The following is a 57,671-nucleotide window of genomic DNA, read 5'->3' as shown; positions in this document are numbered from 1 at the left end:
ATTCTGTCTGGCAGCCTCCACTGCTTCCTCTACGATCTCCACGCCGATCACTTCTTTTGCTACTGGCGCCAGAAGCTGGGCAATGGTTCCGGTTCCGCTGTAAAGATCAAAGACCTCCATGCCTCTTGCATCTTCAACATATGAGCGGACAATGGAATACAGAACCTCCGCCGCCAGAGAATTAGGCTGAAAAAAGGAAAATGTGCTAATCTTAAACCTCAGCCCCAGAAGTGTCTCATAAAACCAGTCCTGACCGTACAGAATTCTGGTCTCATCGCTTTTTACCACATCAGAAAGAGAATCATTGATGATATGCATGATTCCCACAATTTTCCCCTCCAGCGGCAGTTCGAGAAGAAGATTTTTTAAAGGTTCCAGATCATGTTCCTCCTGGCTTGTAGTTACCAGATGGATCAGAATCTCTCCTGTAGTCACACCTCTCCTCAGAAGAAGATGACGCAGATATCCTGTATGCTGCATTTTTTTATAATAGGATACCCCTTTTTCCAGAAAATAATCACGCACACAGGTAAGAATGTCTGTCATATCTTTATGGACCAGTTTACAGTCATCTGTATTCAGTACATCATAGGTACTTCCTTTTTTGTGAAGTCCCAGGGACAAAGGTCCGTCCTTATATTCATCTCCAAAAGAAAATTCCATTTTGTTTCTGTAACAGAACTCCTGCGGGCTTCCATGGATGCCTTCCCACACAAAGTCCGCTTTTCCATCCTGATCTGTCTGTCCTTCTCTTATGAGAACCTCCTCCAGAAGCTCTCGGATCTGCCTTTCTTTCATATGAAGCTGTTCTTCATATGGCATTGTCTGGTACATACAGCCTCCGCACTGAGGAAACGCAGAGCATACAGGCTCTCTTTTTTCCAGAGGTGATTTTTCCAGTACCTCCAGAATACGCCCCTGAGCTCTTCCTGAACGCTTCTTCTGAATAACAAAGCGGATCTTCTGACCAGGTATCCCGTTTTTTACAAGTACCTTCTGATCCTCCACCATCACATAGCCTTTATTTGGAAAATCTACTTTTTCTATGATTCCTTCGTATATCTCGCCTTTTTTCATATAATGTCTGTCCTTAATATCTCCTTTTCTGTGAATCTCAGGTATGGCATGTTTTTTGCACAAAGGGCCTGCAAGAAAACAGCCCCGGTATCAACCGGAGCTGTCGGTTTTTATTCTTCCTCGTCCTCAAAATAATCGTCAAAATCATCATCGAAGTCTTCTTCAAAATCTTCCAGATAATCCGGCGCAAAGAAGCGGTAAACAGCAAAAGCGATTCCTGCTACTGCTGCTACAGCACCAATGATCGCCAACACCCAGAGGACTGTATTTTTCTGTTTGTCGTCTTCCTTTTTCTTTAAAACTGCCAGTAATTCTTCGATTTTTGTATTCATATTCATATGCACACCATCCTCTCTTTTTTCATCGACATCTACTCTGCCGTTACACGGGTCATACAGAAGAACGCTCTGTCCGCACTGTTTTCCTGTAAGCTATAGTATATCACTATCCTGTGGATTTTACCATAAGATATGTAAAATTTTAGATTTTCTTAAGTTCTGCCTGATTGTTATGAATTTGAATAGTATTCCCCTCTATCCTATGCTATAATAATCCCGATTACATCGTGTATTCACGAGAAAGAGAGGAAAAGAGTGGAAAAACAAATTATCCAAGTAGAAGAAAAAGTACCTGTAAAACTGTTGATACCATTGAGTATCCAGCACATGTTTGCTATGTTCGGAGCCTCTGTGCTGGTTCCTTTTATGTTCGGGATCAATCCGGCTGTAGTGCTTCTAATGAATGGTGTGGGAACTCTGCTGTTCATTCTTATCACCAAGGGAAAAGCTCCCGCCTATCTGGGATCCAGTTTCGCATTTTTATCTCCGGGGCTTCTGGTTGCAGACAAATTCGGCTATGAATATGCTCTGGGCGGATTCGTGGTTCTGGGAATCGCCGGAATGATCCTTGCGCTGATCATCCGCCGCTGCGGAACTGACTGGATCAACGTCGTTCTGCCTACAGCGGCTATGGGGCCAGTTGTGGCTCTCATCGGACTGGAGCTTGCAGGAAGCGCTGCCAGCACAGCCGGACTTCTGGAGGACAAAATCGACTCCAGAAACGTGATCGTATTTCTGGTAACACTGGGTGTTGCCGTATTCGGCCAGATTCTTTTCCGCGGTTTTCTGTCTGTTATCCCGATTCTGATCGCAATCATTGCCGGATATGTGGCAGCAGGTTTCTGTGGCATCCTTGATTTCACAGCAGTAAAAGAAGCTTCTTTCTTTGCCCTGCCAAACTTCCAGGCGCCATCCTTTAATATCGAGGCGATCCTGACGATTCTGCCTGCGCTTCTTCTTGTTACCTCAGAGCATATCGGACATCAGATTGTTACCAGTAAAATTGTAGAAAAAGACCTCCTGAAGGATCCGGGACTTCACCGCTCTCTTTTTGCAGACTTTTTCTCATCTACCCTTTCCGGTCTGGTAGGTTCCGTTCCTACTACCACTTACGGAGAAAACATCGGCGTAATGGCAATGACCAGGGTTTACAGTGTTCAGGTAATCGGCGGAGCAGCTGTACTTTCTATCTGCTGTTCTTTCATGGGCAAGCTTGCCGCACTGATCAACACTATCCCGGGACCTGTTATTGGCGGAATCTCCTTCCTTCTGTACGGAATGATCGGAACATCAGGACTTCGTATGCTGGTTGATAATCAGGTAGATTACGGAAAATCCAGAAATCTTGCTCTGACTTCCGTAGTATTTATTGTAGGACTTTCCGGAATCGCTCTGAATCTGGGAAATGTAAAACTTACAGGAATGGTTCTTGCCTGTGTAGTTGCCATGGTACTGAGCCTTATATTCTATGTACTTGATAAACTGCATCTGACAAACGATTTATAAAATATTTTTAAGGCGGTGATTTTATGCCATCATTTATCTCCAAAGTTAAGAAAAAACTGAAAAGTGGAGCCTGGTATCCTTTTTATAATACTTTCTATGAAAAAGTTCCTGTTGACAAAAAAGAAATTCTTCTTGTTTCACGAAGCGGTCTTGCACTGGAAAGCAATATCCTTGCTATTTTAAAGGAGCTGAACCAGCCGGAATACAAAAACTTCCGTAAAGTCCTGGCTGTCCAGAAAAATAAAAAAGACCAGATACAAAAAAAGCTGGAACGATACGGTATTTCTGTAGACAAGTTTGTTTATACCAGTGAGCCTTCCTATTATTATCATCTTTCAAAGGCAGGATGGCTGATCAATGATGTCACATTTCCTGGACGCTGGATCAAAAAGGACGAGCAGACTTACCTGAATGTATGGCATGGAACACCGCTGAAGAGAATGGCACAGGATAATGAGGAAGAACGATACGATACAGGAAACGTAATGCGTAATCTGCTTCAATCGGATTATCTGGTTTTCCCCAATCTTTATATGGAAGAAAAAATGTCCGGAGCCTGTAATCTCCGAGAACTGTATCAGGGAACAATCCTTCATGAAGGCTACCCCCGAAACTGTATCTTTTTTCACCCTGAAAAAGGAGCTCAACTGAAAGAAGCTCTGGGATATTCAGGACTTCAGCTCAGCATTTATATGCCAACTTTTCGCGGAAAAACAGATTCTGTGGAAAAAGATTCCTATGTAACTCTTGTAAAGAACTACCTGGATCGTATTGACCAGCAGCTCACTGACCGCCAGATTATTCTGGTTAAGCTTCATCCTCTTGTACAGAAATGTCTGGACACAGACTCCTATCGCCATATACGTCCATTTCCTGACGGATATGATACTTATGAGGTTCTTAATGCCTGTGATGTACTGATCACTGATTATTCCAGTGTCATGTATGATTTTGCAGTTTCCGGACGTCGAATCCTTCTTTTTGCCTATGATCTTGAGGACTACCAGGGACATAGGGGAATGTATGAAGATGTCTCATCTTACCCGTTCCCACTGGTGCGGACACCTGAAGAACTGATAAAGGAACTGAATGCAGATTCCGGATATCCGGATGATGCTTTTCTCCAGAAATATTCCACATTTGAACAGGCAAATGCCACAAGGGATATCTGCCATCATATACTTTTAGGAGAAAAAATCTGTCAGGAAGTAACTATGCCCGGAACCCAAAAGAAAAAAGTCCTTCTGTATGCAGGAAGTCTTCAGCCTAATGGAATCACAACTGCTTTTTATAGTCTGGTACGTAATCTGGATCCTAAGAAATGTGACTACTATATTTCATACCGTTCTACTTCTCTCAAAGAGGATCCGAAACGGCTCCAGCGCGTCCCGGATGGCTATCATTTCTATCCTCTCGCAACAGAGATGAATCTTGATGTGATAACTGCCATCGCACAGCTTATTTACCTAAAATTCGGCATCACTGCCTTTGGCATCGGAAAACGTCTGGATAAAGCTTATCAGAAAGAATGGAAAAAACATTTCGGCTGTATTTCCTTTGACCACGTAGTACACTATGACGGCTATGAGAATTATGTGATCGCGCTTCTGGAAAAGGCTCCCTGTACACGCACGATCTGGGCTCACAATGATATGGAAATGGAAATAGAAAAAAAACATAATGTCAGCCGCCCTCTTCTCCAAAAGGCATACTCTATCTACGACCATGTAATACCTGTAGGAGAAGATATCCGCGGAGCCGCAGAACGAATTGGCGGACATCCAGAAAAAATACAGGTTATATCCAATTATATGGATGTTGATCTTATTCGCTCCAAATCACAAAAGCCGCTTGTTTTTGACGAAAATACCGAATCCACTGTTCCTGTTGAAAGACTCCAGGAAATCCTGGACAGCAGTGATCTTAAATTCATCAATGTAGGACGGTTTTCCCCGGAAAAAGGTCATGAGCGGCTGATCCGTGCATTTGACCGTTTCTGGACAACCCATCCTGATACCTGGCTGATCATCATTGGAGGTATGGGAAATTTATATACAGATACCTGCAAACTGGCGACATCTGTAAAATCCGGAGATCACATTATCCTACTGAAATCTATGAGCAATCCTATGCCTGTAGTCAAAGCCTGCGACTTTTTCCTGTTGTCTTCCTTCTATGAAGGACAGGTTCTGGTAGTTCCTGAGGCCGATATCCTCGGTGTTCCTACCGCTGCCTGTGATGTAAACGGCGCAAGGGCTTTTATCCAACAATACGGCGGAACTCTTCTCCCGAACAGCGAGGACGGACTTGTTCAGGGAATGGAAATGTTTATTGAAGGAAAGATACATACCATGAATGTGGATTATGAAAAGCGGAATCAGGACATACTTTCAAAATGTGAAAAGCTTTTTATGGAATAGTAAAAACAGGGGGACATATCTATTATGAAATCCTATCATCAGAAATTTGTGTCAGAAACACCTCTGGAAGTTTACCCAACCGGGGAAATTTCCGGATTCCCGGTCAGTCCCGGAATGTTTGATCTGAATGGGGCCACTCCTCTTCAAAACGGAGTGAATTTTACCATACACACCTGCGGCGGCACTGCCTGCGAACTTCTTCTCTTCCATCGTGAAGAGGAGGAGCCTTTCGCTGTACTCCCATTTCCGGAGGCTTATAAAATCGGCGATGTGTACTCCATGATTGTCTACGGTCTGGATATCCGTAACTTTGAATATGCCTACCGCGTAGACGGTCCCTGGGATCCCGAAAAAGGACTCCTCTTTGACAAAAACAATATTCTTCTGGATCCATATGCAAAAGCAGTTTCCGGACAGAGGACCTGGGGTACTCACTGGGATCCGACCTACCATGCCCGTGTTGTAAAAGATTCCTTTAACTGGGGCGATATGCCTCAGTCAAAAAAAGAACTCTGCGATCTTATTATCTACGAGCTTCATGTAAGAGGTTTTACAGTGCATGAATCATCCGGAGTTCAGAACAGAGGAACCTTTGCAGGACTTATGGAAAAAATCCCCTATCTGAGAGAGCTTGGAATCAACGCCGTGGAGCTGATGCCCATCTTTGAATTTGATGAAACCATGAATGCCAGGGAGATTAACGGCAAACGTCTTCTGGAATACTGGGGATATAATACAGTAAGTTTTTTTGCCCCCAATACAAGTTTCACCTCAGTCAATGAATACAACCGGGAAGGAACTGAGCTGAAAACCCTGATCAAAGCCCTTCACGATAACGGCATCGAAGTCATTCTGGACGTTGTGTTTAATCACACCGCAGAGGGAAATGAGCTTGGAAGAACCTTCTGCTTCAAAGGCTTTGACAATAATATTTATTACATGCTGACGCCGGACGGCAATTACTATAATTTCAGCGGCTGCGGAAATACTCTGAACTGCAATCATCCGGTGGTACAGCAGATGATCCTGGAATGTCTCCGGTACTGGACTGTCAACTACCGTGTAGACGGCTTCCGTTTCGATCTGGCAAGCATCCTTGGAAGAAATGAGGACGGTTCCCCTATGAACAACCCGCCGCTTCTCCGTATGCTTGCCTCAGACCCGCTTCTCCGCAATGTCAAACTGATCGCAGAAGCCTGGGATGCAGGCGGAATGTATCAGGTAGGAAGCTTTCCCGCCAGTGGGCGCTGGGCAGAGTGGAACGGAAGATACAGAGATTCTCTCAGAAGCTTTCTGAAAGGAGACTGCTGGAGTTCCTGGGATGCCGCCTGGAGCATTGCCGGTTCCGGCGATCTTTACGGTATGTACAAGGACTCACCGGGAGGCAACTACGCAGGATATAATTCCTGTGTCAATTTCCTGACCTGCCATGACGGCTTTACTCTGTACGATCTTTATTCTTATAATGAAAAACACAATGAAAACAATGGATGGGACAACACAGACGGAGCTAACGACAACCGAAGCTGGAACTGCGGCGCAGAAGGCGAAACAAACGATCCTGAAGTGCTGAAGCTCCGGTACCGTATGATCCGAAACGCCTGCGCAGTGCTTTTATGCAGCCGCGGAACCCCTATGTTTCTTGCAGGAGATGAATTCGGAAATACAAAATACGGCAACAACAACAGCTACTGTCAGGATAATGAAATCTCCTGGCTGGACTGGACTCTTCTGGAGAAAAACAAAGATCTGTTTGAATTTTTCAAATTTATGATCGCTTACAGAAAAGAACATCTCGTTATCCGAAAAAAACTTCCCGACGCTGTATGCGGCATGGATTCCATCCATACCCATAATATAAATGCTCAGGATATAGCCATGCCAAGAGATGCCTATACTTTTGCCGTAAGTTTTGCCGGATATGACCGGGAAAAAGGACGAGATGATCTTGTATATATTGCGGTTAATTCCTACTGGGAAGATGTTTCCATCACACTTCCTGATCTTCATAAACGTGGTTCCTGGTATCTGAGCGTCAATACCTACGGTGACGGCCAGGGAAGATATTTCTATCCTCAGGGACAGGAAATACGGATCACCGGAAATTTTGTTATGAGGCCAAGATCTGTGGCAATTTTTACCGGAAGGTCATATTAAAGCTGTTATTTATTACCAGAAATGTGAAAGAACCATCTGAGATTTTTCATATGATAAAAAGTTCCCGATTTTTGTATAAACGAAAATCGGGAACTTTTTATTTCTTTCATTTTACCAGATTTCAGACTCTACTGCTGCTTTTTCAATGTTCAGACCTTTCATATATCTTTCCATAAATATATTGAATCCATCCACACCTTTCGGATCCGGATTCAAAGTGCTGCCTTCGTTTCCTGCAAACACTTTATTGTCCAGGTAGTCCGCCAATTCTTCTCCCTCTCCTTTATTGATCAGATAAGAAGCCAGAAGCGCAATACCCCAGGCGCCGCCCTCTCCTGCTGTCTCCATAACAGAAACCGGAGCATTTACAGCATCTGCAAGAATCTGCTGTCCAACACCTTTTGTTTTAAACAGACCACCATGACCAAGAAGCCGGTCAATCTTTACCTGTTCCTTATCAAGAAGAATATTCAGCCCTACTCTCATAGCTCCAAGGCAGGTATACAGATTGTTTCTCATAAAGTTTGCCAGTGTAAAGCTGCTTTCAGGAGAACGAACAAACAAAGGACGACCTTCCTCGAAGCCGGTCATATGCTCGCCTGAGAAATAACAGTAGGACAGAAGGCCACCGCAGTCTGCATCCCCCTCCATAGCTTTGTTGTACAGAGTTCCAAACAGTCTGTTCATATCCACTTCCATTCCCATAGCCTCTGCAAATTCCTTAAATACATTGACCCAGGCATTCAGATCAGAGGTACAGTTGTTGGAATGTGCCATGGCAACCGGATCACCGGCGGGAGTCGTTACCATATCAATTTCTTTATAAGGTCTGGAAAGAGCTTTTTCCAGAACGATCATTGCAAAAACAGAAGTCCCTGCAGAAACATTTCCGGTTCTCTGTCTTACGCTGTTTGTGGCAACCATTCCGGTTCCTGCATCGCCTTCAGGCGGACACATTGGAATCCCTGCCTGAAGTTTTCCGGAAGGATCCAGAAGTCTTGCACCTTCTTCTGTCAGGCAGCCTGCATCCTGACCTGCCACCATAACCTGCGGCAAAATATCGCGGAGTTTCCACGGAAAACCATATGGCTCCACAAGTCTGTCAAACTTCTGTACCATTTCCTCATTGTAATCTTTTGTTTCAGAATCAACCGGGAACATTCCGGCAGCATCTCCGATTCCCTGGATTCTTTTTCCTGTAAGTTTCCAGTGGATATAGGCCTCTAGGGTTGTCATATAATCAATGTCTTTTACATGCTCTTCTTTATTCAGGATTGCCTGGTAAAGATGCGCAATACTCCATCTCTGGGGAACATTATACTGAAACAGCTCCATCAGCTCCTCTGAAGCCTGAGCGGTCATATTATTTCTCCAGGTACGGAAAGGAACCAGAAGTTCACCGTCTTTATCAAATGGCATATATCCGTGCATCATGGCGCTGATTCCAAGAGCCCCCACACTGGTAAGCTCTTCACCGTACCGGGATTTTACATCCTCGGCAAGGGCTTTGTAGCTTCCCTGAAGACCTGCATGGATATCTTCCAGATGATAGGTCCAGATTCCGTTTTCCAGACGATTCTCCCAGTCATAGCTTCCTGATGCAATGGGCATATTGTTTTCATCTACAAGAACTGCTTTGATCCTCGTAGATCCAAACTCAATACCCAACGCTGTTTTATGATTCTTTATTGAATTTTTTGTTTCGTTTACACCCATTGTAAATCCTCCCAAATTTTCCTTAGTCCTCCATCCGTAACCTTAAGAATGCAGCCTCGTTCCACCTCAGTTCATTTTTAAAATTACGGATGGCTGTATACATGACATGCGAATTCTTCCGAGTCCCTGACCTCAGAAAGAATACCATATTTATTATAATATTCTTCCGCGAAAACATCAATATCAGCTTTGCTTACATCTTTTCAATTACTGCATTACTGTTTATTTTTTCTTCTTTGCAGAAGCCAGTACAGACTGGATCACAATAAAGAAGCACAGAAGGGCGGAAAGCACGATTCTTACCCACCAGCTGGAAAGTGTTCCCTGGGCTGTAATAAGACTTGAAATCGTTCCCTTGATGAGAACACCAAACATGGTTCCGATTGGAGTTCCCACACCTCCGGAAAGAAGTGTTCCGCCGATAACTGCCGAGGAGATGGCATCCATTTCCAGTCCTTTTGCCTGCTCAACAAAACCTGCACAGCTGTTCAGGCAGAATAAGAAACCGCCCAGGCCTGCCAGAAATCCGTCAAGAACATAAGCCTTGAACATTGTTTTTTTCACATCAAGTCCCATCATCAGAGCACTCTGCTTATTTCCGCCGATAGCGTAAAGCTTACGTCCGAATTTACGGTATTTCAAAAGGATTGCACAGAGAACCACTACGATCAGCGCAATAATAACGGTAGGCGGTATGTATGCCGGAATAAATTTACCTTTTTTGTTGGTGGAACCAAAAGGCATATAAAAACGGTAGTTTGCCCAGCTGAGAAATACCTTGTTTTTAATAGCGATCATATCTGTGCTGATGATAGCAGTAAGGCCTCGTCCGAAGAACATTCCTGCCAGTGTTACGATAAAGGGCTGGATGCCCATATAGGTTACAAGAAAGCCCTGTACAATACCAAACAGAAGTCCGATGCCAAGAGCAACTGCAACTGCAACATAAGCGCTTGCACCTTTGTTTTCCATAAGGTCTGCCATTACCATGCACACAAGGGCCGTTACAGAGCCTACAGAAATATCAATTCCTCCTGTTATCATAACAATGGTAAGTCCGCAGGAAATAACAAGGAGTCCTGCATTGGATACAAACAGGTTCAAAAACATCTGAGGTTTCGCAAAACCTTTGTCTGCAAAAATCACCATGCCTGCAGCGTACATTACGAAGAACAGAACAATTGTGATCAGCAAAAGGAATCCTGAGCTTGTCATTTTCTTTTTCTGTTTCATTATTTCTGCCCTCCTTCTGCTACTGCACCGGATGCTTTTCTGCTTTTCAGTCCGGCGATGAATTTCTTAAATACCTCACTCTGAAGAGTTACGATGATAATAACTACAATAGCCTTGTATACCGGAAGCTGATCCGCCTTTACATTCATTGCGTAAAGAGTTGTTGTAAGAGCCTGAATGGTATAGGCGCCGATTACAGAACCTACCAGGCTGAATTTACCGCCGCCAAGGAAGTTTCCGCCAAGAGCAACTGCAAGGATCGCATCCATCTCAAGATTCAGACCGATATTGTTTGCATCTGCAGAATAGATACGGCTGGAGGCAACGATTCCGGCAATACCTGCAAGAACACCGCAGATCACATAGGTCAGAAACTTGATCATAGTAGAATTCAGGCCTACCAGACGGGCTGCTTTTCCGTTAATGCCAACACTTTCTATATAAAGACCAAGGGCTGTTTTTTTCAGGATCAGGGCAACGATCACAACTGTGATCACTGCAAAGAAAATCGGGGTTGGAATCGGACATTTTCCGATATATCCGCCTGCCATTTTAAAGGAATCCACACGGATGTAGGTAATCTGACCTGCTGTGATAAGCTGTGCAATACCACGTCCTGCAGTATACAGGATCAACGTTGCAACCATGGGCTGGATACGCAGCCTGGCTACCAGGAATCCATTGAACGCGCCGCAGAGAGCTGATGCCAGAAGAGCTGCCACAACTGCAAGGATAATGGAGTTCTGATACTCAGTAACTGAAACCTGTCCGCCGGAAAGTACCTGACAGCAAACCGCTGCCGCCACTGCCATTACCGCACCTACACTGATATCCTGTCCGCCGGAAGCAGCTGTTACGAGAGTCATGCCCACTGCCAGGATAACCAGCTCGGAAGCACGGTTGATAACATCAATAATGTATCCGTAAAGGACACCGTTCCTGATAGATACATTAAAAAAGTCCGGTGTTTTTATCACATTGAGCAGAAGCACGGCGATCAGGCATACGATCGGGAGAAAAAGCCTTGCGCCTGTGATCTGTTTTAATTTGCTTTTATTCATCTTTATCGTCACCTCCTGCAATGGCTTTCATAATACTGCTCTGAGAAAGTTCATGCTCTTCCAGCTCGCCCACCTTTTCTCCGTCACGGAGCACTGCCATACGGGAGCAGGTACGGAGCATTTCCTCTACCTCTGAGGAAATAAAGGTCACTGCCATTCCCTGATCTGCAAGGTCAAGGACAATTTTCTGGATCTCTGTCTTTGTACCAATGTCAATACCTCTTGTAGGCTCATCCAGAATCAGATATTCCGGATTCGTCAGAAGCCATCTGCCAAGGATCACCTTCTGCTGATTACCGCCGGAAAGACTCTTAATCGGTGTCTCACGGCTTGCAGTCTTGATCTGAAGCATATCAATGTATTTGTCTGCAGCTTCTTCCATTTCCTTTCTGCTTAATGGATGGAACATACCTTTTTTCGCCTGAAGGGCAATAATAATATTTTCTCTTACAGAAAGGTCTGCGATAATGCCTTCTGCTTTACGGTCTTCAGGAAGATATGCCATACCAAGCTTCATAGCCTCCAGAGGGCTGTTGATCTTTACTTCTTTTCCATTGACCTTCAGCTTTCCGCAGTCTGCCTTATCTGCACCGTAGATGGCGCGGACAAGCTCGGAACGGCCGGAGCCCAGAAGACCGGTAAGGCCGATTACCTCGCCTTTATTGATCTTAATATTAAATGGTTTAATAGTTCCCTTATGTCCAAGTCCCTCTGCTTCAATTACCGGAACGGAACCCTCTGCTTTCTTTCCTTCATGAGCACTCTTAATATCAGCAAGGTCGTCAAAATCCTTGCCCATCATCTTGGCTACCAGCATGACTCTCGGCAGATCCTTTGTCTCATACTCCCCTACCAGCTCGCCGTTGCGAAGAACTGTGATCCTGTCGCAAACTGCATAAACCTGTTCCAGGAAATGAGTAACAAAGATAATTCCAACTCCCTCATCCCGAAGTCTTCTCATAAGGACAAACAGCTTTTCAACCTCGTCATCATCCAGCGAAGAGGTCGGCTCATCCAGGATCAGTACCTGACATTTCATATCCACTGCACGGGCAATGGCGATCATCTGCTGAATAGCCACTGAACACTCATCCAGCATCTGGGTAGGCGGTACGTGAATATCAAGACTTTCCAGAAGCTTTTCAGAACGGTTATTCATTTCTTTCCAGTTGATCATTCCCATTTTACGGGGTTCACGTCCGATAAAAAGATTCTCAGCCACAGTCAGGTTCGGGCACAGATTGACCTCCTGATATACTGTACTGATTCCGTTTTCCTGCGCCTCCTGCGGGGAATGATTGATGATATTTTTTTCTTTGTCAGCCATGCGGATGCTTCCGCTTTCAAATTCATGAACACCTGTCAGAACCTTGATCAACGTAGATTTTCCTGCACCGTTTTCTCCCATTAACGCATGGATCTCGCCTTTACGCAAAGTGAAATCCACATGGGAAAGAGCACGGACACCGGTGAAATTTTTACTGATATCACGCATTTCCAGCACAACATTCTGTTCCATATTCTTTCCACCTGCTTTCCCTAAATTTTTATAATTATCTGTAAAATCATATAAAATATGCCAAAAACAGATTTTCTTCTCTGATTTTGAGCGCAAAAGGAGCGTGGTCCACTGATCCGGGTTCTCCGAATTATGTACCACGCTCCGGATTCACTTCCTGTTTCTCAGACTTTCCTATCTGCTTCCACTTTTGTTGTCAGTCTGCTCTGTAATTAATATGCACGTCCGTCAATGATTTCCTGTGTGATCGGTGTAACTGCATATTCGCCTTCTTCTTCAAGGCTGTTTACTGCTGTTACAGAAGCAACAGTATCGTCAGATGCAAAGATTTCCTCGTCTACATAGTTCAGTTTCTCAACTTCTTCACCAGCTTCAAGAGCTTTGATCAGTTCTTCTGCACGTGGTCCGTGAAGTGGGTTGCACTCTACATCACAGGCAATTTTTCCGTTCAGAGTGTCTGTAAGACCAGCGTTTGTTGTATCAAAGGAGATAACCAGGATTTCACCGTTTGCAATGTCAGTTCCTACTGTTTTGCCGGCAGCCTCAATAGCGTCGATTGCGCCGAATGCTTCGTTGTCGTTCTCACAGTATACAACATTGATATTGTCATATTTCTTCAGCATGGACTCCATAACTTCCTGTCCTTTTGCCTGAGTAAACTCACCGGACTGCTGCTCGAGAAGATCCCAGCCATATTTCTCTACGCCTTCCTCAAGACCCTGTGTACGTCCGATCTGAGCTGTGGAACCGATTGTTCCCTGAATATCTACAATATGAAGATCCTCTGGTTTGATCTCTTTTGCTGTTGCGTATGCGTTCAGCCATTCTGCTGCTTTACGACCCTCCAGAAGAGCGTCTGTTCCGATCCATGTAGTATAAAGGCTGTCATCAGAAACATCAACCATACGGTCAACAATGATAACCGGGATTCCGGCATCCTTTGCTTCCTGAAGAACTGTATCCCATCCGGTTTCAGTTACAGGAGCAAGAAGAATATAATCAACCTCCTGCTGGATGAAGTTACGGATTGCAGTCAGCTGGTTCTCCTGTTTCTGCTGTGCATCGTCAAAGATCAGCTCATATCCGTTTTCCTCAGAGAATGTGGATTTCATGGACTCAGTATTTGCTGTACGCCAGTCAGATTCTGCGCCAACCTGTGAAAATCCAACTGTAATAGTATCCTCTGCCGCATATACGCTTGTTGCGCCTGCAAGTCCTGCTACCATTGCTGCTGTCATAACTGCTGCCATAATTTTTTTCTTCATGTTCCGTTTCCTCCCTTTACTTTTTGGTTCGGTGTTTTTTAAGATGTCTTTATTATAGCGAAAACCACCAAAAACTCCATAGAATATTTTCGGAAAAATGTATGGTCTTTTATCAATTTTTTGTTTTCAATTTAACAAATTGATTTTTTTACGATTAAAGTTGATTTATTTATGATGAGAGGTTAATTTTTTTACCAATACGAATTTCAATTACAGTACCTCTGCCTTCCTCTGAATGAATCTCCATTCCATATCCGGCCCCATAATAAAGTCTCAGCCGCTCTGCCACTGCCGAAAGTCCAAATCCGGCCCGTTCTCCTGTGCGGATCGCATGCTGAATTTCCAGAAGACGCTCTTTTTTCATACCCTGCCCATTATCCGTTACCCTCAGGATCAGATCGTCCCCTCTTTTCTCTCCCTCGATCAGTATTTTTCCCCCGCCTCTTTTGTTTTTTATTCCATGATACAGAGCGTTTTCAGCCAAAGGCTGAAGCGTCAGCTTTGGAACCATAACTTCATTAAATTCTTCCGGAATATGAATCTCAAATTCCAGAATATCCCGGTATCTGGACTGCTGGATCTCCAGATAACTGACTGTATGTCTTTTTTCCTCGGAAAGGGTGATCACATCGTTTCCCTTTGAAAGTGAGGTCCTGAAAAATACAGACAGATTGGAGATCATTTCCACAGCATCGTCATTCTGTCCCCCTTCGATCAGCCAGATAATGGTGTCCAGCGTATTATAGAGAAAGTGAGGGTTCACCTGAGCCTGAAGAAGCTGAAGCTGTGTCAGATGCTGCATTTCTTCTTCCTTTTTTACACTCTGCAGCAGTTGCTCGATCTTCTCTGCCATCCTTCGGATTCCTGCATCCAGCTCCTCAATTTCCATACTGTCAGTATCGACTTCAGAAATCTCAAAATTTCCCCGTCCTACTTCCCTGACATTTCCAAGGATTTCTGTCACAGGTCTTGTAATGCTTCTTGAAAACCGAAAAGAACGGCGCAGCATAATACCTACTGTAACCACAAACAGAACCACAACGCCGCCCACCAGCATATAGACTCTTTGTGTCATAAGAGACTCCATATGAACCAGATACATGGATTCGTTATAAATAAAATTCTGCATTTCCTCTACAATAAGACGGGTCAGAATCCGGATATTGTTGTCCATGGAAGCCATTTTCTGGTCATACTCAGTGATCTCTGTCAATTCCACCATTCTTTTTTCAAGGTTTTTCAGATAACTTTCCAGATGCTTCAGATTTTTACGGCTCTCACTGCTGGATGTATTTTCTTTCAGCTTGTTCAAGATTTTTTCCGCATCCCTGACACTTTTCATCACTTCAGGCAAATAGCTGTTTTCCTCTGTTCCTACAGCAATAGAGTACATGCCAAGATCAACATCATCCTTAAAATGAAGATTAAATTCACTGCTGATAGCAAGATTCTCAAGAAGTCTGTCATACTGTGAAATATACCTGGAAACAATAGCCAGAAGCAGAAGCATTAATACCACCATGGGCACCAGCGTACCGAGAAGGATTCTTTTTATTTTTGTTTCCAGCCGGATCTTCTTCATCCTCTGTCCTCCCTGGTTTTACGGTATTCACTTGGCGTCATTCCCTGTGTCTTCTTAAATAGATAGCTGAAATAATGGGCGTCTTTATATCCAACCTCTGCTGCGATCTCACTGGAACGTTTTCCGGTACACCGGAGCAGCTCCCTTGCATGCTCCATTCTGAGAGCTGTCAGATATTCTATAAATGTCTGTCCCATATTCTGACTGAACAGAGCACTGAAATGATTGGCGCTGATGTTTGCCACCTGAGCGGCAGTATTCAGAGAAAGACTTTCATTCATATAATGAGTATCAATATATTCAATGGCTGATTTCAGGATACTCCGGTTTCTGTTTCCCGAGTTCTCATCCCGAAGCATAATTGCCTTCCGGATAATATCCTGAGCGTATTTTTTGGCAGTTTCCATGGATTGAGCCCTTTCCATCAACTCCTGCTCTGTATCCTGTCCTTCCAGTCTGCCCGGTTCGCAGCCTAATTTCTGCAAAAATCCCAGAACAGAAAACCTTACATTCAATATCACATAATTGCGGAACACCAGAGATTCCATTGCCTCATAGCCGATAGCCTGAAAATAATCTCTTACAAAGTCCTCTGTCTCATCCAGAAGCCCACTTCCCAGAAATCGTTCCAGAGTGGCCGGATTCAGGGCATTGATGTCAATTTTTTTCAGAAAAGGGCTGTTATCCCTTTTGGTATCTTCCTGTTTCAGATCCTTATAATAGAGAACAGAGCCGTCATAAAGATAACGCCTTGCAAAGGTTTTGGAAGCTGTATAATAACTGGATTTGATACTGCTCAGTCTTTCTACCGGCTGTCCCACTGCCAGAAACCAGTCCTGCTCCCTTTCGCCCTTCATAATCCCCTTAAAAAACTCCACACATTTTTCTGTATTTTCAGAAAGCGCGTCTCTCTTTTCCTTTACAAGAACGCCATAGCTGAACGCATTGTTACGGAAGAGCATGGCATTTGCATTGTCCACAAAAAAAGCTTCCATTTTTTCTCTTCTCTGAGCTTCACACTCAGAGTACGCTTCAGAAATATCATAGCTTTCCGTTCCGGTATCCATTGTAAAAAGAATGATATTGTAGACTTCTGCAACAATATCAAGCCCTAGCCGCTCTGCCTGTCTGTAGATTTCTCCCACATCCATTTTTCCGCTGACAAGAGCTTCAAAAAAATCTCTGCTTGCATTTCTTTCGTATTCCTGAATCTCCCTGCGGAACTTTTCATAATAGTCCCGCTGTCCTTTTTCTCTCTCCCAGCGTTCCCGTATTTCTGTCAGACGCTCCAGAAATGCATTTTTTGTAATGGGCTTTAAAAGATAATCTTCTACCCCTATGGCTATCGCCTGCTTTGCATAATTAAAATCGTCATATCCGCTGAGAATCACTATTTTCATCTCAGGAAAATCCTTTCTCACCATACGGCACAGGGTCAGCCCGTCCATAAACGGCATTTTAATATCCGTGATCAGAAGATCCGGCTTCAGATTTTTTATCATTGGAAGAGCCACTTCCCCGTCCGGAGCCTCGCCAACCAGCTCATATCCATACTGCTCCCAGGGAATCATCTTTTTTATGGTCTCCCTGACAACAATTTCATCTTCCACAAGAAAAGTTCGTAACATGTTTCCTGCCTCCTGCCTTTTTGTACTGGTTTCCCTTTTCATAAAAACATGATCAGACCATCTGTTTTTTATTTTATAACCTGGAAAGAATGTATACAAGCTATTTTTACGGAACAGCCCTAAAAAATCATCCTTCTGTTTCCATGAAATTTACCGGACCTTCTGAATTGTTTTATGGAAATTTAATATTTCAAAAACTATTATGATTTCTTCCTGTGTGATAAAATATCAGTAATTCTATGCATACACATTTATCAGATATTAAGAAGAAAGCTCTGTGTCATCCAGACATAAAAAAAATCTCTCCATATGCCTGTAATAAACACAGCTTTTCAGAATCCTTATGTAATTTTGAAAAATATGTTTGTTTATAGAATAAAAACTTCCTCCGGATATACAGAGGAAGTCTACAGAAAAACAGAATGATGTTCTTAATGATTTCAGGAGATGGATATGACCAAAAAAGAATTTCTTAACACTCTATACGAACAGCTTTCAGATCAGATGCCGGAGGCAAAAGCTTCCGCACATACACAATACTATCATGATTATATACAGGACGCCCTGAAAAAGGGACAGTCCGAAAAACAGGTTATGGATTCTCTCGGAGATCCCCGACTGATCGCAAAAACTCTTATTGATACAGACGCTGATCCTTCTGTATTCTCCGGAACCGATACCTCCGAGTACTCAGGTCAGGATATTTACCATACAGATCATACAGATTATGGAAATCAGTCAGACAGCGAATACGGTCAACCCAAACACAGGCACTATCATCTGGATCTTTCCACCTGGTACGGGAAACTGATCGTAATCGCAGCTGCTGCTGCAGTTCTTGCCCTTCTGTTTATGGTACTCAGTTTTCTGCTTCCTGTTATCCTTGTTGTAGGTGTAGTTCTGTTTCTGGTTTCTCAGTTCCGAAAAAGACACTGACAAAAATATTCTTTATATCCAGCCCGGAAGATAGTAAATCTGCAGTTTTCCGGTTGCCGGATTCCGGGAAATCTGAGCCCGGATCTGAAAATACTTCCAGAGGTTCTCCGAAGTGAGAACCTCTTCAGGAGTTCCATTGTCCACAATCTTACCCTGATACATAAAGAGAATCCTGTCACAGTAAAGAGCCGCCAGATTCAGATCATGAACAGAGGAAAATACTGTTGCCTTCTGTTTTTTCAGAATATCCATAATCTGATACTGATAACTGATATCCAGATGATTGGTGGGCTCGTCCAGAACAATATATCTGCTTTCCTGAATCAATACTCTGGCCAAAAGCACCCTCTGTTTTTCTCCTCCGGACAGGCTGAGATACGATCTGTCTTCATAGCCCTCCAGTCCCACTTCCGTAAGATATTCTGCACATAATTCCCTGTCCCTGGATGTGTCTCCCTGAAGAAATTTTTTATGGGAATAACGTCCGAACATTACCATATCCTGAACCTTAAAATCAAATTCCATATTGTTTTCCTGAGCCATTACTGCAAGCTCCCGGGCCATCTTTCTGGAGGACAATTTCAGAATATCATTTCCGTCAATAAACACAGTGTTATACTTTGGGCGAAGAGTTCGGTAAATATTTTTCAGAAGAGTAGATTTGCCACAGCCATTTGGTCCCACCAGCCCTACAAATTCTTTCTCATGGATTTCAAGCGAAATACCATTCAGGATTTCTTTTCCACCAATCTCATAATCCAGAGTTTTTACCTCTAAACTCACTGTCTAATAACCTCCTCACATTTTCTCTCGGCTCCCTTTCCAGATCAGATACAGGAAAAAAGGTGCTCCAAAAAAGGCGGATATCACTCCCACCGGCAATTCTTCCGGAGCGATCATCACTCTGGAAAGAAGATCCGCGATCACAGCAAACAGTCCGCCTCCCAGAAGCGCCAGCGGAATCAGCTTTCTGTGTCCTGAACCGGCAACTCTTCTCATCATATGAGGCACAACCAGGCCAATAAATCCAATCACGCCGCTGACCGAGACAACCACACCTGTAAGTACTGTAGAAGCTGCAATAATAACCCATTTTAACTTCCGGGTATCCACCCCCAGATTTTCTGCTGCATCATCTCCGAGAAGCAGCACATCCAGCTCTTTTGCAAAAAGAAAAATCACTGCCACTGCAATAACAAAAACCACTGCCACATAATGCAGACGGGACCAAGTAGCTCCGCTTAGAGAACCCACCATCCAGTAAAGCGCTGTTTTGGTCTTATCAGAGGCGCCCCCGCCATACACTATTAAATTTGTTATAGCTGAAAACAGAGCCGAAGTAGCTATTCCTGCCAATACTAGCTGGGTGGATGTAATACGCCCCCGAACAGAAGCGATTTTCATGGACATAATAATCGAAAGCGCTGCTCCGGCTGTTGCGCCCACAATCACGGAATAGCCCCCAAAAATGCTGAACATCCCAAGTACCATAGCGCAGACTGCTCCTGCCGATGCACCGGAAGAAATTCCAAGGACATAAGGATCTGCCAGGGAATTTTTTGTGAGAGCCTGCATCAGAACTCCGCAAAGCGACAATCCTGCTCCTACAATAAATGCCATCAGAACTCTCGGAAAACGGATATTCCAGATAATATTTTCTGTTTTTGTCTCCCACACTGCATCAAAAATCTCACGCCCAAAGCTTTTATTAATAATAATCTTCACAATATTTACCGGTGATATTTCTACTGCCCCCATGGTCACAGAAATACAGGTAAAAACAGCGATCAGTCCTAATATAAAAAGCAGAAGGACGGCAAAGTGCCTCCTCCCGCCTGCTGTTGCTCTTTTTTTCATAGCATCCTCTTATTTAAACAGATCCGGATAAAGCTGCTGCGCGATCTGCTCCACTGTAGCCGCACTTCCTGCTGAACCCTGCATATCACTGCAGCTTGCGGAATAAATTCTGTCTTCTTTTACTGCTGTGAGGTCTTTTGTATACTCGCTTGTTTCCAGAAATTCTTTTTTGGCAGCAATATCGTCCTCACCTGTGTAATCCAGAATTACAATGGCTTCCGGATCACGCTCAATCACTTCCTCCCAGGAAGGAGTTGCCCATCCTTTTTCAATATCGTCAAAAATAGAAATACCGCCTGCAAGTTTCAGAATATCTCCCGGCATTCCCTGGCATGCAGTAAAAGGCGCATCCTCACCGGAATCATAAACAAAAACTTCCACAGGATCTTTATAAGCATCCTCGCCGATAGTCTCTTTCACTGACTGGATCTTATCCTTCATAGCCTGTACTTTTTCCGCTGCTACATCCTCTGCCTGAAAGATTTTTCCAAGAGTTTCATAGTCTTTATAAAGGTCCTCAAAGGTCGCCTTATCTGAGCATACATACGGGAAATACATGGCAATGCCATTTTCCTCACAAAAATCTCTGTTAAAGCTTTTGTCTGCAAACACAGAATCCCAGCCAATCAAAAAATCACAGCCTGTTTCCAGAAGTTTTTCTTTTGACATATTGGAAAGAGCCTGTCCCGGTTCCAAAAGCTGCGGAACTTTCTCACTTGCAGGAAATTCTGATTTTGTACTCCAGCAGTTTCCTTTTGTATATCCTGCCATCTGATCCTCCAGGCCCAGATCAAAGAAAAGATCCGCCATCTGTTCTCCGGAAGCCACTACTGCGGACGGCTTTTCCGTAAATGTATACTCTACATTCTCTCCCAGACCTGAACGCTGTAAATTCAGGGTAATGGTTACCGGTTCATAATCAGTCGCTGCTGATACCGTACCTGCGCTTACTCCCACTGTCATAACCGCAGCCATCATCATACTGAACATTTTTTTGTTACACATTGTTTTTCCTCCTGAAAATATAATCTGGCCCATCTTTACTCATCCTGTACACAAAAAAACACTGCGGTCCTACGGCCTGCAGTGTGTCTGTTTTACTTATATGGATACAGTATCCCTCTGTTTTCTGCATGACCATGGCCCGTGGATGCAAAAAAGAACTAAGCAGGTCTTCTGGCTTCACGCAGCAATCATGTTCTGTTCCTTCCCGCTTTCCTGTATGGAATGCAGTGGAACAAAACTGCTTTTATGCGCTTACAGCGGCGGCACCGCACGGGACTCTCACCCGTTTCCCTTTTCACTGATCCTTACAGCCATCCCAGGATATCTGTAAAATCAGCACTTAATTCTGTTTCTTTATATCATAGCCTTCCAGGAATGTCAAGATATTCACAATTATACGAACTTATCTGAATATTATCTGTTACTGCTCATCCAGTATTCTGATCAGGCTGATGCGAAAACCCACCTGCTGCGCTGTTATTTTCAAATAGTTTTTTCAAAAAATTCCGGTATTATTCTTTCTTTTCAGAATCTTCTGTGATAAAATTGTAGTATTATACTTACAACTCAGGAGGAATCCGTATATGAAAGATGAAAACACTCAGGTAACTGAATCCTTTGACGAACAGGAACAGCTGCGCTCTGAAAAAAGAGGGCTCAGAATGTTTTTTGCCGGGCTCGTCAGTGTCCTTATCGCCTTTGGCTTTATTATCGCCGGGATATTTTTCCAGGAGCATAATGTAAAAAACGGCGATGCAATTGCTCTAGTTGGCTTTACTGTCTTCGGTTTCATATCACTTGTTCTTATTCTCAAAAATATCAGCTATGCCCTGATATGGGAAGCAGAACGTAAAGAAAAGAAGCTGAGCGCTCAGGAACTTACTTCTCTTCCTGCAATGGGCAAAATGACTTTGCAGCAGAGTCTGAGCCAAAATAAATTCCAGTATGAAAACGGTTATTATTACCGAAAAAAATTCTCTTTCTGGAAAGACTGGGTCCGCTATTATATAAAGCTGATAGATTCCTCTGATCTGTCCGAAGCACTTGACCGTGAAATTAATAATTTTAACAATTCTGACTGCGATGGGCAGAATGCCTGCCTGATCATCATTATGTATCAGAATGGGGTAACAGAAGATACCAAAACAGCCCTGAAGGAAATTTCCACCGACAGCGCCATTGCAGAAACTGTCATTGATCCTCATCTGAATGCAACCTTTCTTTCAGTTGCTGTTGACAGCCTTACAGGAACAGGGTATTTCTTCGACCTTCACAAAAGCCACATTTCCCTGTATAGCCACGGCTGCAGGCTTCTGAAAAAGCTTACCGGAACTTCCAAATAGTTTTCTGTAAGCTCCCCGTTTACAAATACATTCGTATCGTGCTTTACTTGTGCAATGTATATAAAGTTTATCCAGTATTTTTATAGCATATATACAAAAAACACATATATTTTTGACAATTTCTTGACAAGAACCTGTATTTATGGTAATATTCTGTTATCAATTTAAAACATCTCTGACAACTGGCGGAGACGTGGATAACCACAGGGGAGTCAGAGATTTGTGAAGCCGACCGTCTGGGCAGTATTTGACACTTTCAGATACTGCCCTTTTTTACTCGAACAGGAGCTTTTTTCTGTCCGGGCTCAGGCTTCCGTTTATGAAAGGAGACAAAACTTATGGGATTCAAGAGTGACATCGAAATCGCACAGGAATGCGAAATGAAACCAATTACCGAGATTGCTGCAAAAGCAGGCATTGATGACAAATACCTGGAGCAGTACGGAAAGTACAAAGCAAAAATCGACTACAATCTTCTGAAAGAAACAGACAAACAGGACGGCAAACTGATCCTTGTTACAGCAATCAATCCCACACCGGCAGGCGAAGGAAAAACAACTACAACTGTAGGTCTTGCAGATGGTATGCAGAAGCTTGGCAAAAACGTTATGGTTGCACTTCGTGAGCCATCTCTCGGACCGGTATTCGGCGTAAAAGGCGGCGCAGCAGGCGGCGGCTATGCACAGGTTGTTCCTATGGAAGATATCAACCTTCACTTTACAGGTGACTTCCATGCCATCGGCGCAGCAAACAACCTTCTTGCAGCAATGATCGACAACCATATTTTCCAGGGCAACGCTCTTAACATTGACCCGAGAAAGATCACATGGAGAAGATGTGTGGACATGAACGACCGCCAGCTTCGTAATGTAATCGATGGTCTTGGCGGAAAGACCAACGGTATGCCTCGTGAAGACGGCTATGACATTACTGTTGCTTCTGAGATCATGGCAGTTCTGTGTCTTGCAAGCGATATCAAAGACCTGAAAGAACGTCTTTCCAGAATCATCATCGGATATACTTACGGCAAAGTTTCTGAACAGAAACCGGTAACAGCAGGCGATCTTCATGCTGAGGGCGCTATGACAGCTCTTCTGAAAGACGCTCTGAAACCAAACCTGGTTCAGACTCTTGAGCATGTTCCTGCAATCGTACACGGCGGACCATTCGCTAATATCGCTCACGGATGTAACTCTGTAACAGCTACAAAAATGGCTATGAAACTGGCTGATTACGCAATTACAGAGGCTGGCTTCGGCGCTGACCTTGGTGCTGAGAAATTCCTTGACATCAAATGTCGTATGGCAGGTCTGAAGCCAAACGCTGTTGTTGTTGTTGCAACTGTCCGTGCTCTGAAATACAATGGCGGTGTTGCAAAAGCTGACCTGAATACAGAAAATCTGGAAGCTCTTGAAAAAGGTATTCCAAACCTTCTGAAACACGTAAGCAATATCACAAACGTATACAAACTTCCATGTGTTGTTGCTATTAACGCTTTCCCGACAGATACCAAAGCAGAACTTGATCTTGTAGAAGCAAAATGTAAAGAAATGGGCGTAAATGTAGCTCTTTCTGAAGTATGGGCAAAAGGCGGCGACGGCGGAATTAAACTTGCAGAAGAAGTGATCCGTCTTGTTGAAGAACCAAATGATTTCTCCTATGCATATGAACTGGAAGGTTCTATCGAGGACAAACTGAACCAGATCGTTCAGAAAATCTACGGCGGCAAGAGAGTTGTTCTTACAGCTAACGCTCAGAAGCAGGCAAAACAGCTTGAAGATCTTGGCTTTGGCAACTGCCCGATCTGTGTTGCAAAAACACAGTACAGCCTGACAGACGATCAGACAAAACTGGGCGCTCCTACAGACTTTGAGGTAACTGTACGTAACCTGAAGGTTTCTGCAGGCGCAGGCTTTATCGTAGCCCTTACCGGTGAGATCATGACAATGCCAGGACTTCCAAAAGTGCCGGCAGCTGAAAAGATCGATGTTGACGAAACAGGAAAGATCACAGGTCTGTTCTAATTAAAGGTCACTCATAGTTAATCTATAAGTAATACAGAAAACCGTCCGGAAACGAACCCTCTCCGGACGGTTTTCTATTCTAGTCATCTGTCAGAACTGATAAAAGTTAAATTTACGCTGTAAAGCTGTGGCAGATTTTTATCAGATTTTCCATCTATCTGCCCTGTAGCAACGGTTCTTCCACAGGGATCACCACTCTCGTCACATAATCGTTTTCATCTGCTATGGCAAAATCGTTCATACCAGATTCAAAAGCAAATCCTTTTAATATAAGATTTTTCTGTTCTGCAAACGCCAGCATTTTTTCATAAAGCTCAGGAAGCCTGTTCCAGATTCCCCTCTGATATCCGCAAAGACAAAGTCCTTTTTTTCTTATCAGAACCTCTCCGCCTTTTTCTGTTTTCAACGCAGGAGAAAAAACTCCGTCATACCTTTCAAACTGTTTTTTTCTTACCTTATCAACAGAAATATAGCTGCCGATCCCCATTCTGCACTGTTCAATCCCCCAACATTCCTTTGCATAGGAAAACAGATCTTTTAAATTTTCTTCTTTGATATCAAAAGGAATTACCCGACTGCGTTCTTCCGGAAGTTCCTTTACCTCTATCAGAACATCCTTTACGCGTCTGCATACGGCAAGCTGCTCCTTCCTGATCTTCAGGACTTCTTTTGTCTTTTCCAGCTTTTGTATTTCTCTGTTTATCTCGTTTATTTTTTTATCCGCCAGATCCATAAATTTATCCGGCCCCGGTTCCTGCACATAAGAGCGGATTTCGCGGATACTCATATTCAACTCTTTCAGCATACGAATATATTCAAAATCAATACTCTGACGGCTGGTATAATAACGATACTGATTCTCTCCTTTTCTTTCCGGAAAAAACAGTCCCACAGAATCATAATAATGCAGAGTTCTGGGATTCACCTCATGAATGGCGGCAAACTGCGCTGTTGTTAAATTTATTTCCTGTTTTTTCATATTCTCCTATTGACCTTACACTTACTGTAAAGTTTATGATATCTCATGCACAACAAAAACACAAGGAGGAATCTTATGAATCAGACAAAAGACCGGTCTCTGAACGCCTATCAGAAACCAGTCACTTTAAAAAATGTCATACTCTTTACACTGCCAACCATAGCCATGTCTCTGTTTATGTCCTTTTATACCATGGTAGACGGACTTTTTGTATCAAGGCTCATTGGAACAAACGCTCTCTCTGCCATTAATCTCACCGCCCCTGTGATTTCTCTGGTCACTGCGGTTTCTACCATGCTGGCTACCGGAGGCAGCGCTGCTATCATGAAAAAAATGGGTGAAAAGAAAGAAAAAGAAGCCCGGCAGGATTTTACCAGCCTCATACTTGTAAATATACTGGTTGGTCTTATTATGGGTACCATCGGATACTTTGCCATGAACATAATCTTTTCCAATATGAAGCTTTCTCTGGAGGTCATGAGCTATTGCAGAGATTATCTTGGACATTACCTGATTTTTACTGTCCCGATTCTTTTAATGAATAATTTTTCTCTTTATCTGATCGCCTCTGGAAAATCTTCCCTGTCCTTCATCTGTTCTGTGGCAGGGGGAATTGCAAATATCATCCTTGATTATGTTTTTATACAGATACTGGGAATGGGAATCGGAGGCGCCGCTGTAGCAACCGGAATTGGTTATTCCGTTACTACCGCTGTCGGATTTATTGTTTTCTCTCAGAAAAAAAGTATGCTTCACTTTGTAAAACCTGTATACCGTTTCTCTGTACTGAAAAAAACAATAACCAATGGCTGTTCTGAAATGGCAACCGCTCTGGTAACCGGTATCACTACTCTTATTTTTAACTGGACCATGCTGAAATATGTTGGCGAAAACGGAGTTGCCGCCATTACTATCATTATGTATGTACTGATGTTTGTCAGCTCTCTTTTCAGCGGATATTCCTATGGAGCTGCGCCTATGATCAGCTATTATTACGGCGCTCAGAACCATCTTAAACTGAAAAAACTGATTCGCATGAGCCTGAAGATCATTGCCGGAATCTCTGCCAGCGCCGCACTGATCTCCCTGCTGATCACCGAACCTCTGGTATCTGTTTTTACTGAGCCTTCCTCTCCGGTTTATCAGCTTGCAGTTACCGGAAACCGTATCTGTACTACTGCACTTTTATTTATTGGCTTCAACATTTTTTCCAGTGGAATGTTTACTGCCCTGAATAATGGTGTGATATCTGCAGTGCTTGCTTTTACCAGATCCTTTGTCTTTATGATCATCTGCCTTCTGGCGCTTCCTGCCCTTTTAGGCGTTACCGGAATCTGGCTTGCCAATCCTGCTGCTGAGCTGATGGCAGTTCTTCTGTCTGCATGGATGCTTCTGAAATACCGAAAAAAATATCAGTACTGACACATATGGGAGAGCGTTTTTCTATTCGCTCTCCCATAAACTGTCATCTAAAATCTATTTTTCTCCTTATTATCTTTTGCAGAATTTAAAACAGATCTTTCATTGCGGGATAAAGCTTTCTGAACTTCTGGTAGCGTTCCTCATATTTTGCCACCAGCTCCGGCTCCGGCTCCACAGTATCCACCACATGAGCAAGCTTCTGTCCAATGGTTTCCACATCCGGATACGCTCCGCATCCAACTGCCGCCAGCATGGCTCCTCCCATAGACGGACCTTCCTCAACCTCAAGAACATCAACCTTTAGATTCATAACATTGGCAATGATCTTTTTCCAGAGAGGACTCTTTGCCCCGCCGCCGCAGATCTTGGTACGTTCAATCTTAATTCCAAGGCTTCTTGCAACCTCAAGAGAATCACGCAGTCCAAAAGCAACCCCCTCCAGAACAGCCTGAGTCATATCTGCTCTTGTGGAATCCATAGACATGCCAAAGAACACGCCTCTTGCATCCGGGTTATTATGTGGAGAACGCTCTCCCATCAGATACGGAAGGAAGAATACTCGATTCTCTCCAAGCCTGTCAATGGGAGCCTGCTCTGCCGCAAAATCTTTTGTCTGAAGGATTTCTTCTGCCCACCATTTATTACAGGAGGCAGCGCTTAACATACATCCCATCAGATGATAGCTTCCGTCTGCATGGCAGAAAGAATGCAGGGCATTGTTCTCATCAACGCCAAAATCCTTGCTGGAAATAAAGATAGTTCCTGATGTTCCAAGAGAGATGTTGCACTGTCCGTCTCCCACTGTTCCTGTTCCTACAGCTGCGGCAGCATTATCTCCTGCACCTGCAACAACCTTTACATTTTCGGAAAATCCCAGTTCATCTGCAATAGATTTTTTAAGGGTTCCCACAACCTGCCAGCTCTCATAAAGCTTTGGAAGCTGTTCCTCTTTTACGCCGCAGATCTCCATCATTTCTTTTGACCAGCAACGGTTCTTTACATCCAGAAGCAACATTCCTGAAGCATCGGACACATCTGTACAGAAAGAACCTGACAGGCAGTACGCAAGGTAGTCTTTTGGGAGCATGATCTTTGCAATGCGGGCAAATTTGTCCGGTTCATTTTTTTTCATCCACAGAATCTTCGGGGCAGTAAATCCTGCAAAAGCAATGTTTGCAGTGTACTCAGACAGCTTATCCTTGCCGATTTCGTTATTCAGATACTCTGTTTCCTCCTGGGTACGTCCGTCATTCCAGAGAATAGCAGGGCGGATCACCTGGTCGTTTTCATCCAGAGTTACAAGACCGTGCATCTGTCCCCCAAACCCGATTCCTGCAACTTCTTTGCAGTCAATATCCTTTGTCAGCTCCTTCATTCCTTCCATACTCTGAGCGAACCAATCCTCCGGATTCTGCTCAGACCATCCCGGATGAGGGAAAAATAATGGATATTCTTTTGATACAATATTACAGATTTTTCCGGATTCTTCCATAAGCAGAAGCTTTACGGCAGAGGTTCCCAGATCGATTCCAATATAGTACATATTCTTCGTCCTTTCTTTATTTCAGTACGATTTTTCAATATGGTTTTTATTTTAAACCACACATCCCGGGTTTCCCCGGGACGTGTATCTTTTGCTGTTTATAAAACCAGACTTTTTTCTATATGCTGCAAAAATTCTGATCTGTGTATTTCGGCATTTCCAATCATTTATGCCAGAATCCTCTTAACCCCATGGGTTTTCTGTAGGATATCTTACGCCTGCCGGCTGATTATATCCGATCTCTTCAACCGGAACGCCAATGTATTTGAATACCTCAAACAGAGCTTTTCCATAATGTCCGAAAGCAACTGCGCCGTGATGCGGATATCCTCCCTCAATAAGAACATGACGATAGAAACGTCCCATTTCCGGAATAGCAAATACACCGATAGAACCAAAAGATCTTGTAGCAACAGGAAGTACCTCTCCATGAGCAATATAAGCGCGGAGTTTATTGTCAGCAGTGCTCTGCAGACGATAGAAAGTGATGTCGCCAGGCTGAATATCTCCTTCCAGAGTACCCTGTGTTACTTCTTCCGGAAGAGCTCTTGCCATGATCATCTGATATTTCATCTCACAGGAAACAAGCTTGCCGGAAGCAGTATTTCCACAGTGGAATCCCATGAAAGTATCTTTCAGAGTATAGTTATATTTGCCTTCAATAGACTCTTTATACATATCCTTAGGAACAGAGTTGTTGATATCCAGAAGTGTCACTGTATCCTGGCTTATAACCGTTCCGATAAACTCACTTAATGTACCATAAATATCAACCTCGCAGGAAACCGGAATGCCCTGTGCAGTAAGACGGCTGTTTACATAGCATGGAACAAAGCCAAACTGTGTCTGGAATGCCGGCCAGCATTTTCCTGCAATCGCAACATATTTACGGTATCCTCTGTGCTCCTCAACCCAGTCTTTCAATGTCAGCTCGTACTGTGCAAGTTTTGCAAGGATTTCAGGTTTTTTATTGCCTGCGCCAAGCTCTTCTTCCATCTCTTTTACAACTTCCGGAATACGCTCGTCGCCGGCATGTTTGTTAAATGCTTCAAACAGATCAAGCTCTGAATTCTCTTCAATCTCAACACCGATGTTGTAAAGCTGTTTGATCGGAGCGTTGCATGCAAGGAAATTCAGCGGACGCGGTCCAAAGCTGATGATCTTCAGGTTATTCAGTCCCTCGATTGCTCTTGCGATAGGCAGGAATTCATGGATCATGTCCGCGCAGTCCTCAGCGTCTCCAACAGGATATTCCGGAATGTAAGCTTTTACGTTGCGAAGCTGCAGATTGTAGCTTGCATTCAGCATACCGCAGTATGCATCTCCACGTCCCTGGCAAAGATCATTCTGTGTCTCTTCTGCTGCTGCTATGAACATTTTCGGACCGTCAAAATGTTTTGCAAGAAGTGTCTCGGAAATTTCCGGTCCAAAGTTTCCAAGGTATACACAAAGAGCGTTACAGCCTGCTTTTTTGATATCTTCAAGAGCCTGAACCATATGGATTTCGCTCTCTACAATACAGACCGGACATTCATAAATATCCTTTGCATCATATTTCTTTGTGTAAGCATCTACAAGCGCTTTTCTTCTGTTTACAGAAAGGCTTTCCGGAAAACAGTCCCTGCTGACTGCAACGATTCCAACTTTTACTTCTGGCATATTATTCATGATTTTTTCCTCCATTTTTCTTCTACACACTATAGTTTTTACAGTTATATATAATTTTTATAAATATCGCTTTATAATTTTCTTTAATCCTTTGTTTCCGCCAACTTTAAAGCCTTATTCAAGAGTGATATTTTCACCTTTCAGTCCGTTAAAAGCTCCCTCGATACCAGCCTCTTCATGAGCGATCAGCCACTTGTTTTTTGCAGTGATAAGAGCGTCCTCTCCTGTTTTTTCCGGCTGGAAATTAAGCTCTGTATTGGTTCCCTTCGGAAGAACGACCACACACTGGAACCCGCTTTCCTTCACATTGCAGGGCGCATAATGAAGTGTTGTTGCATATACCTCAACGGCTGTCCCTGCCGGAACAAGAAATGCCTCGATTTTTGATGTGTCATATGTAAAATCATCCTCTATGTCCTTCTGTTCTCCGATCAGAAGAACCAGATCTGTGGCTGCAACATTGATCTCTGAGTTTCTGTGATATTCTACTGCATTCAGTTTTTTGTTATGTCCATTACAGTATCCGATCTGAATCGGCAGTCCGCCATAGGCTCTGTTCTGAAGCTCTTTTGCCACATCCAATGCTTCCAGTTCATCTACAGAAGGAACGTAAATCACGTCTTCCGGCACAGGCATATGCTTCATTTCTTTTAAAAGACCACTGAAATCATAGCCTTCCAGCACTTTTCCGTATTTTCTGAAAGAAGCATCTGTTACATTCTGAATTTTCATTGTAATTCCTCCTTACAATCTCCATGAAAGTCCGATTACCGTCCGGTGCTTTCATTCATTAAAAAAAGCATACCACAGACCGGTATGCTTTTCGCCGCTTTTTTTATCTGATTTATAGCACTTTTTTGACATTTCTATTCTAAGCTGTCCTCTTCCTGGTCAGCCGCTTTCTGCTTTTTTTCACGCTTCACCTCACTGGGAAGCATTCCATAGCGCTTTCTGAAATCTTTTGACAGGCCGCGACTGCTGCAAAAACCATTATCCAGAGCAATCTGACTGATCGTATGATCTGTGTTCAGAAGATCCCTGTAGGCATAAGAGGTACGGATGTCCTGAAGATAAGTCTTAAAATTGACTTTTGCATACTCCCGGAACATTCTTGACAGATATGCATCTGAATACCCGAACATTTCTGCCAGATCCGAAAGCTTCAATTCTTCTCTGTAATGCTCTCTCATATAAGTTGTGATTCTGGAAAGAGCGCTCAGATGCCTGCTATGGCGAAGCTCCTTTTCTTCTACTTCCGTTACCCGATACTGCGTAACCAACAGATAAAGAAGCTCATAATACAGAGAAATCGTACGGAAATCATAGCCGTTCCGTTTTTCTGCATACACATTATACAGTCTTTGAACCAGAGCGATCAGGCGTTTATCCGAAGGGTTGTCACTGTCTTTTCCACCCCGTACGCCGCCTTCAAACCGGATAAACTGCTGTGCTGTAAAATAACCTTCAAACTGCCTGAGAGGGATCTGTATAACCGCTGTCCTGTTTGTCTGTAACGCATGGACCGAATGGATCTCATTTGCATTGACAACCAGAAGTTCTCCTGCATGAAGAGGATATTTTTCATTATTAATATAAAAAAGCAGTTCTCCCTCCATCACTGCAAAAATCTCAATAGAAGTATGCCAGTGCTTTTCTCTTATATAGTTCCCTTTGCTCCCCTCAAAAAGAAAAATCTTAAAGGGCAGCCCTTCATTGGGAATGATCAGTTCATGCTGAAATTCCATACTCTCACCTGCTGTTTTCAAAAAATATGCGTTTATTTTATCTAAGATTCACCTGCTTTTTCACATATCATGAGATTATATTTTTTCATAGTTCATTAACAGACAGGCTGCTGTCAGAAGAACCGGAGATATCCAGATGGCTCTAAGCCCAATATAAAGAGACAACACACCGCCAATGCCTGCGCCTGCTGCAAAAATCAGAATAATCCCATAATAATGGACAGATTTTTTAAGCGCTCCGGGCTTTTTATCTCTCAGGTAAACAGCCAGACTTTCTGTTCCTGCCCGTAAATTTCCGATACACATGGTACTGGCATAGCCGTAGCCATGAACTTTACGGAAGGTCTGAACCTGCATGGCGCAGGAAAAAGATACCAGCATGGTGGCAGCCATGTTAAACTGTACAGGAATAAATCCCACCAGAAAAAGAATCGCAATTTCCAGAGCAACAATAATCTGCCTCCAGTGTATACGGCTTCTGTATTTATATTTCTGCTGAATTTTCTCTGCCACAAAAACTCCCATGGCAAATGCAATTACAGGAAATAAATAATGCAGGGCTTCCGCCCATTTTCCCATCATAAAATGCTGACTCATAAGCACTATATTTCCTGTCTGCGCGTTAGAAAAAACATGATCTCTTACATTATAAGTATAAGCATCCTGAAAGCCTCCTGACAATGCCAGAAGTGCGCTGAGTCGAAATGTTTCCGACGTCTGATGCCTGATTTTTTCCACCTTTTTCCATCTCCCATCCAGATTTTTACGAAATAAAAACTGCCGCAAAATCAGTTTCCGAGATGTAATTTTTCTCAATCAGAAAAGTACTCTCCCTTGATCCCGTGACAGCTTTTTATTTCAGTTTTTATTAAAGAAGATATATCGGAAGCTCTTCTGTTACATGCACCGGACCTTTTTCACTTTCCGGCTGTTTTGCCTTATCAGAAATAAATTTTGCCTGAATCTCTTCTGAATTAGCAGGAGTAAGTACAGAAGTCTTTACACTCTCTGCAGCCTTTGCCGCTGTGGTTTTTCTCGTTGTTGTCTTTTTTGCTGCTGTCTTTTTGGCTGTTGCCGCTTTGGTTCCAGATGCCCTTCCTGCTGTTGTCTTCTTCGCAGCTCCCGCTGTTTTTTCTGCAGCTGAAGCCTTTGTCTCCGCTGCTTTTGCAACTGTTGCCTTTACCTCTGCGGTTTTCTTAACGCCTGCTTCTGCAGTCTTTGCCGCTGTAGTTTTCTTTGCTCCTGCGCTTGCTGCGCGCTTAATACTTTCCTTACCTACTGACACGTTTCATTACCTCCTCTGCTAATGCCGTATATTCTTTTGCACTTCTGCTGGATTTTTTGTATTCCACTACCGGAGCGCTGTTATCCTGAGCCCATTCTACAGAACTGTCTACCCGGATAAAAGAATCAAACACATAGATTTCTTCCATCTCGTGCAATATTTCCATTGTCTGTTTAAAATAATTTTTTCGAGTGTCCACCTTTGTAACTGCAATTCCCGCCACCTTCAGTTCCGGCGTGATCTGCTTTACCTCGTTGAGAAAATCAAACATATTTGCCAGACCAAACATTCCCCAGGGACTTGCCTCCACAGGAACAACCACCTGATCCGATGCACACAGGATATTCATGACCCAGCCTCCCAGAGTCGGCGGCGCATCGATCAGAATATAATCATAAACGCCTGAGTCTTTTACATTCTGAATACATTTTTTTAGGATAAATTCTCTCTGCCATTTTGTAAACAGCTCATACTCTATAGAACTCATCAGTGTAGAGGAAGGAACCAGATCCAGATTGTCATAGTCCGTATGTACAATATAATCTGACAGATCCTTCTGTTCTCTTATGGCATAATAAAGATTCTTATTTCCCGCTGCCTGTTCCAGTACCCAGTCTTCGGAAAAAAAGGCCAGCGACAGATTCAGCTGCATATCTCCGTCAATCATCAGAACCTTTTTTCCTGCACGGGCCATTGCCGCGCCAATATTGGAACAGGTAGTGGACTTGCCGCTTCCACCCTTATTATTTGTAAAACAGATGGTTATTGTTTTGTTCATAACATTCCCCCATGTCTGTGAAACTTATGGAGAAAAAATGATCCTGTATATATGTTCATTTTTCTTCCGCTGATTTATATTATACGGGTTTCTCCGACAGTTTTCAAGGCAATTTGCCGATTCCCACAGGATAGTTCATCTCATGCCACTCTTCGCCTCCCCAGGTGGAATTGGCAGCTCCCTTATCATGAAATCCCATTTTCTTATACATTGGTACTCTGGAATCCAGACAGGTCAGAAGTACCATATCTTTCTCTTTTTGCATCATTCTGCACAGATATCTGTACATAAGCGCTCTGGCAAGCCCCTCTCCCCGGTATTCAGGAAGAACCGCAAGTCCAAGAAGCATGACCGTTTTTCCTTCCGGTGTATGAAGCTCTGCATTTGTAAAAAACTCATCTCTGAAAGTCGTTTCATCTGTGGCAAGTCCATTCAGAATCCCTGCAATTTTTCCTGTTTGTCTGTCAACTGCCACAAGAAAATACTCCGGCGCCTTTACAGCACGTTCTACCATCATTTTTTCAGAGCAGGCCTCACTTGGAGGAAAACAGGCTTTTTCAACTCCCGCTGCTTCCACAGCCTCCCCTGGTCTGATTTCCCTTAATTCAAATCTGTCATCCAGATTTACTTCTGAAAGATACTTATTTTTCAGCATCTTCTCTTCCTCCCCTGTCTTTTTATGATTTTCATTATCCTGTCAAAATCATCCATCTTCTAATTCCTCCGGAAAACACAAATCTCTCTTTATTATATCGGTTAATCTTATCAATTACAATCTCCTTTACATGAAGAGATAAACTGTTCTCTGGTATCCATAAATGGTTCTATGTCAGGTAATCATATAAATATCCCCATAGCCTCTTAGATCTGCAGGAATACATCTGCCTTTGCGACATTAAGTGTTTTGAACAGGTCAAATCCATATAAAAAAATACAGGAAACAGTTTTTCAACACTGCATCCTGTATTTTCATTTTATAGCTATATCAAACAAATTTCCCGGTTATTTATCTTTATGTAATGCGCAGAAGGAATCAAATACAAATATCCAGGCATCAATTCTCAAAACATTTCTTCAGAGATCGGAACAGTACCAGAACGGCAATTCCAATTAAAATATGGGAAATTCCCGCAAAACCTGAGATCATAGCGTCTGCCGCCTTTGTAAGCTCTGTACCCTGAACCTGAACAATGCCTCTCACAAGAAGCATAACCGCCATAAACGGCAAGGAAATATTATACAAAATAAAAAATTTCTTAAAGGTACTCTGCTCAAATAATTCCGGCTTCTGGCATCCAAATAACGCTATAATAAGAAACGCAAACATTCCAAGCACAAATAAGTGAGTATGAGCATAACTCAGTGCCGTTTCTCCTGTATATCCGTTAAATTTTGTAAACTCTCTGTAAAACACGCCTGCTGCCGCAGCAAGGATAAAATAAACCATAGAAGTATTTAATATTTTTTTCATTCCCGGCTTCCTTTCTTCATCATCAGTAACTTCAATTTGAACATTGTTCATTATATTAAACTTTACTTATTCTGTCAAGTATCCATCAAAAAAATTTTAGTATGATCACGCCTCTCAGCGAATCCGATGAGCGTGATTTACAAGAAGAAGAGAATCTCCTTTCTTCATTTTTCAGGTAATACTTTTTATCACCTATTTGTTATAAAATGTAAAAACAAAAAGAGCCTTGAAAAATCAAGACTCTCATAATTATTAGCGTGCGTTAGAGGATTCGAACCCCCGACCTTTTGGTCCGTAGCCAAACGCTCTATCCAGCTGAGCTAAACGCACATCCTTGCGACTTCCCTCGCAACAAAGAGTATTCTACATGATAACCCACTTTTTGTCAACACTTTTTTTAAAAATATTTTTATTTTTTTCCAGAAAAGATTTTCGCCTTTATTTCTGCTTTTTCATTTTTCTTTTTGCATACAAAAAGGGGTCCCGGGAAGGCTTTTTCCGGTCTTTTGCCAGATTTCTCCCACGGAAACCCTTATATCATCTCAGTTTCTTCTCAGAGCTTCAATAGGACTGAGTTTTGCTGCCTTTCTTGCAGGATAAATTCCAAAGAAGACACCAACTGCACAGGAAAACAAAGTCGCAAACAAAATTGTGCTTAGGCTGATTCCGGGACTAATCTCCATCTGCATACCTGCGCTTATGACACTGCAGATTCCATATGCTCCGATAATTCCCAGAATAATTCCGATCACTCCGCCAATCACAGTAAGAATGGCAGCTTCCGCCAGAAACTGTAGCATAATAGAGGAAGTTTTTGCTCCAAGAGATTTACGGATACCAATCTCCCTTGTCCTTTCCGTTACAGAAACCAGCATAATGTTCATAACGCCTATTCCTCCTACCAGCAGAGAGATTCCTGCTACAAAGGAAATAAATGCAGTTACCATGCCAAGCATCTGGTTCATGGATTTCATCACATCCTGGAAATTCTGGATCTGGAAATAATCATCTCCTGCGCTCTGATGTCTCTTTTCCAAAAGATGAACGATCTCATTGGCAACCTTCTGGGAGTCCAGACTTTTATCCACCTGAACCGTCATGGAATAAAAGTAATCCATATCTCCTACCAGTTCATTCATTGCGGTATAGGGAATATTTACAGTTGCAGGCATCCCTTCATATGTATAGCTGACAAAGGTTCCGTTTTCTTTCTGGGTAGTCACACCGGCAATACGAAAGCTTTTTGTCACATCATAGCAGGTAACGTCAAGGCTCATTCCCACTACATCATCTGTACCAAACAGACGTCTGGCATCGGCATCAGAGATCACGCATACCGGTTTTGCCTCTTCCACTTCCTGCTCACCAAAGTAATTTCCATATTTCATGTCCGCATTCTTTATCATTTTGGGGTCCGGACCTTCGGCAGTTACCATAAGCTTAAAGGTTCCCTTCCCGGTAACTGTTTCTCCGTCATAGCTATCACCTACATTTACCCCTTCCACACTTTCCAGCTTGCGGACAGCATCAATATCTTCCGGTGTGATCCATTCCTGTTCTGTCATTGCATCATTACTGACGTAAATGTAAACCTGACCGCCTCCGATATCACTGATTTCTGAATTCATCTGATTTTTTGTTCCCTCACCAATGGAAACAATCGCGATAACAGAAGCAATTCCGATAATGATACCAAGCATTGTCAGAAAAGACCGGCCTTTATTTGCGCGGATATTCTGAACAGCCATTTTTACATATTCATAAAATCCATTCATCAGGCACCTTCTCCCGTTGCTGCGGCATCACCTGACGCCATGGCCTCTGCAGGCATTCCTTCCTGAAGCGTTCCAATATCCCGGATCACTGTATCTCCCTCTTCAATACCTTCTGTCACTTCTATGTAATCATCAGAGCTAAGTCCGGTTTCAATATTCTTTTTAGCAATCACTCCGTCCTCAAGGACATAACAGAAAGATCCCTGTTTACCGATATTCACAACCTCTGCCGGAAGAACAAGAACATCTTCTGCTTTGTTTGCCTGAATCGTCACCTTTGCATCTACTCCAAGAAATACATTTTCATCCGGATGGTCAATTCTTACTCTTGCGGAAATCAGAGAAGCTCCCTTTTCATTCTGTGTGGCAATATGACTGACAGATGTTACCGTTCCCTCGTATTTTTTGCCTGCAAGGGTGATCTCTGCTTTCTGATTTTTCTGGATCTTATCATAATCGTATTTGGAAATATTTACATCCACATCTACTTTATCCGTATTCTGCAAAGTAAAAAGTTCCGTTCCCTGGGTTACGGTAGAGCCTTCTACCACCGTTACTTTTGAAATAACTCCGTTAAAATCCGCTGTTACGCCCTTTTTAGCAGATTCTACCAGCTCTTTGGCAGACATTTTTTCAAGCTCGGAAAGATTATTTGTGATCTTCATCTTTTCCTTTTCTTCTTTAGTTACTGCATTGGGGTCTGCCTCGGCAATCGCCTCCTGAGACGCAAGCTCTGATTGAAGCTCTGCCAGATCGCTGCTTGCCTGTTCAAGAGCTATTTCAATTCCGGAAGTATCCACTGACACAGTCCCTCCGGAAATGTCCCCGGAAGGCGTATCGCTGAAATCGCTTCCGCTCCCGTCTGTCACCAGATCAGAAGCGCCTGTAAAATCTGATAAAAGAGGAGCCGGAGGCATCTGAGTTTTGTAATCCTCATAAACGACCTGAGCATTCTGGTATTCTACCTGAGCATTGCTTCTGTCTGCCTCTGCCTGAGAAAGCGCTTCTGTATTTTCCGGACTCTGGTCTGCTGACCAGGCTGTAAATGCCATTTGATATGTATTCTCAGCCTGATTGTAAGCTGTAAGCGCCTGATCTGCTGCTAAATTCAGCTCGTTCAGCCTGGTCTGATATGCAGGGAGCGTTTCATTTTCATAAATTCTCACTGCCTCTTCATACTTACGCTGGATTTCCTGCTGCTTTTTCTCCTGAGCCCGTCTTGCCTCTTCTGCTTTTCTGGCAGCTTCCGCTGCAACCTGAGCCTGAGCATCTGCCGTTACCTGGGCCAGCTGTGATTTCAGACCTGCCACATAATTTTTCTGTGCTGCCACCTGCTGCTCCAGGGAAGCAACATTTCCCTGAGCATCTTTTTGTTTCTGTACCGCTTTATCCGATTTATTGAGAGTATTCTGCATATCAAGCTCACCGGATTTCATATTCAGCTCAGCTTTTTTCTCTTCTCTCTCAAGATCTTTCATATTAAATTCCACAAGCTTTGTTCCGGCCTTTACCGTTTCCCCTTCTTTAAAGGAAACCTCGTCAACCTTTGCATTTGCCGGTGAAAAATATGTCTTTTCTTCCTCGCTGACAACTGTTCCGCTGGCCTCTACAGTCTGCTGAACATCTCCGGTTACAGCTTCCACAACCTCCACTTTCGGAAGTGCGCTCCCTTCTTTTCCGGAATTTCCCAGAACTGCAATTGTCCCAACCGCCGCCACTGCTACTGCTCCAACTCCGATCACCAGTTTCTTCTTTGGCTTTTTCATAATACTTCCTCTCCTTTACCAAAATCCTGATTTATGGTGTCTGATTCTATCTTTCCATCCATGATCCTTACCACCCGTCTTGCCTGATCGGCAATCCCATTGTCGTGTGTAATAAGGATCACAGTCTTTCCGGACTGATGCATTTGCTTCAGGATTCCGAGAATTTCTCTGCTGGATGCAGAATCCAGATTTCCTGTTGGTTCATCTGCCAGGATAACCGGCGGTTTGGCCGCAATGGCTCTGGCTATTGCCACTCTCTGCTGCTGTCCGCCGGACATCTCGCTTGGTTTATGCTGCATTCGTTTCTCAAGGCCTACCATTTTCAGTGACTCAATAGCCAGCTTATGTCTTGTTTTCCTGTCAATACCCCGGTATATCAGAGGAAGCTCCACATTCTCGATGGCATTCAGATTTGCGATCAGATTAAAGCCCTGAAAAATAAATCCGATCTCGCGGTTTCGAACCACTGACAGTTCATTGTCCTTCATGGTGGATACGTCCGTTCCGTTCAGATAATATTTTCCGGAAGTAGGCACATCCAGACAGCCCAGCATATTCATAAACGTAGATTTTCCGGAACCGGACTGACCGATGATGGCTACAAACTCTCCTGTTTTAATTTCAAGGTTCACATGATCCAGAGCGCGGACTTCGTTTTCTCCAGGGTTGTAAATTTTACACAGGTCTTCTACCTTGATTAATGTATCCCCCATGACTTCTCCTTTTATACTCTCTTTTCCACCTGTTTTATAAGGTATGATAAAATTCCTTTATCAATAAATAAAACGGAAAAAAGCACCAAAATACTTCAATATTCCGGTATAAACTTACTGCTGTACAAAAATATTATTTATGCGTCAAGCAAAAAGGCCTTGTATGCTTTTTTAGCTTCATAAATATCAGCCTTGCTGGTTACTTCCCATGGAGCATGCATACTCAGCACAGCCACGCCGCTGTCAATCACTTCCATTCCATAAAGAGCCGCAATATAGGCGATCGTTCCGCCTCCGCCTACGTCTACCTTTCCAAGCTCTGCAGTCTGGAAAGCGATCTCATGATCGTCAAAAATCTTCCGTACTCTTGCAACATATTCTGCATTTGCATCATTAGAACCTGATTTTCCTCTGGCTCCTGTAAACTTGTTCAGAACAATTCCTCTTCCGAGAAATGCTGCATTTTTTCTTTCAAAAGCTTCTGCATAGGCAGGGTCAAAACCTGCGCTTACGTCTGAGGAAAGCATACTGCAGCTTCTGAGAGCTCTGCGCAGTGTCAGATCAGAATAGCATCCCATTCCTTCCAGAAGCTCTGCCACGCTGTTTTCAAAAAATCTGGACTGCATTCCTGTTGCTCCTACACTGCCGATCTCTTCTTTATCTGTAAGAAGACAGCAGGCTGTACGTTTCGGAGCCTCCATTTCCAGCATTGCCAGGAAAGAAGTATACGCGCATACACGGTCGTCCTGACCATAGCCGGTAACCATGCTTCTGTCCAGTCCGCAGTCTCTTGCTTTTCCTGCCGGAACTACCTCAAGCTCTGCAGAAAGGAAATCCTCTTCCTCTACATCATATTTTTCTTTCAGGATTCTGAGGATATTTTCTTTTACAGCCTCTTTCTTTTTGTCGTCATCAAGATCTTTCAGCGGTCTGCTTCCAATGAGAATATCAAGATTTTCACCTTCAATGACCTCAGCAGCTGTTTTCTGAAGCTGTTTTCCTGCCAGATGGATCAGAAGATCTGTGATATAAACAACAGGATCGTTTTCATCCTCTCCTACTGTCACATTTACAACTGTGCCGTCTTTTTTTGCGATCACGCCATGAATGGCAAGGGGAAGCGCAACCCACTGATATTTTTTTACACCGCCGTAGTAATGGGTATCCAGATATGCCATATCAGCCTCTTCATAAAGAGGATTCTGTTTAATGTCAATTCGCGGAGAGTCAATATGCGCGCCCAGGATATTCATACCTTTTTCCAGAGGCTCCTGTCCGATATGGAAAAATGCCAGAATCTTGTTCATTGCTACAGAATAAACTTTGTCTCCTGCCTGAATTTTTTCTCCTGACGCAAGTTTCTTCTCCATAGAAACATAGCCGGCAGCCTCTGCCTGTCTGATCAGCTCTGTAACACATTCTCTTTCTGTTTTTCCAGCGTCCAGAAAGCTTTTATAGCTTTTGGCAATCTGCTCCATCTCTTTTTCTTCATTTTCTCCATAGCTGAGCCATGCGTTTCTTCGTTCCATATTGGTTCCACCTTTCCTTAATATAATTCATATTTAATACTCCGAATTTTTTCGGAATATGACATCAGGTTTCTGTATTTCTGCAAAAATCCTGTTTCTGCCTGAATTAATATATAATTCCTGTACATTATAATCCAATTATATCTAAAATTCTACACATATTGACAAATCTTAAAGAAGATTTAAGAAAGAACTTCCGGTGTTTTTTTATTTTCCCGGATATTTTCTTTTCCAAAAATCATTGCCTTATTGCCGATCATTTACTAAAATGAACAGAAAGGCAATTCTGCCGTTTATTAGTTTATCAAGGAGGCAACTATATTATGCAGCAATCCACAGATCTCCAAAATATGCTTCACTCCATTCACAGAAAAAGCTATCCTGCATATAAATCTCTGAAAGGAACGTACCGGTTCGACCATTATATTTTATCTGTTGATCATGTTCAGGGGGATCCTTTTGCTTCTCCCTCCCATATCAGCATCCGTATTTCCCTGAAAACTGCCGGTTTTCCGGAAGAATACCTTCAGAATCCTGTTGCAAAGATCACACTCTGCGATTATCTGACCCGCCAGTTTGAACGGCAGATCAACCGTTTTTCTTTTAAGGCAAAAGGTTCCGGAAAAAGCGGCCTGATCTCTGTCAGCCACTGTGGGCAGGAGGTTCTGAAAAGAACTGCCTGTGAGGTCACGAGTCAGGAGATCATTGCCCGTTTCTTTATCGGTTTTCCTGCAAACGGACGTACTATTAATTCCATAGAATTGGAAAAGATTCTGTTTGAATTTCTTCCGGTCTGTGTAAAAAACACCTTTCTTTATCAAAATCTTAATGCTGCCGGACTGAGAGAGGCTGTTTTTCTTGCAGAGGATCAGACCTTTATCCGGGAACAGCTGAAAATACGCTCTCTTGCAGCTTTTGTGGCAGACGGTTCCATTCTTCCAAGAGAAAGCGGAGTGTCTTCCCGCCCCATGAAAGATTCTGTTCCTTTCCGCTCTCCGGACTCTCTGCGTGTTACCATGGAACTTCCACACAAAGGAACCATAACCGGTATGGGTATCCCTCAGGGGATCACTTTGATCGTAGGAGGCGGCTATCACGGCAAATCCACTCTTCTTAATGCGCTTGAACTGGGTGTTTATAATCATATACCGGGAGACGGCAGAGAATATGTGATCACAGACAGCACCGCCCTGAAGCTTCGCTCAGAAGACGGACGTTTTATTAAGGATGTAGATATCTCCCTTTTTATCAATGATCTTCCCAATAAAAAAGACACCCGCTGTTTCTCAACAGAGGATGCCAGCGGCAGTACCTCTCAGGCAGCCGGGATCATTGAGGGCATGGAGTCCGGAAGCAAAGTCTTTCTTCTGGATGAGGATACATCTGCCACAAATTTTATGGTAAGAGATTCCTTTATGCAGAAAGTAATTGCAAGAGAAAAAGAACCGATCACTCCGTTTCTGGAACGAGCCGGGAACCTGTATCAGAAAGCCGGAATTTCCACAATCCTTGTTGCCGGAAGCTCAGGAGCCTTTTTTCATATTGCTGATACCATTATACAGATGGATTCTTATCGTCCCATTGATATTACCGAAAAAACAAAAGAGCTGTGCAGCAGCTATCCTCTGGAGCCCTCCGGCGCGCCGACATTTGCTTTTCCGCAGAGCAGCCGCGTTATGACTGGCAATACACAGACTTTCTCCCGTTCAGGCCGAAGAATCTCTGACAAACCTGAACGACTGAAAATAAAGACACATGGCAAAGACAGTTTTTCCATTGGACGGCAGGAAGTAGATCTCAGATATATAGAACAGCTTGTGGATACAGAACAGACGGCCTGTCTGGGCCTGCTCCTGAAATATGCTGTGGAACACCTGATCGATGGAAAAAGAACTTTATCTGAAATCGCAGAGTATCTGATCAGGGAGCTGGACCGACAAGGCTTTGCATTTTTAAACAACGGATCCATTTCCTGCGGATATGCTCTGCCACGGCCTCAGGAAATTTACTCCTGCTTTAACCGCTTCAGACGTTAAAACCTGAATGACAACCAAAAACAGAAATTTATTTACAGACAGAAAACTACCGCTCCCCTGACATTCCTGCCAGGCGGGGCGGCTGTTCGTTCGTTTTCTTTTATTTTAGGGAAAGGAAAGAGTTCGGCAGCTCTTCCGGCATTGAATCACTGCCGCTTCTTAAAGTGTATTATCTTTAAGACATTTACAGCATACAATATAATTGTGATGAGAGTTTGTATATTTTCTAATATATTTATAAAATCTTTAAAAAATGTCTTAAAACCCTGGAATTCCACATCAGCAAACAAAAATCCATTTCATATTCTATATAGTAATAGAATTTCCCTGCAGGTTCCGTAATTTATCATATGCGGCAAAGTACCTTGTGGGACAGCGCCATATAGAAGATGATGTTTTATACCGCTCCATTTATGCAGGTTTCATACTGTTCCATTTACACATTGACATCATAGGTTTATAATGATACCATAGCGTCAGCAAAAATAATTGATATTCATATATAAGAAGGAGAAACATCCATGCAGAAAAAAGCACTTATCGCCATGAGCGGAGGAGTGGACTCCAGTGTGGCAGCATACCTGATGGCTCAGAAAGGCTATGACTGCGCCGGAGCTACTTTGAAGCTTTATGATAACCCTCAGTGCAGCCAGCCGGGAGAGCGCGCCTGCTGTACTCCCTCAGATACGGAGGTCGCACGCAATGTGGCAGCCCGACTTGGAATGCTTTATTATGTATTTCCCATGCAGGAGGAATTCCGCAAAAACGTGATCGACAAATTTGCTTCTACCTATCTGAATGGCGGAACACCGAATCCCTGCATTGACTGTAACCGCTTCCTGAAATTTGATGCTCTTGTAAAAAAAGCACAAGAACTGGGAATAGATTACGTTGTCAGCGGTCATTACGCAAGAGTCCAGAAAGATCCTGATACGGGAAGATATCTTCTGAAAAAAGGCCTGGACTCCACAAAGGATCAGAGCTATGTACTTTATTCCATGACCCAGGAACAGCTTGCTCATATCCTTTTTCCTCTGGGTGAATATACCAAGGCGGAAATTCGTCAAATTGCCCAGGAACAGGGATTTATTAATGCAGACAAACCGGACAGCCAGGATATCTGCTTTATTCCGGACGGCGATTATGCGTCCTTTATAGAAGAATATACCGGAAACTCCTCTGCGCCTGGTGAATTTTTAGATACGGACGGTCGGGTTCTCGGAAAACATAAAGGACATATCCATTATACCATTGGTCAGAGAAGAGGTCTTGGCATCTCTGCCCCTCAGTCTTTGTATGTATGCGGAAAATCACTGCAGACAAATCAAGTAATCCTTGGCAAAAAAGAAGATCTGATGTCCTCCTCCTGTCTGGTAAATGATATCAACCTGATCCCCTGGGATCACCTGGACGGTCCTGTTCAGTGTAAAGTCAAAACCCGTTACCGTCAGCCGGAACAGCCGGCTACTATAGAGCAGATCGAAAAGGATCTTCTAAAAGTCACTTTCCATGAGCCTCAGCGCGCTGTAACTCCGGGACAGGCTGCTGTCTTCTACGATGGCGATACAGTACTTGGCGGAGGCACGATTGTCACAGAAGCACAGCTGAAATAAAAACCGGCAAGTTAAAAACCTCCAGATGGCTGTCTTATAAACCAGCCGCCTGGAGGTAAAATCATACATGATCAATTATTTAATAGTCTTTTTTTCTTTCTGCTTCATCTCTGTCATAACCTTTCGGAACTGGAAGAAGAACAGAACTCCTGTAAATGTAATAGCAAGAACATCTGCTACCGGCTCTGCCATATAAACTGCCATTGTTTTATCTCCGGAAAGAACATTCGGCATGATATAGATTAACGGGATAAGAAGGATAAACTTTCTCATTACCGCAACCAGAATCGATGATTTTGCATTTCCCAGTGCTCCAAAGGTAATCTGACATGCCATCTGAATACCAAACAGACACACAACAGCCATATAAATCCTAAGCGCTCTCTGTGTAAATTCTGCCAGCGCTGCATCTGAAGTAAACATTCCTACAAACATCTGCGGGAAAAGCATAACAACTGCCCAGAACAAGGTTGCATAGAACATACTGCATTTTAAAAGCAGAATAAAGGCTTTTTTTACACGTACTCTGTTTCCTGCTCCATAGTTATAGCTGATGATCGGCTGTGCGCCCTGTCCCAGTCCCTGAAGAGGCAGCATTGCAAACTGCATGACACTGGTAAGGATCGTCATTGCTCCTACCGCAATATCTCCGCCGTATTTTAACAGAGAAGAGTTAAAGCACACGGAAATCACACTTTCACTTGCCTGCATGATGAATACAGAAAGGCCAAGAGCAAGGCAGGGAAGAATGATTTCTTTTTTTATGCGCATATTGTTCTTTTTCAGCTTGAGTACTGTCTTTTTTCCAAAAAGGAAAAACAGAACCCAGATACAGGAAAGCGCCTGAGAAAGAATCGTTGCCAAAGCAGCTCCTCTTACTCCCATATGGAAACCAAAGATCAGGATCGGGTCAAGGATAATATTCGTGACTGCCCCAAGAAGTACGGAAAGCATTCCCGTTTTTGCGAATCCCTGCGCAGTAATAAACATATTCATCCCCAGTGTAATCTGTACAAAAATAGTTCCTATTGCGTAGATGTTCATGTAAGAAACAGCATATTCAATGGTGTTTTCGCTGGCTCCAAATGCCATAAGAAACTCACGGTTCCAGATAAGAAGCACTGCTGTCAGAATCACAGAAATTACAATCTGTGTAAAAAAACAGTTTCCAAGGATTTTTTCTGCAGTATTATGGTCTTTTTTTCCCATGTAGATCGTTGCTCTCGGCGCGCCGCCGTTTCCTACCAGAGCCGCAAATGCAGATACGATCATAATAATGGGCATACATACGCCTACACCGGTAAGAGCCAGCGCTCCGTCTCCCGGAATATGCCCTATGTAAATTCTGTCTACAATATTGTAAAGCATGTTGATGATCTGTGCCGCCACTGTGGGAAGCGCCAGCTTCATCAGAAGCTTTCCTATCGGTTCTGTCCCCAGAAAGCTTTTGTCATCATTCATTTTAAACATCCTTTCTGTAATATAATTTTATATTCCTCTCAGATACTGCTGAACAGTATAACGCAAATCCCGCACTTTTACAAGAAAGAAAACCGGTCCGGATATTCCATAGTATCAGTAAAAACTTTTGGTGGCGCAGATGTGGACTGATATGTAAAGGCAAAGGATATTGTGGTGAAAAATAAAGACAATCAGAACGCAGGCATCCTATAGAACCATGCACTGCAGAAACAGCCGGATAAATAAGTCCGCCATATAAATTTTCATTGTAGCCGAGATGTGAAACCTGCTATAATAAATGGTATATCAAAACGCAGGAGTGAAACAAAATGAAATATATCTTACTACATGGACTGGGGCAGACTTCTTCCAGTTGGAATAAAACATTAGACGTAATGAGTGATAAATGGGATATATTGTGTCCTAATCTTGCAGACTGGCTATATTATGAATCCCCCTGCTATGAAACTTTATATAAATCGTTGGAAAGGTACTGTGAACAGTTCAACGAGCCGCTAACGCTGTGTGGATTGTCTTTAGGTGGTATTCTTGCTATGCAATACAGTATCGAACATTCAGAAAAGGTACATTCTTTAGTGTTGATTGGAACACAGTATTCAATGCCAAAAAAATTACTAAAAATGCAAAATATCATGTTTCACTTTATGCCTGGATCAATATTTTCAAAAATGGGTTTTCAGAAATCAGATTTTATCAGCTTATGCAAGTCTATGACTGATTTAGATTTTACCCATAATCTGAAAGATATTTGTTGTCGTGTATTGATTATATGTGGGGAAAAAGATAAACCGAATAAATCAGCGTCCCTACAACTGAAAAATTTAATACCATACGCAAAGATTACGATTATATCCGGAGCAGGACATGAAGTAAATATAGACACTCCTATTCAATTGGGAAATGAATTAAATGATTTTTTCAATAGTTCTCATAAGAACGAAAAGTAAAAAGCAAAGTAATCTAAAAACTGTAATGCCTGCAAATACACCGTTGCAATGGTTCGCTGCATTGCTTCTACTGCCTATGACGGAAAAATCTCACAACCATCAGTCAGCTATGGGGCATAGCAAATCAGATACCACAATCCATTATTTAAGAAATATCTACAAAGACAAGAATTTAATGTCAGTCTTTAAAAATCTGGGACTTTCTAAAAAAAGTGTTCAGTGGTGTTCAAAGTACACTTGTACAAAAAGAAAGAAAAAAACAATCAGTTTCATGAAGGATATTCTGGATCTATAAAAGTGTAATCAGACTTTTGACAGCAAAAAAAGAGAAACGCTGTAAATTCAACGTTTCTCTCACTTTTTAATACTGCCGCAGACCGGAATCGAACCGGTACGGGTATCACTACCCACGGGATTTTAAGTCCCGGGCGTCTGCCAGTTCCGCCACTGCGGCATACATTATAAAATGATAAAAATATATGGGGCCTATAGGGCTCGAACCTATGACCCTCTGCTTGTAAGGCAGATGCTCTCCCAGCTGAGCTAAGACCCCATAAAACGACCCAGAAGAGACTCGAACTCTCGACCTCCGCCGTGACAGGGCGGCGCTCTAACCAACTGAGCCACTGGGCCAAAAAACATAAATGGACCTTCGGGGACTCGAACCCAGGACCGACCGGTTATGAGCCGGTTGCTCTAACCAACTGAGCTAAAGGTCCAAAAAGCCGATGATCGGACTCGAACCGATAACCTGCTGATTACAAATCAGCTGCTCTGCCAATTGAGCCACATCGGCGTGTAATACTACTAAAAACATTATACACCAAATGTCGGAATCAAGTCAAAGAAAATCACATTTTATATTTTTTAAATGACTCCAAGGGGATTTGAACCCCTGTTACCGCCGTGAAAGGGCGGTGTCTTAACCGCTTGACCATGGAGCCTTATTTTTCGCTGTAATCATTTTTACTGACCTCAGCGAAAATTATAATACCATACTTGTTTTTATTTTGCAAGAGGAAATTTATATTTTTTTTAATTTTTTTTGCGGGTATTTTTTCCGCCCGTAAATATCCCCTTTTTATCCGGTAAGATTTCTGTCTGCCAGCTTCTACTGTTTCCTTTCCAGATCTGCAAATGCGGCTGACGCTTTTTCAAAGTTCTCTTTTCCCTGAACGGTAAGCAATGCTTTGCTGCAGGAAAAAGACCTGTTCTCCAGCATCCGCCGTCCCTGCCCATAATCCATATAAATTCCATCCGAAGGCGACATCAACCGCGCGGCAACATAACAGTCCCGCCATTTCGTTTCTTTCTGTTCAGAGCCATCCTGCCCGGATATTGTATCTGCTGCCGGATCTGTACCCTTTTCAGCTTTTTCTGCGTCTTCTCCCTGAGAAATGTTTCTTATTACGGAAGGCCCGCCCTCATCTGCCATTCTGTACTGCAGGTATTTTTCATTCCCCTCCCAGAATTTCTGAAGTTCCTTTTTGGAAATCCTGCGTCCGTTTCCATCTGTCATAGAAGAAAGTACGTTTTTCCCAATCAACAGAACCAGTGTGTTTCCAACCTGTATTTTATCCGGTCCTTTTCCTTTCATATGGATTTCTACAAGATCTGCTGCCTGAAATACAGTATTCATTGTATACTCCCCCAACTTCAGCTCTACAGGAATCTCCTGCACCGGAGTAAAGGAAACCAGCCCCTCTATCTTTCGCACTTCTTTCAGTAATTCCTGATCATATGCCGCTTTCCCAAGGGAAACAATCTCCTGATATTCTCTGTGTTCTGCCGGAATCCCTGCTATCAGCCGGACCATCAGATACAGAATACCTGCTGCCATCGCTGCGCCCGTCACAGTCAGCGGCCAGAAATGTCTCCTTTTACCTGTTCTCACCGGCTGCCTCCCTTCGAGCCTCCTCCAGAAGTATTCTCTGCTTTCTGTTTCTTATGACAAGTCCCATAATAGTCAGAAGCATTCCTGCACCAGCAACAACAAAAACCGAATACCACCAGGAATTTGCCTTTGGGGGCGTATCTATTTTCAGACTCTGTATTTCCAGCTTATTGATCTGCGTCTGATATTCTGATGCTTCCTGATAAACATTCCCCTGCAAATCCTCATAAAACAGCGTAAGTTTGGCACTTACCTTTCCATACATTTCACTTTCATCTGTTCCCTCATCCTGACCTGGCGCTTTCATGGTACGGGTTCCTACATAAATACGCATATTTCCTTCAGTCATGGTTCCGGCATCCATATTCCCGGCAAAAATTTCCTCTTTCGGGAACAGTCCCTGCCCTTCCAACACCACACGCACATTATAAATACCGGTTCTGCTGAGATTCTGTACCCGGACTGCCAGATCTATAGTATCTGTAGAATATACAGATGCAGGGATTCCTTCACAGTCAAGAACTGCCGACACAGGCTGCGCCACCCGAATCTCAATACTTTCTGTACCTGTTGCCGCTTTCCCTTTCACATCTTCATATTCAAAAGAAACCGTTACCGGAACAGGACCGTCCTTAGCATCCTTTGTAATGCTTACCTTACTGTTAAGAGTAATTTCACCTCCCGGATTTACACTGGAAAAATAAAAGGATTTCTTCTCAAACTGTATGTATGGCGATTCTGTACCAAAGGACACTTTCAGATTATAAATTCCCTGACTGCCGCTCCTGTTTTTTAACACCAGTTCCACATCTGCCTGGCTGCCTGCATTCAGAGCTTTATCTGAAAGATTAAAGCTTTCCAGAAGGAGCCTGGGCTGACGGATCAGTTCTTCTTTCTGTTCCGCAGTCATTTCTCCCCCTCCGGAATATCCTCCCACAGCAGCGTCACCTGGATCCTCAGGTACAGAACCATCCCCGAAAAGATCCTCCGAACCATTTGTGTAAATATTCAGGTTTTCAATATTCATGGACATTCCCGGTGTGGGAGCAGGCGTAATACCCGGAGTCACACTGGGTTCTGGTGATACAGAAGGCTCCGGTACATCAGTAGGAACCGGAACTATTGTGATCTCCGGCTCATCAGGCTCCACACCTTGTTCTGAGCCGTTTTTCTCTGTTTCATCCACTAATAATTCTGCACCATACACTGTCTGGCTGCCGGAACCGATCACACCACCTGTCTGTGTTGTCCCGATATCTCCGTTTCCCTGCAGGCACAGAGCTTCACCAAGAATCACTGCAGACAGCAATATCACTGTTTTTCTTATATTCCTTTTCATTCCGTCGTTCCTCGTTCCCTTAAAATTCCTCCGTCCATCTCAAAAACCCGGTCACAGAGAATCCTGATATCTTCTGCATTGTGACTTGCCAGAAGAATACTTTTCCCTTCCTTTTTTAGTTCCAGAAGTATTTTTCGTATCTCTTCTACTCCGTGTTTATCCAGACCGTTAAACGGCTCATCCAGGATCAGAAGATCCGGATCCTCCATGATTGCCTGAGCAATTCCCAGACGCTGCCGCATACCCAGGGAATATTTTGCCACAGATTTTTTCAGGTCAGGATTCAGACCCACCTTTTTCAGTACAAGCCTGATCTGAGCAGACGTGATCCGGTGGTTCATATCTGCCAGAATCTCAAGGTTCCGAAATCCTGTCATATTGGTAAGAAAACCCGGACTCTCAATGATCACGCCCAAACTTTTCGGAAAATCTGCATCTTTTCCAATCTCCTGTCCCTGCACCCGGATCACTCCTGAAGTTACTGGCAAAAATCCGCAGATACACTTCATCAGAACTGTTTTTCCTGAGCCATTATTCCCCACAATACCGCAGACCTCTCCTTTTCTCAGAATAAGATCTGCCTCCTTCAGCACACAGTCTTCTCCAAAATATTTTGTCACCTTTACAACCTGGATCACCTGCTCAGATTTCACTAACTCTGTCATACAGAAGCCCTCCATGAAGTACCATTGCAACCCCAAGAAAAATAAAAAGAAACAGCCATAATCCCATACTGTTTTCTCCCCATTTCGCAGAACCTTCAATCCACTGAGGCGGATACAGCCACAATGCATTTTCAAAGTATCTGTCCCTTAATATCACGCAGAAATAATAGGACACAAAGGGCAGTCCAAAGGCCAGATACACGGAGCCTGTCAAAGTTCCACAGATTCCTCCAAAAGTGCTGATAATACCTCCCAGTATCCCACAGCGAAAAAGAATCGAGGTAAGCTCTCTCACAGAATTCCATGGGAATTTTCCCTGTTCCTCCAAAGGAAAAAACACTGAAAAATAGATAAAAAACATCAGAAGCCCTGCCAGAAATACTGCCAGAAATCCTCCCAGAGCCACTGTAAACACTTTGCTCTCCACATAAACCCGCCTTCCTGTTCTCGGAAGCGCAGATTTCAGGAATCCGCCCTGACGTTCCAAAAGAAAAGAATCGCTCCAGGGAAGAACTGATGCCAGAGGAAGCAGAAAAATCATTGCCTGAGATTTCAGCGCCTCTGTTTCCATACTCACAAATTTTCCTGTGTCCAGAAGTCCTTCTATTTTGGGATAGGATGCGCCAAAAATAATTCCTGCCATCGCCACTGCCAGTCCCATCCAGAATCCTTTTCCCAGGAACATTCTTCTGATCTCACTGCCCATCTCAATCCTTTTCTCCTAAAAAAACAAAGTGATAATATTTCAGCCTTCTTCCGCAAAACCAGACCAGAAATCCCAGCAGAATCAGAAACATCAGGCAGGACTGCCATACTGTCGGGAGACGGTCATATCCAAAATTGTGCCTGCCATAAGAGGCATGGCTTAAAGGGCTGATCCATCCGATCAGCACATTTACCCGGAACATCTCATATTCTTCAAAGCCCAGCAGAACCCGAAGTACTTTAGGCTCCAGAAGAAATCCGTAAAGGCAGAACAGAAGTCCTGCTGCCAGTCCACGGTTTTTCCCAGGAAAAAGATTACCTGCCAGTACAATAAAACTCAGGCAGAGAATATAAAGAAACAACAGGAGAATCACCTGTGCTGTACATCCGTAAGGCGTAACACTTTCCATTACCTTTACCGTAGAGGGAACATTTAAGTCCTCACCCAGCTTGGAATAGGCAAGCATAGCCGCTGTATCGCTCCAGATATTTCCCGGATAGCCCACTTTTGCACATAGGATCATGGTTGCTCCCAGCATAAAAACCGTATAAATTCCTGACACAGCCGACACATAAAAAAGCTGTCCGAAAAGCCAGCGTTTTTTTGTGGTACGGCACAGATAATACGGCGTAATAGCACTTAATACCGGCAGGTCTGAAAACAAAAGCAAAAGAAGTACAGAACTTAAAAGAATTGCCGTTGTATCTCCAAAGGTCCACAGAAACGGTTCCAGCATCTGAACCGGAGACTTATATGCCTGTATCACAGGCATGATCCGGCTACTTAGCAGAAAACAGAGAATAAAACCCAGCAAAAATGTCAGTATCACTTTGGGCTTTTTGTAAAATCCCATAAAATTGTACCGGATAACCGCTCTGATCTGGCTCATTCTCTGCTCTGTTCTCCTTCTGCAGTTCTTTAATATCCAAGTTCTCTGTCAATCACGCTGCCGTCTATGGCATTGATGGTAAGATGGCTGCATTTTTTATCATAATTGCCAAAGGTTTCCGGCGCTCCCTGTGACTTCTGTTCTTCTGTATACATCCCCTCAAAATTTCCAAAGAAATCCCATACCGGAACCAGAACCCCGGATCTGCTGTCTGTGGAAGGCTCATAAATTCGACTGTATCCAAAAGTGATCCTGTCAATATGATAGTTTCTGCCATCTTCATAATTTAATGTATCTGCATTTTGTATCAGCATCATTTTTTCATAAATATCCATGATCTCATCAAAAGATTTTAGATTTACACGCTCTGTTTTTACCTCCCCAATATCATACTGATTTATAAATTCCACCTGGTCGATCCCATCTTCCGTCACATAAAAATTCAGTCTTTCATAATCCCAGGTTTCCATTTCACTATCCATGTCCTCTAAAGCTCCGCCGTAGGAATTTGTGTATGTAACGGGAATACCGTCCAGCTTCCTTGTGTAATACAGCATATAACCGGTGTCATGAATATGAATATCATTATTTTCCGGACTGTTTACCTGATATGTACAAAGTCCGTATTCCCAGTCTGCAAGCTCCATATCCGGGATCTGAAGAGCCGCCACCTTCTCATCCGCAAGAGCCTTTGCCTCCTCAAAGGATATGCCGATGTCAGTCTTCAGTTCCTCTTCTGTCGGAAGTGATTCTGCCAGATGAATATCATTGTTTGCTGAAAAATCATCATAACTGTTCCAGAAAAATAATGCATCTGCCTGCTCACTTTGTTCATATTTTTTATTATTTTCAATTTTTACAGACATGGGCGTGCTTCCGGAAGACTTCAGAATATAGCGAAATGGAGTTCCGTCTTCTGTCACTGCCACTCCAATAAAATTGTCATCCATTACATAGGTTCCACCCATCCCATCCGATGTTTCAAGTCCGAACTGAGGCTTCACCTCCTCCAATACTCTCTCCTCCGGAGCAGTTTCATATTCCTGCTCCAGATTTTCAATTACCTCATAAATATCCAGATTATAATTTCCGTTTTCATCTTTTCCCCATCCGTTAGGGTCCATATTTCCTTCTGCAAGATATCCCTTCCAGGTGGTGAGCTCTTTCAGAACCTGTTGTTTTGTTCTGCTAAAATAACTGGAACTGGTATAAATCTTGGCATCCTTAAAAAAAGCATTTGTAATAAGATCTATTTCCGCCTGGTCAAAAGGATGCTGACTGACTGCAATGGCAGAAGCCTTTTCCGCCTCAGGAATTTCTACCACTGCGTTTGTGTCAATCTTCAGCTTTCCGGTCTCATCTGTTACCGTACTCTGATAGGTTTCCGGAGCGCCTACCATATCTCGAATGGTAGCTTTATCTGCCTTCACTGTTTCTTCGGCATTTGCCTGAGTTTCAGGTATTTCTGCCTCTTCATAATTTTTTTCACTTGCCTCTTTTCCCTTCATTTTCACAAGAGAATCTTCCGGAGTTTCTGCACATCCGGTCAGTAATACAGTGCTTATCATCATCCCCAGGATCAATGCCAGCGTTTTTCTTTTCATACGATCTCCTCTCTTAATGTCTGACTATGCAGTTCCTGCTACAGTCATCACTGATTTTATTGTTTTGCTGATATCAGAATATCACAGAGTATTCTGTCGGATATCCCCCAGATTGTAACTGTTCTGTAACCGCTGAAAAATAACAGAAGTACCTGTCCCCTCTCTGCTTTTGATTATAAGCCGCGCTCCGTGAAGCTCGGCAATTTCCTTACAGAGAGCCAGTCCCAGTCCTGCCCCTCCAAAGCTTCGTGATCGTGATTTATCCACCATATAAAATGCCTCTGTAACACGATTCAGTTCCTCTTCCGGAATCCCCTGACCCTGATCTTTTACAGTAATTCCCTGTTCGTCTGCTTTCATAAAAATTTTTCCACCATTCTCAGAGGCTTTGTACGCGTTATCCACAAGATTCACCAAAAAGCTGACCATCATATCCTGATCCATTTCCCAGGATAAGTCCTCTGGAATACACTCTGTTTCCAGGCAGATGTTTTTTTCACTGAGCTTAAATTTCATCAGCTGTCTTACATTTTCCAAAAGATCTCTTACCTGGCATTTTTCAAAATCCACTACCTGTTCTTTTTCTTCATAAAGCTCTGTCAGCTCCAGCATTTTTACAGACAATCTGGACAGTCTCCTGCATTCACGTCCTATATAAGTCAGAGCCTGCTCCCTTCTTCTGTCGCTTAAACGAACGGTCAGAAGAGTATCTGCATATCCCATGATCGCAGTCATCGGGGTTTTCAGTTCATGAGCAAGACTTCCCAGCATCCTTCTCTGAGTTTCATTTGTATTTGTAAGAGCCTCTATATTTTCCTGAACTGTCGTTGCCATATGATTAAAGCTTTTTGCAAGCTGTCCGATCTCATCTTTTCTGCTGTCATCAATACGCACCTGATAATTTCCCTCTGAAATAGCTGCAGCTGCATCTTTCAGCAAAAGGAGAGGACGTATCGTATAGGCAAGACTTCTGTACAGAATCCCTCCTGCCAGAAGTAAAAGAACAAGAGTCATCATCAGTCCCTTTACAAAAAGTCTTGCCGTACGATCATAAATTTCCGTGATATCATTATAATAAACAATTGTATAAGGATTTCCTATGTACAGTTCCGAACTCATAAAGACCAGGAGCCTCTTATCCTCTACTTTCTGTACAGGAAAAATATCTCCCTCTGTTTTCTCGTGCAAATTTTCCCACATTTCTTTATAATTAAACTCATAAGAACTGACATTATACAAACATTCCCCCTTATAAAACAAAGCCCCGCTACTTCCAAAAACCTCCCGGAAAACACTGATCAATTCCAAACGTATTACGTCTGTCTTCGTATCCCCCATATGAGAAATCACTCCTGTACTATCCAGTTTCGTGTTCATTTCCCTCAATTTGTTCCTATACACGATTTCTTCATTTTCCCGCCAGTCATTTACAGTCTGCTGCTGAGATTCATACAGGAAATATATAAGTGTGGCCTGAGAAATGATCATTACCGCCAACAGCGCCTGAAGAAAAATTTTGCGAAAAAGCTTCACTCGTCCACCTCCAGTCTATATCCTATCGTGGGTATTGTTCTTATTACATTTCCCCATCCCAGTTTTTTTCGGATACGTCCTACATGGGCATCTACGGTACGGGTTTCTCCCTCAAACTCCATTCCCCACAGTGTCCCAAGAATCTGCTTTCTTGTAAGAGCTTTGTTTTTGTGCCTCACAAACAACAAAAGACATTCATATTCCATAGGCTTCAGGTAAATCTCCTGGCCGTCCTTTGTTACGGTCCGTTTTTCTGTGTCAATTACCACATCATAAATCTGAATCCGACTGTTTATTCTTCCGTTTCTCTCCAGAACTTTTTCTATCCTCACCAGTAGTTCCAGCATTTCAAAAGGCTTCACAAGATAATCCTCAGCTCCTTCTTTCAGCCCCCGTACCTTATTCTGTACCTCGCCTCTGGCAGTGAGAAAGATTACCGGAATCCCATGGGCTTTCAGTTCCGGAAGCAGAGCAAATCCATCCTTTCCCGGAAGCATCACATCCAAAAGGGCACAATCATAATCGTCTTTTTCTGAAAGACTTTTACTAACCTCGTTTCCATCAAAAAAAGCAGTTACCTGATATCCTGTTACCTCCAGATTCATACAGATCAGATCATTAATTGCCTCTTCATCTTCTATTACCAGAATATGCGCACTCATATCTCTTCCTCCCCTGATATCTTCTATCCTTATTATTGCACTCATTCTATCATTGTGGTGTAACTATTTTGTAAATATATGGCATAATCCTCTGACAACAGTAAAGACACCGCCTTTTTGCCACAATAACATGGGTTCGCTCCTTATCCCGTAAATGCATTGAAAAATTTAATCATCCTGGTTTAAATGACGTGATTACATTGATATACAGGAAGCATTTTAAATACAAAAAATCAGTACCGTTGTCTGGTACTGGCTACATTTTCACCGGATGTTCCATTTCCGGTTCTGTTTATATCTAAATATAAATTATAAATGGGTAAATACAGAATTTCTCACAATAGAATCCATAATGTAAGGATATAGAAAAATCTTAAATTTCTGGATGTGAATCTTGCAAATACAGATCAATAAAAATTTTATTCTATTTTTCACTTATTCTGCACGATACGATGATATTTCAGAAGTTCCCTGCAAATACCCATACTCACAACATGAATATTTCATTTCCAGAACTTCTCCTGCAGCAAAAGAACATCGCTTCTTTAATGAATAAATTTGTATGACAAAAACTCCGTAAACGTTACTATTTACGGAGTTTTGAACCTCCCCCTGTTGGACTCGAACCAACGACACTGCGGTTAACAGCCGCATGCTCTACCGACTGAGCTAAGGAGGAATAGAAAGTATTGCACTTTCAAAACTACATACATGTTGACATTGGAATCTATTTAACCTTGCTTATGCTCGATCGCGGTCACCTCATGACTCCGTCATTCGGTGCCTTTTGCTTTGCAAATGTCCAATCCAGTTAAGAACCACTCCTTCACAAGCAAGCCTGCTCCGTCCTGCTTCTTTCCTGTCTTGACCGCTTTCTCGCTTTTTGGTCAAGCCCTCGACCTATTAGTAGCAGTCAGCTCCATACGTTACCGCACTTCCACCTCTGCCCTATCTACCTCG

The 57,671-nt window shown here is 43.1% G+C and carries 45 protein-coding genes, 8 tRNA genes, 1 pseudogene and 2 riboswitches (1 of these 56 running past the window's edge); of the genes and pseudogenes, 11 read left to right on the top strand and 43 right to left on the bottom strand.

The annotated features are described in order from the left end of the window. Nucleotides 1-1,077 carry the 5' portion of a 23S rRNA (uracil(1939)-C(5))-methyltransferase RlmD gene (gene rlmD, locus LU279_RS03630; protein ID WP_274421209.1) on the bottom strand. Its footprint begins 312 nt before the window's first position, so 1,077 of the gene's 1,389 nt are visible here — the first part of the coding sequence; it begins with the start codon at nt 1,075-1,077; its stop codon lies off the left edge, out of view. A 110-nt stretch (nt 1,078-1,187) separates the two neighbouring features. Further along, the gene (locus LU279_RS03625; protein ID WP_138271598.1) at nt 1,188-1,409 is read right to left on the bottom strand and encodes a hypothetical protein; all 222 of its coding nucleotides are present in this window, start codon (nt 1,407-1,409) and stop codon (nt 1,188-1,190) included. 261 nt (nt 1,410-1,670) lie between these two features. Here LU279_RS03625 and uraA point away from each other — a divergent pair, with 261 nt between their 5' ends. Genes uraA through LU279_RS03610 form a run of 3 tightly spaced genes read left to right on the top strand, consistent with a single transcriptional unit; the run spans nt 1,671 to nt 7,498 of the window. After that, the gene (uraA, locus tag LU279_RS03620) at nt 1,671-2,921 is read left to right on the top strand and encodes a uracil permease (RefSeq protein WP_274421208.1); all 1,251 of its coding nucleotides are present in this window, start codon (nt 1,671-1,673) and stop codon (nt 2,919-2,921) included. 23 nt (nt 2,922-2,944) lie between these two features. After that, nucleotides 2,945-5,341 carry a CDP-glycerol glycerophosphotransferase family protein gene (locus LU279_RS03615; protein WP_274421207.1) on the top strand — a complete coding sequence of 799 codons (2,397 nt, stop codon included), beginning with the start codon at nt 2,945-2,947 and terminating at the stop codon, nt 5,339-5,341. 24 nt (nt 5,342-5,365) lie between these two features. After that, nucleotides 5,366-7,498, top strand: a complete 2,133-nt coding sequence (locus LU279_RS03610; protein ID WP_274421206.1) for a glycogen debranching protein — start codon at nt 5,366-5,368, stop codon at nt 7,496-7,498. A 111-nt stretch (nt 7,499-7,609) separates the two neighbouring features. Here LU279_RS03610 and LU279_RS03605 read toward each other — a convergent pair whose 3' ends face one another. The 7 genes from LU279_RS03605 to LU279_RS03575 all read right to left on the bottom strand — a co-directional run bounded on the left by LU279_RS03605 (nt 7,610) and on the right by LU279_RS03575 (nt 17,502). Then, complete coding sequence (locus tag LU279_RS03605) at nt 7,610-9,214, bottom strand: xylulokinase (RefSeq protein ID WP_274421205.1); 1,605 nt, start codon at nt 9,212-9,214, stop codon at nt 7,610-7,612. 222 nt (nt 9,215-9,436) lie between these two features. Then, nucleotides 9,437-10,447 (bottom strand): ABC transporter permease subunit, encoded by a 1,011-nt coding sequence (locus tag LU279_RS03600; protein ID WP_147598440.1) that lies wholly within the window; start codon nt 10,445-10,447, stop codon nt 9,437-9,439. Next, a complete protein-coding gene (locus tag LU279_RS03595; protein ID WP_147598441.1) occupies nt 10,447-11,508 on the bottom strand; it encodes an ABC transporter permease in 1,062 nt (353 codons plus the stop codon). The genes LU279_RS03600 and LU279_RS03595 overlap by 1 nt, the downstream gene beginning before the upstream one ends. Then, nucleotides 11,501-13,027 carry a sugar ABC transporter ATP-binding protein gene (locus LU279_RS03590; protein ID WP_173751884.1) on the bottom strand — a complete coding sequence of 509 codons (1,527 nt, stop codon included), beginning with the start codon at nt 13,025-13,027 and terminating at the stop codon, nt 11,501-11,503. Before LU279_RS03590 ends, LU279_RS03595 begins: the two co-directional genes overlap by 8 nt. 212 nt (nt 13,028-13,239) lie before the next feature. After that, the gene (locus tag LU279_RS03585; RefSeq protein ID WP_022008326.1) at nt 13,240-14,292 is read right to left on the bottom strand and encodes an ABC transporter substrate-binding protein; all 1,053 of its coding nucleotides are present in this window, start codon (nt 14,290-14,292) and stop codon (nt 13,240-13,242) included. Nucleotides 14,293-14,461: 169 nt separating this feature from the next. Next, complete coding sequence (locus tag LU279_RS03580; protein ID WP_022008325.1) at nt 14,462-15,874, bottom strand: sensor histidine kinase; 1,413 nt, start codon at nt 15,872-15,874, stop codon at nt 14,462-14,464. Further along, nucleotides 15,871-17,502, bottom strand: a complete 1,632-nt coding sequence (locus LU279_RS03575) for a response regulator transcription factor (RefSeq protein ID WP_022008324.1) — start codon at nt 17,500-17,502, stop codon at nt 15,871-15,873. Before LU279_RS03575 ends, LU279_RS03580 begins: the two co-directional genes overlap by 4 nt. Nucleotides 17,503-17,955: 453 nt before the next feature. Here LU279_RS03575 and LU279_RS03570 point away from each other — a divergent pair, with 453 nt between their 5' ends. Then, a complete protein-coding gene (locus LU279_RS03570; protein WP_274421202.1) occupies nt 17,956-18,438 on the top strand; it encodes a DUF1700 domain-containing protein in 483 nt (160 codons plus the stop codon). Between the two features lie 12 nt (nt 18,439-18,450). Here the strand turns inward: LU279_RS03570 and LU279_RS03565 are convergent, their stop codons facing one another. Genes LU279_RS03565 through LU279_RS03555 form a run of 3 tightly spaced genes read right to left on the bottom strand, consistent with a single transcriptional unit; the run spans nt 18,451 to nt 21,300 of the window. Then, on the bottom strand, nt 18,451-19,221 hold the full coding sequence (locus LU279_RS03565; protein ID WP_274421201.1) for an ABC transporter ATP-binding protein: 771 nt from the start codon (nt 19,219-19,221) through the stop codon (nt 18,451-18,453). A 15-nt stretch (nt 19,222-19,236) separates the two neighbouring features. Beyond that, nucleotides 19,237-20,295: a FecCD family ABC transporter permease gene (locus tag LU279_RS03560; RefSeq protein ID WP_274421200.1), complete on the bottom strand. Its 1,059-nt coding sequence runs from the start codon at nt 20,293-20,295 to the stop codon at nt 19,237-19,239. Nucleotides 20,296-20,304: 9 nt separating this feature from the next. After that, nucleotides 20,305-21,300, bottom strand: a complete 996-nt coding sequence (locus LU279_RS03555) for an ABC transporter substrate-binding protein (protein WP_274421199.1) — start codon at nt 21,298-21,300, stop codon at nt 20,305-20,307. Nucleotides 21,301-21,456: 156 nt separating this feature from the next. Next, a riboswitch (cobalamin riboswitch) is annotated at nt 21,457-21,646 on the bottom strand. 238 nt (nt 21,647-21,884) lie between these two features. Here LU279_RS03555 and LU279_RS03550 point away from each other — a divergent pair. Continuing rightward, nucleotides 21,885-22,643 (top strand): hypothetical protein, encoded by a 759-nt coding sequence (locus LU279_RS03550; protein WP_274421198.1) that lies wholly within the window; start codon nt 21,885-21,887, stop codon nt 22,641-22,643. A gap of 168 nt (nt 22,644-22,811) precedes the next feature. Next, nucleotides 22,812-22,892, top strand: a riboswitch (ZMP/ZTP riboswitch). Between the two features lie 89 nt (nt 22,893-22,981). Continuing rightward, complete coding sequence (locus tag LU279_RS03545) at nt 22,982-24,667, top strand: formate--tetrahydrofolate ligase (RefSeq protein WP_274421197.1); 1,686 nt, start codon at nt 22,982-22,984, stop codon at nt 24,665-24,667. A 154-nt stretch (nt 24,668-24,821) separates the two neighbouring features. On the opposite strand, the gene LU279_RS03540 is transcribed toward LU279_RS03545, so the two are convergent. Then, on the bottom strand, nt 24,822-25,646 hold the full coding sequence (locus LU279_RS03540; RefSeq protein WP_274421196.1) for a MerR family transcriptional regulator: 825 nt from the start codon (nt 25,644-25,646) through the stop codon (nt 24,822-24,824). Between the two features lie 75 nt (nt 25,647-25,721). Between LU279_RS03540 and LU279_RS03535 the strand changes: the two genes are divergently transcribed. After that, nucleotides 25,722-27,068: an MATE family efflux transporter gene (locus LU279_RS03535; RefSeq protein ID WP_274421195.1), complete on the top strand. Its 1,347-nt coding sequence runs from the start codon at nt 25,722-25,724 to the stop codon at nt 27,066-27,068. Between the two features lie 85 nt (nt 27,069-27,153). On the opposite strand, the gene xylB is transcribed toward LU279_RS03535, so the two are convergent. From xylB to LU279_RS03465, 14 genes are all read right to left on the bottom strand, one after another. Beyond that, a complete protein-coding gene (gene xylB, locus LU279_RS03530; RefSeq protein ID WP_274421194.1) occupies nt 27,154-28,611 on the bottom strand; it encodes a xylulokinase in 1,458 nt (485 codons plus the stop codon). Between the two features lie 183 nt (nt 28,612-28,794). Next, nucleotides 28,795-30,279, bottom strand: coding sequence for an L-fucose/L-arabinose isomerase family protein (locus LU279_RS03525; protein ID WP_274421193.1), 1,485 nt, complete (start codon nt 30,277-30,279; stop codon nt 28,795-28,797). Nucleotides 30,280-30,393: 114 nt separating this feature from the next. After that, complete coding sequence (locus LU279_RS03520; RefSeq protein ID WP_274421192.1) at nt 30,394-31,011, bottom strand: DUF4867 family protein; 618 nt, start codon at nt 31,009-31,011, stop codon at nt 30,394-30,396. Nucleotides 31,012-31,145: 134 nt separating this feature from the next. Further along, nucleotides 31,146-32,024 (bottom strand): helix-turn-helix transcriptional regulator, encoded by an 879-nt coding sequence (locus tag LU279_RS03515; RefSeq protein ID WP_274421191.1) that lies wholly within the window; start codon nt 32,022-32,024, stop codon nt 31,146-31,148. A gap of 75 nt (nt 32,025-32,099) precedes the next feature. Then, complete coding sequence (locus tag LU279_RS03510; RefSeq protein ID WP_274421190.1) at nt 32,100-32,762, bottom strand: YoaK family protein; 663 nt, start codon at nt 32,760-32,762, stop codon at nt 32,100-32,102. A gap of 130 nt (nt 32,763-32,892) precedes the next feature. After that, nucleotides 32,893-33,309: a hypothetical protein gene (locus LU279_RS03505; protein ID WP_274421189.1), complete on the bottom strand. Its 417-nt coding sequence runs from the start codon at nt 33,307-33,309 to the stop codon at nt 32,893-32,895. Beyond that, nucleotides 33,296-34,087, bottom strand: coding sequence for a ParA family protein (locus LU279_RS03500; RefSeq protein ID WP_274421188.1), 792 nt, complete (start codon nt 34,085-34,087; stop codon nt 33,296-33,298). The genes LU279_RS03505 and LU279_RS03500 overlap by 14 nt, the downstream gene beginning before the upstream one ends. 103 nt (nt 34,088-34,190) lie before the next feature. Then, nucleotides 34,191-34,742 (bottom strand): GNAT family N-acetyltransferase, encoded by a 552-nt coding sequence (locus tag LU279_RS03495; RefSeq protein ID WP_274421187.1) that lies wholly within the window; start codon nt 34,740-34,742, stop codon nt 34,191-34,193. A gap of 399 nt (nt 34,743-35,141) precedes the next feature. Continuing rightward, entirely contained in the window at nt 35,142-35,558 is a 417-nt protein-coding gene (locus tag LU279_RS03490; RefSeq protein ID WP_274421186.1) for a DUF2871 domain-containing protein, read from the bottom strand. Between the two features lie 256 nt (nt 35,559-35,814). Continuing rightward, a tRNA-Arg gene (locus LU279_RS03485) sits at nt 35,815-35,888 on the bottom strand. A gap of 212 nt (nt 35,889-36,100) precedes the next feature. Continuing rightward, nucleotides 36,101-37,333, bottom strand: a complete 1,233-nt coding sequence (locus tag LU279_RS03480) for an ABC transporter permease (RefSeq protein ID WP_274421185.1) — start codon at nt 37,331-37,333, stop codon at nt 36,101-36,103. Then, entirely contained in the window at nt 37,333-39,099 is a 1,767-nt protein-coding gene (locus LU279_RS03475) for an efflux RND transporter periplasmic adaptor subunit (RefSeq protein WP_274421184.1), read from the bottom strand. The genes LU279_RS03480 and LU279_RS03475 overlap by 1 nt, the downstream gene beginning before the upstream one ends. Next, on the bottom strand, nt 39,096-39,812 hold the full coding sequence (locus LU279_RS03470; protein WP_138271083.1) for an ABC transporter ATP-binding protein: 717 nt from the start codon (nt 39,810-39,812) through the stop codon (nt 39,096-39,098). Before LU279_RS03470 ends, LU279_RS03475 begins: the two co-directional genes overlap by 4 nt. Before the next feature lie 137 nt (nt 39,813-39,949). Beyond that, nucleotides 39,950-41,341: an aminopeptidase gene (locus LU279_RS03465; protein WP_274421183.1), complete on the bottom strand. Its 1,392-nt coding sequence runs from the start codon at nt 41,339-41,341 to the stop codon at nt 39,950-39,952. Nucleotides 41,342-41,664: 323 nt separating this feature from the next. On the opposite strand from LU279_RS03465, the gene LU279_RS03460 reads away from it, so the two are divergent. Together LU279_RS03460 and mnmA are read left to right on the top strand one after the other, a co-directional pair. Next, complete coding sequence (locus LU279_RS03460; RefSeq protein WP_274421182.1) at nt 41,665-43,377, top strand: ABC-ATPase domain-containing protein; 1,713 nt, start codon at nt 41,665-41,667, stop codon at nt 43,375-43,377. 521 nt (nt 43,378-43,898) lie between these two features. Then, on the top strand, nt 43,899-44,990 hold the full coding sequence (gene mnmA, locus LU279_RS03455) for a tRNA 2-thiouridine(34) synthase MnmA (RefSeq protein ID WP_274421181.1): 1,092 nt from the start codon (nt 43,899-43,901) through the stop codon (nt 44,988-44,990). 75 nt (nt 44,991-45,065) lie between these two features. On the opposite strand, the gene LU279_RS03450 is transcribed toward mnmA, so the two are convergent. Next, the gene (locus LU279_RS03450) at nt 45,066-46,451 is read right to left on the bottom strand and encodes an MATE family efflux transporter (protein WP_274421180.1); all 1,386 of its coding nucleotides are present in this window, start codon (nt 46,449-46,451) and stop codon (nt 45,066-45,068) included. Between the two features lie 111 nt (nt 46,452-46,562). Between LU279_RS03450 and LU279_RS13590 the strand changes: the two are divergent. Both LU279_RS13590 and LU279_RS03445 read left to right on the top strand, forming a co-directional pair. Next, nucleotides 46,563-46,664: pseudogene (locus LU279_RS13590) on the top strand (YdcP family protein); the annotation flags it as partial. A gap of 116 nt (nt 46,665-46,780) precedes the next feature. Beyond that, a complete protein-coding gene (locus tag LU279_RS03445) occupies nt 46,781-47,419 on the top strand; it encodes an alpha/beta fold hydrolase (protein WP_274421179.1) in 639 nt (212 codons plus the stop codon). A gap of 368 nt (nt 47,420-47,787) precedes the next feature. Here LU279_RS03445 and LU279_RS03440 read toward each other — a convergent pair. The 15 genes from LU279_RS03440 to LU279_RS03370 form a co-directional block, all read right to left on the bottom strand. Continuing rightward, nucleotides 47,788-47,873 (bottom strand) — tRNA-Leu (locus LU279_RS03440). A 26-nt stretch (nt 47,874-47,899) separates the two neighbouring features. After that, nucleotides 47,900-47,972, bottom strand: a tRNA-Val gene (locus tag LU279_RS03435). Between the two features lie 6 nt (nt 47,973-47,978). Continuing rightward, nucleotides 47,979-48,052: transfer RNA gene (locus LU279_RS03430), tRNA-Asp, on the bottom strand. Between the two features lie 12 nt (nt 48,053-48,064). Further along, a tRNA-Ile gene (locus LU279_RS03425) sits at nt 48,065-48,138 on the bottom strand. Nucleotides 48,139-48,142: 4 nt separating this feature from the next. Beyond that, nucleotides 48,143-48,215: transfer RNA gene (locus LU279_RS03420), tRNA-Thr, on the bottom strand. Between the two features lie 76 nt (nt 48,216-48,291). Continuing rightward, a tRNA-Glu gene (locus tag LU279_RS03415) sits at nt 48,292-48,363 on the bottom strand. Nucleotides 48,364-48,530: 167 nt separating this feature from the next. Beyond that, entirely contained in the window at nt 48,531-49,313 is a 783-nt protein-coding gene (locus LU279_RS03410; protein ID WP_274421178.1) for a hypothetical protein, read from the bottom strand. Then, on the bottom strand, nt 49,300-50,652 hold the full coding sequence (locus LU279_RS03405; protein WP_274421177.1) for a hypothetical protein: 1,353 nt from the start codon (nt 50,650-50,652) through the stop codon (nt 49,300-49,302). The genes LU279_RS03410 and LU279_RS03405 overlap by 14 nt, the downstream gene beginning before the upstream one ends. Continuing rightward, complete coding sequence (locus LU279_RS03400; RefSeq protein ID WP_274421176.1) at nt 50,649-51,317, bottom strand: ABC transporter ATP-binding protein; 669 nt, start codon at nt 51,315-51,317, stop codon at nt 50,649-50,651. Before LU279_RS03400 ends, LU279_RS03405 begins: the two co-directional genes overlap by 4 nt. Next, nucleotides 51,295-52,023 carry an ABC transporter permease gene (locus LU279_RS03395; RefSeq protein ID WP_274421175.1) on the bottom strand — a complete coding sequence of 243 codons (729 nt, stop codon included), beginning with the start codon at nt 52,021-52,023 and terminating at the stop codon, nt 51,295-51,297. Before LU279_RS03395 ends, LU279_RS03400 begins: the two co-directional genes overlap by 23 nt. Before the next feature lies 1 nt (nt 52,024). Then, nucleotides 52,025-52,912: a hypothetical protein gene (locus tag LU279_RS03390; RefSeq protein ID WP_274421173.1), complete on the bottom strand. Its 888-nt coding sequence runs from the start codon at nt 52,910-52,912 to the stop codon at nt 52,025-52,027. A gap of 29 nt (nt 52,913-52,941) precedes the next feature. Then, complete coding sequence (locus LU279_RS03385) at nt 52,942-54,516, bottom strand: DUF6034 family protein (RefSeq protein WP_274421172.1); 1,575 nt, start codon at nt 54,514-54,516, stop codon at nt 52,942-52,944. 81 nt (nt 54,517-54,597) lie between these two features. After that, complete coding sequence (locus LU279_RS03380; RefSeq protein ID WP_274421171.1) at nt 54,598-56,049, bottom strand: sensor histidine kinase; 1,452 nt, start codon at nt 56,047-56,049, stop codon at nt 54,598-54,600. Next, the gene (locus tag LU279_RS03375) at nt 56,046-56,711 is read right to left on the bottom strand and encodes a response regulator transcription factor (protein WP_274421170.1); all 666 of its coding nucleotides are present in this window, start codon (nt 56,709-56,711) and stop codon (nt 56,046-56,048) included. Before LU279_RS03375 ends, LU279_RS03380 begins: the two co-directional genes overlap by 4 nt. A 606-nt stretch (nt 56,712-57,317) precedes the next feature. After that, nucleotides 57,318-57,390 (bottom strand) — tRNA-Asn (locus tag LU279_RS03370). Nucleotides 57,391-57,671: the final 281 nt, after the last annotated feature.

The organism is Blautia sp. XA-2221, assembly GCF_028767025.1.
GTDB lineage: Bacteria > Bacillota > Clostridia > Lachnospirales > Lachnospiraceae > Blautia_A.
The sequence above is the reverse complement of the archived record's forward strand: the minus strand, read 5'-3'. Positions and strand labels throughout refer to the sequence as shown.

Coding starts and splice junctions, on each gene's coding strand:
- LU279_RS03550 (WP_274421198.1), top strand. CDS start 21,885: ATGAAAGATGAAAACACTCAGGTAACTGAATCCTTTGACGAACAGGAA.
- LU279_RS03500 (WP_274421188.1), bottom strand. CDS start 34,087: ATGAACAAAACAATAACCATCTGTTTTACAAATAATAAGGGTGGAAGC.
- LU279_RS03390 (WP_274421173.1), bottom strand. CDS start 52,912: ATGAGCCAGATCAGAGCGGTTATCCGGTACAATTTTATGGGATTTTAC.
- LU279_RS03600 (WP_147598440.1), bottom strand. CDS start 10,447: ATGAAACAGAAAAAGAAAATGACAAGCTCAGGATTCCTTTTGCTGATC.
- LU279_RS03575 (WP_022008324.1), bottom strand. CDS start 17,502: ATGTTACGAACTTTTCTTGTGGAAGATGAAATTGTTGTCAGGGAGACC.
- LU279_RS03605 (WP_274421205.1), bottom strand. CDS start 9,214: ATGGGTGTAAACGAAACAAAAAATTCAATAAAGAATCATAAAACAGCG.
- LU279_RS03615 (WP_274421207.1), top strand. CDS start 2,945: ATGCCATCATTTATCTCCAAAGTTAAGAAAAAACTGAAAAGTGGAGCC.
- LU279_RS03545 (WP_274421197.1), top strand. CDS start 22,982: ATGGGATTCAAGAGTGACATCGAAATCGCACAGGAATGCGAAATGAAA.
- LU279_RS03520 (WP_274421192.1), bottom strand. CDS start 31,011: ATGAAAATTCAGAATGTAACAGATGCTTCTTTCAGAAAATACGGAAAA.
- LU279_RS03490 (WP_274421186.1), bottom strand. CDS start 35,558: ATGAAAAAAATATTAAATACTTCTATGGTTTATTTTATCCTTGCTGCG.
- LU279_RS03590 (WP_173751884.1), bottom strand. CDS start 13,027: ATGGAACAGAATGTTGTGCTGGAAATGCGTGATATCAGTAAAAATTTC.
- mnmA (WP_274421181.1), top strand. CDS start 43,899: ATGCAGAAAAAAGCACTTATCGCCATGAGCGGAGGAGTGGACTCCAGT.
- LU279_RS03540 (WP_274421196.1), bottom strand. CDS start 25,646: ATGAAAAAACAGGAAATAAATTTAACAACAGCGCAGTTTGCCGCCATT.
- LU279_RS03460 (WP_274421182.1), top strand. CDS start 41,665: ATGCAGCAATCCACAGATCTCCAAAATATGCTTCACTCCATTCACAGA.
- LU279_RS03610 (WP_274421206.1), top strand. CDS start 5,366: ATGAAATCCTATCATCAGAAATTTGTGTCAGAAACACCTCTGGAAGTT.
- LU279_RS03465 (WP_274421183.1), bottom strand. CDS start 41,341: ATGGAACGAAGAAACGCATGGCTCAGCTATGGAGAAAATGAAGAAAAA.
- LU279_RS03515 (WP_274421191.1), bottom strand. CDS start 32,024: ATGGAATTTCAGCATGAACTGATCATTCCCAATGAAGGGCTGCCCTTT.
- LU279_RS03595 (WP_147598441.1), bottom strand. CDS start 11,508: ATGAATAAAAGCAAATTAAAACAGATCACAGGCGCAAGGCTTTTTCTC.
- LU279_RS03495 (WP_274421187.1), bottom strand. CDS start 34,742: ATGCTGAAAAATAAGTATCTTTCAGAAGTAAATCTGGATGACAGATTT.
- LU279_RS03555 (WP_274421199.1), bottom strand. CDS start 21,300: ATGTGTAACAAAAAAATGTTCAGTATGATGATGGCTGCGGTTATGACA.
- LU279_RS03405 (WP_274421177.1), bottom strand. CDS start 50,652: ATGAAAAGGAATATAAGAAAAACAGTGATATTGCTGTCTGCAGTGATT.
- LU279_RS03560 (WP_274421200.1), bottom strand. CDS start 20,295: ATGAAAAAAAGAGCAACAGCAGGCGGGAGGAGGCACTTTGCCGTCCTT.
- xylB (WP_274421194.1), bottom strand. CDS start 28,611: ATGTACTATATTGGAATCGATCTGGGAACCTCTGCCGTAAAGCTTCTG.
- LU279_RS03525 (WP_274421193.1), bottom strand. CDS start 30,279: ATGAATAATATGCCAGAAGTAAAAGTTGGAATCGTTGCAGTCAGCAGG.
- LU279_RS03475 (WP_274421184.1), bottom strand. CDS start 39,099: ATGAAAAAGCCAAAGAAGAAACTGGTGATCGGAGTTGGAGCAGTAGCA.
- LU279_RS03395 (WP_274421175.1), bottom strand. CDS start 52,023: ATGGGCAGTGAGATCAGAAGAATGTTCCTGGGAAAAGGATTCTGGATG.
- LU279_RS03625 (WP_138271598.1), bottom strand. CDS start 1,409: ATGAATACAAAAATCGAAGAATTACTGGCAGTTTTAAAGAAAAAGGAA.
- LU279_RS03385 (WP_274421172.1), bottom strand. CDS start 54,516: ATGAAAAGAAAAACGCTGGCATTGATCCTGGGGATGATGATAAGCACT.
- LU279_RS03580 (WP_022008325.1), bottom strand. CDS start 15,874: ATGAAGAAGATCCGGCTGGAAACAAAAATAAAAAGAATCCTTCTCGGT.
- LU279_RS03450 (WP_274421180.1), bottom strand. CDS start 46,451: ATGAATGATGACAAAAGCTTTCTGGGGACAGAACCGATAGGAAAGCTT.
- LU279_RS03570 (WP_274421202.1), top strand. CDS start 17,956: ATGACCAAAAAAGAATTTCTTAACACTCTATACGAACAGCTTTCAGAT.
- LU279_RS03535 (WP_274421195.1), top strand. CDS start 25,722: ATGAATCAGACAAAAGACCGGTCTCTGAACGCCTATCAGAAACCAGTC.
- LU279_RS03585 (WP_022008326.1), bottom strand. CDS start 14,292: ATGAAGAAAAAAATTATGGCAGCAGTTATGACAGCAGCAATGGTAGCA.
- LU279_RS03375 (WP_274421170.1), bottom strand. CDS start 56,711: ATGAGTGCGCATATTCTGGTAATAGAAGATGAAGAGGCAATTAATGAT.
- LU279_RS03400 (WP_274421176.1), bottom strand. CDS start 51,317: ATGACAGAGTTAGTGAAATCTGAGCAGGTGATCCAGGTTGTAAAGGTG.
- LU279_RS03470 (WP_138271083.1), bottom strand. CDS start 39,812: ATGGGGGATACATTAATCAAGGTAGAAGACCTGTGTAAAATTTACAAC.
- LU279_RS03445 (WP_274421179.1), top strand. CDS start 46,781: ATGAAATATATCTTACTACATGGACTGGGGCAGACTTCTTCCAGTTGG.
- LU279_RS03480 (WP_274421185.1), bottom strand. CDS start 37,333: ATGAATGGATTTTATGAATATGTAAAAATGGCTGTTCAGAATATCCGC.